Origin of the sequence: Streptomyces sp. NPDC093600, assembly GCF_044764755.1 — a bacterium.
In the GTDB taxonomy this organism is placed as follows: Bacteria; Actinomycetota; Actinomycetes; order Streptomycetales; family Streptomycetaceae; genus Streptomyces.
Map to the genome: position 1 here is coordinate 1 of NZ_JBIWIU010000016.1, position 55,641 is coordinate 55,641.

The window sequence follows — 55,641 nt, forward strand, 5'->3', positions numbered from 1 at the left end:
GCTGCACTCCTACAATCACCACCGCGGACACACCGCACTCGCAGGCAAACCGCCCGCCAGCCGCGTCCCCAACCTCACAGGGCAATACAGCTAGGCCTGTCAGCCCCTCACCGAGCGAGTCCGAGACCACCGCGGCACCGTCGGCATGCAGGCCACCACCGCCGGCGGCCCAATTGTCCGGGCCGGGGCCGGAGATGCTGCGCGCCGCTTGCCGGCGCGCGGGACCCGCGACGGCCTGGCCGGCGGGGGCATCGACCTGTCCACCGGCCGCCTGTCCCCCGCCGTCGACCAGGTCGACCAGCTCCTGGCATGGGTGTGACGCCTTTTGAAGGAGCACTGCGACGCGGAACTGGTGAACACGCTCTGGTCAGGCGTGCGCGCTGCCGGCAACGGCGCCGGCCGGTCACGCGCCGCCTACCGCAGGCAAGCCCGCCTCACCGACGTCGTCGACCACTTCATCTCCGCGGCCACCGCATCGGATTGAGATCTCCCGCTCACTCCCGCAGATGGGCCAGCAGGCCAGCGCCGGCCTCACCCCCAGGCCGCCCCGGCGGTGGTCGCGGCCCTCGCCCCTCGGCCTGGCGCCGCATCACGCGGCAGGCGGCGCGGACTCGGCTCCGGCTTCAAGGGCATCACCGCCCGGTAATCGGTCGGCTTCCGCGATGCGACAGAGTAAGACACCTCATGCAGTTGAGCCGTCAAGTCGTGGGGTGCTCGCCGCCCCACCGCGCCCGCAAAACTTCGGCCCAGTCGCCGGCTTCCGGACCCGGATCCTCCAGCTGTGGCACTGGGCCGGGAGCCGTCTCGATCAAGTGCACGAGCGTCCATGCGAGGCCGAAGCAGTCGTCGGGGCCGAAGCAGGTGGCCAGGGCAGCGGCCTCTTCGGGGGTGACTGGGCGGGAGATCGCCGTAAGCCGGCGTTCACGCCGGTCGATCTCTTCCTCGCTCGCGTCCCAGTCGGGAAGCGGTCCGTCAGCGACGAACGTCTGCACTTCGGGTCTCATGACCGAATGATCATCCCCCCTGACGCCCTGAACAAGCCGCCCCATCCTGTTCACGCAGTAGCTGTCCCGCTAGCTGGAGCTCTGCGGGGAAGGCAATCTCTTCATCGAATGGAATGCGTGCCAGGAGGCAGGGGCGGAGCCGGCCGAGCATCCGGTGGAACGGGTACCGCAGAGCCCGCATGCGCCAGTCCCCTCCTGCCCGGTGGCGCCGGTAGTGGGCGTCCGGTCGGATGAACCGCTGAGAAGGCGAAGGCCCACAGATGCCCGACGCGGTTGAGCCGGTTGTTCTTCACGAACCGGCGTCCGACGTGGCGGCGTTTGCCGGAAGCCCGCGTGATCGGGGCCGCTCGGCATACGCCGCCGCCGATCGCGCCCCAGACTCCGGGCAGCAACCTCGGGACCGATCCCGGGAGCGGGGAAGAGCAGGTGGAGCTGCGGCATGCGGATGCCGTCCAGATCCACAGCAGCCGGGGGCCGATGCCGAACAGGTCGCCGAGGCGTTTGACGTCACCGCCGCGGCCTGGGCTTCGTACACGCTGAGATGACACCTGAAGGAGTGAGGGGGACATGAAACGCCCCGAGCCCGCCGCAGAAGCAAGTGATCCGGCCCGAGCCGGCGGCGCCGCCCGCCGCCCTCTTCGCCCGGAACAACGCCGTGTCTCTGCGCACCGCAGGACTTCGGCTGCGGGACCGACGCGACGCTCCTGACTCCATGCCCAACCCATCGCCGGCGAACCGGATCCTGAACGACACGATCACCGGCTTCTACCGTCGCCGCACCGAGCTGACCCACCCCGAGCAGTTCGCTCCGAGGTGCCGGACGCCGCGTACGCCATGCAGTTGGGCCGAGGCTGAGTCCCGCAGAAAAGTACCCGGCCGTTCGTGGAACCGGGCGAGCCCGGCCCGGCGTCCTCGCTGAGGACTTCCCGAGGGCGGCGCACGCGCCTGCCGGTCGAGGAGAAACCAGGAGCGGTACAAAATGAACAGGTTCGAAACTTCCTGTTACGATCGCCGCTCCGGGCGGAGGGCTCGGCAGGGGGGGCCTCTCAAGGTCGCGCCGGACGCCCTCGAAACGCCCGCTCTCGACCTTTGGGAGGGGAACCCCATGCAACGCCACGCACGCATACACGCCCGCAACGCGGTAGCCGCCACGACCGCCCTGGGCATCGCGATCGGCCTCTGCGCCGCCATCACGAGCCCGGCCGCCGCCGTACCGGCCGGGGCCACCGCCGACGACGAGGTCGTCGTCCCGAACCCCGGCCGCTTCGAGCCCCGGGGCGAGGAGCTCCTCCAGGCGGGCGCCACGGGCTACGCCCACAAGCAGGAGGGCACGACCGGCTACCTCTGGACGGACGCGGCCACCGGCGCGACCAAGCCGATCACCGAGGAGCAGGCCAAGGGGCACTCCGGCCTGCACGCTTCCTCCGAGGCCGACCCCGTCGTGGCGGACCTGGACCGCGTCTCCGTCACCGACCTCGCCACCGGGCAGCCGAGCCTCCAGGTGACGCTGCCGCAGGGACGGTCGTGGACCGGCGCCTACAACGCCGACACCGTCGTCTCATCGACCCGGCGCGCCGACGGCCTCTACCTCGACGCGATCCAGCTGTACGGGGTCGTGGACGGCAAGCCGGTCGAGCGGGCGACGGTGAAGATGCCCGAGATGTTCGCCGAGGTGATCGTCCTCGCCCAGGACAGCGAGGGTGCCCACCTGCGCTTCAACCGCGAACCGGGGCAGTCGAACAGCGACTACCTGCTCGAATTCCGGACCGGCTCGTTCAAGCACGTGTCGGGGGGCGAGGGCATCGGATTCACCATGGGCTCGGAGCACGTCCTCGTCTCCAGCTACTGGGACAAGACGCTGTCCATGGCGCCGCGCACCGACCCCATGGCGGATGTCGACCTGCCCGCGCCGAAGTTCGAGGAAGGCACCGCGTACACGGTCGTCGGCGACTGGGTCGTCTTCACCAAGCGCACCCTTGACGGTTTCGGCGGCAAGCTCCAGGCCGTGCGCAAGGGCACCACGGCGGTCAAGGACCTCCTCCCCCACGCCACGGCGCACTTCGCCGCCGCCCCCGACGGCAGCCTCCTCGTCACCGGCGGCACCAGTGCGAAGGACTGGGCCGTCCAGCGCGTCGCCGTCGGCCCCGACGGCGCCCTCCAGGTCAGCAAGGTGCGCGCGGTCCCGCAGGTCCCCGCCACCTTCACGGGCCTCGCGCTCGGCGGCGGACGGCTCAGCTTCCGCGGCGCCTCGCTTCCCGGCAACACCTCGGGCCTCTACGACGTCGACACCAGCGTGTCGGGCACGCCCACGGCGAGTGAGGCGACCCTGCGCCACGACACGGGCACGGCGCCCGCCGGCCTCGCGTCGCTCGGCGACGGCGAGTCGGTGTACTCGACGGGGAGCCGGCTGCGGACGACGACCGGCACGGGCACGTACCGCTCGGTCGATGTTCCCGCGAGCACCCTTGGCCACCGCATTTTGGACACCTCGGGCGACTCCGCCCTGGTGGCCGCCGGCGACACCACGTACGCCGTCGACCTGGAGGGCAACGCCCCCCAGGACCAGCCGGGCGTGAGGCTCACCCTGCAGAACTCCGCCGCCGCCCTTTGGAAGGACCGGGTCTGGAAGCCCGCCGACACCACCGGCAAGGTGAACTCGGTCAGCATCCGGGGGACGGAACCGTCCCCCGCCGTCGACCTCGGCTCCGGCTGCGAGCCCAGCGAACTCCAGGCCGTCGGCAACTGGCTGTACTGGGCCTGCGGCGCCGACAAGGCCGGCGTCTACGACCACTCGCTGAAGAAGAGCGTCCCCGTTCCCACGGGTGAGGCCCTGCTCGGCGACGGTTTCGTCGTCCGGCACGAGGGCGACAAGCTGCGGCTGACGGACGCGGCCACCGGCCAGACCTCCGATTTCGCCGACGTGCCCGCCTCGGCCTCCGGTTCGGGTCGCCGTTCGACCTGGACGGTGGACCGCTTCGGTGGCGGTGTGGCGTACATCGACGCCAAGCACGACATCCGCGTCAAGCAGGTCGGCATCGCCCGCCAGCCGTTCCAGGCGCTGGGTGAGTCCGTCCCGCCGGTGACCTTCGAGGGCTCCGCCATGGAGCCGACGGCCACCTGGTCCCCGTCGTGGCGGTTCTCCAAGCCTGTGGGTTCCTGGAAGCTGTCCCTGCTGAAGTCCGACGGCGAGGCCGTGCGCGTCTTCGAGGGAACCCAGGGCACCGGCGCCGCCGTTCGCGTGACCTGGGACGGCAAGGACGCACGGGGCCGCACTCTCGAATCCGGCAGTTACCGCTGGGAGCTGATCGCCCGGCCGCAGGACGGGGTGGGCTCCACACAGACGCCCTACGGAATCTTCTGGATCAAGGGCAGCACGCTGACCACGGTCCCCGGCACCTACACGCCGGTGACCCCGACCCGTCTCATGGACACCCGTGAGGGCCTCGGCGTCCCCAAGGCGAAGGTCAACCCGGGCAGCACGGTGAAGCTGAAGGTCGGCGGCGTGGCCGGCGTACCCGCCGAGAAGCTCACCGCCGTCGTCCTCAACGTGACCGCCACCAACGCCACCGCGACGAGCTTCGTCTCCGTCTACCCCTACGGGACGCAGCGCACCTCCGCCTCGAACCTCAACTTCAAGGCCGGGCAGACCGTCCCGAACCTGGTCACCGTCCCCGTGGTCAACGGCTGGGTCGAGTTCTACAACCGCAGCGGCACGGTCGACCTGCTCGCCGACGTCGCCGGGTACTACACCGAGGGCACCTCCGGCGCCGAGTACCAGCCCGTCACGCCGAGCCGTCTCATGGACACCCGCACGGGCACCGGCGTGCCGAAGGCCAAGGTCGGTGCCGGCAAGACGGTGACGCTGACCATCAGGGAGCCGGGCGTCACCGCCGTCGCCATGAACGTGACCGCGACCAACGCGAGCTCGTCGAGCTTCGTATCCGTCTACCCGTACGGGACGACCCGTACGGCCGCGTCCAACCTCAACTTCACCGCCGGCCAGACCGTACCGAACATGGTCATCGTCCCCGTCAAGGACGGCAAGATCACCTTCTACAACCGCGCCGGCTCCGTCGACCTCATCGCCGACGTCGCCGGGTACTTCAAGGACAGCACCGGCTCGGTCTTCACCGGCATGCAGCCCAAGCGCCTCTTGGACACTCGTGACGGCACCGGCGTGCCGAAGGCCAAGGTCGGCGAGGGCAGGACGGTGTCCCTCACCGTCGGCACCAAGTACAAGGCCCTCGTCCTGAACGTGACGGCCACCAATGCCACCGAGTCGAGCTTCGTGTCGGTCTACCCGTACGGGACGACCCGTACGGCCGCGTCCAACCTCAACTTCACCGCCGGCCAGACCGTGCCGAACCTGGTCGTCGTCCCCGTCAACGACGGCAAGATCACCTTCTACAACAAGAACGGCTCCGTCGACCTGATCGCCGACGTCGCCGGGTACTACACCGACTGACCCCGCAAGGGAACACCGCAGCATCCCGCAGGGCCTCATGATGGGCGACATGACCGACGTCGAGTCGCAGCTTCGTCGAGGCCCTGCGGTCTTCCCGGGTCTGGGACACCGCGCTGCCCGTCGGCCGCCGGAAGTCCGGTGTGCTCCACGTCGGTGAACTCCACGCCCAGGCCGTGCGCGCGGGCGTGGTTGGCGCTGAAGTACGTCTCGGCGAGACCCTCGACCACGATCTGCTGCTGCTCGGTGGTGCCCTGCTCCCACGCGGTGAACAGCCGGTCCGCGAACACGGGGCGCAGGGCCTGCGTGATATCGCGGCCGCGAGTAGACGGCCGCCCGGATGAGGAAAGCGCCAGGCTGACGGCCCGCACCCAGCAGCTCGCCGTCCTCGCCGAGCACGAGGGCAAGGGCCGCTGCGCGCTGCGCGCTGCGCCTGGCCGACACTTCGCTCAAGGAGCACGTCATCCCACGGAACGGCTGACCGCCGAGCGCGCCGCCTACAGGAACGTCGCAGACGGCGCACGGCGCGACGGCGGGCCGGCCCTGCGCGAGGCGTGGCGAGGTGCCCCATCGGTGGACCACCAGTGGCTCTACGCATCATGGGTCGTGCACACCAGCGCCACGCCGCCGAGGGCGGCGAGATCCGGCGCTCCCAACCAGGGCCTCTTTCGTGTCGGCGACGACGCCCAGCAGCGTCAAGACTCGGTCCTGTCATCGGACCACAGGCCCGACGGCCCTCAGCTCGCTTGCCTCGCCGGGGTGACCAGGACCAAGGGGATCTGCCGGGTCGTCGCGGTGCGGTAGTCCGCGTAGGAGGGCATCGTGGCCGCCACCGCCGGCCACAGGCGGGCCGACTCGGCCGCCGTGGCCGACCCGGGCCGTCGCGGTATAGGTGGCCGCGCCGATCTGGAGGGTGACCTCCGGGGTGGCCGGCAGGTTCAGGTACCAGGCCGGATGGCGGTCCGCGCCCGCGTTGAACGCCGTGACGACGTACGCGTCACTGTCCCGGACGTACGCCAGCGCCGTGCGGCGCAGCAGGCCGGACTCGCGGGCCCGGGTGGTGAGGAGCAGGTCGGCCACCCGGGGTGAGGACGGCCGCCGGTCTCCTCGAAGCGGCGGGTGCGGTCGGCGACCCAGGGAGTCGTTGTCGTGGACCGTTGTCGGTCATACGGCGGACACTCCCGTGTGGGTCCGGTGCGGAGTCGGGGCCTCGGTCTCGTCCAGCAGCGCGCGGGCGAAGCCCCCGTGTGTGATCCGGCTGCCGGGGCGTAGGCGTACCCGCCCCAGGGCTCGCCGTCGTGGTGGAAGTCCCCCACCGGGCTCAGCATCACCCAGTCCAGCACCTCCGGTGCGGCCGTCCGCAGGGCCTGGGTGCCGGGCTCATCGGCGGGGTCCGGGGCAGAAGTCGCGGTGAAGCACAGTGTCGCGCCCTGCGGTATCCACCGGTCGGTCGGCGAATGTGGTGTCCTTCGCGGCGGCCGCGCGCTCGGTGTTCTCTTGCCCGGCGGGTAGGCGGGGTTCATCTGTCAACGGCATTGGAAGGGGCGGTTGTGGCGGGAGCGTTGGTTGCGGGTGGGTGGGGCCTGTTCGCGGGCGCGGCTTTGCTGATGGGGGCTGCTGTCGGTTCGTTGGTGCGGGTTCCGCCTCGGCTGATCGCCCTCGTCATGGCATTCGGCAGTGGGGTGCTGCTGGCCGCGGTGTCGTTTGAGCTGATCGCTGAGGCGTACGAGCGTTCCGGTATGGCGCCGGTGGTGGCCGGGGCGGTCGGCGGTGCGGCCGTGTACTCGGGTGCCAATGCTCTGTTGGCGCGGCGCGGGGCTCAGCACCGGAAGCGCTCCGGGGAGCAGCAGCCGTCCGAGGCGGAGGCACCGGGGTCGGGGAACGCCATTGCGCTGGGTGCGCTGCTGGACGGGATCCCGGAGTCTGTGGTCATCGGCACGAGTTTGCTGGGAGGCGGACAGTTGGGGGTGGCGACGGTGGGGGCGGTGTTCGTCAGCAATCTGCCTGAGGGCCTGGCCAGTGCCGCCGGGATGCGCAGGGCCGGGCGCAGCCGCAGGTACGTGTTCGCTTTGTGGGGGAGCATTGCTGTGGTCAGCGGTCTGGCCGCGCTGGCCGGGTACGCGTTGCTCGGCGGGGCGTCTGCGGTGGTGATGGCGGTGATCACGGCAGTGGCCGGCGGCGCGATCCTGGCGATGATCGCGGACACGATGATCCCCGAGGCTTACGGCAAGGTGCACCTGCTGACCGGGCTGGTCACCGTAGTCGGATTCTTGTCGGCGTTCGCTCTGTCTCATCTGTAAGGGCGGGCGTGGGGCGAGGGATGGGATCTCGCGGACCTCGAACTCCGAGGCGCCGGAGCGGGGCGGCTCCGTCCTCGGCATCACGACTGCCGGTAAGGACGAGAAACCGAAGCCCGCGCCGTACACAGGCCGACAAGGGGCCAAGCACTACGCCGCCGCCCGGCAGTCCGTACGAACGCGAAGGACACCTCCGAGTGCCTCGCCCGCACGTCGAGACGATCCCCATCGTGCATCGGTGCGGGTCAGCTCTGCCAAGCAGTAGGTGATACAGCAGTGTTGCACTGGCAGGACCAGCCAGCGGCCGGGGTGACGCCCTCACCGAATCGGGGTACGTCGACCACCGTGACGCCAGCCGCAGCCGGACGAATCGCATCGGGTCTCTCCAGGTGCCTCGATCGATCGCGGTGTCAGCGTCAACTGCGCCAATCGGATCGGGCGCAACCAGGTGACGTCCAGGGGTTCGCGGCTGCCCCGCTGGAAAAGAAGCGCACGCCGTTCCACGGATGGTCGGCCCCGGCTGGGCGGCGGGAGTGGTGCGAGAGGCGTCGCGGTTTCTCACGGGGCGATTCAGGGCCAGCAGGTCATGCGGATGTAACGCATCGTGCCCGTCGGCCCCCGCCCAGCCCTGGCCGCCGGCGGCGTGATCCGCGATCCGCTTCGCCCCCCACGACCACGCCCACCCTGTCGCTGCCCCCTCGATCAATGCGGGGTGGGGTCGCCCCCAGGTCCACCCGCTCCAGCCTTAGGTCGGCGAGCAGCCGCCGCACCACAGCCGCACTGCCCACACCCCGGTCATCGGTCATCGGTCATCGGTCATGTCGATGGTGAACGCGATCACCCGACGCCCGCCCGCAACCTCACAGGCGGGCACCAGCGCCGCGAGAGAACCCAGTCCACCCGAAACCGGAACAGGACGATGCGGCAAATCGCTGCCCGGCAGCGTGAGGGTGGGCCGGGACAAGCGCGCGTTCCGCGAAGGTCGACGGGCGAGTCGCTCCGTGCAAACTCCGACAGAACCGGCACCGGGGGACGGGGAGGAGGTCCATCTCCTGCAACGGGTGTTCAGACACCCACCCAGATATCAGAAGCCGCCCTGCAGGGGCGGCTTCCGGAACCAGGCCGAAACGCTGGGCCTGCTGCGGGCACCACTCACTACTGCGGGCACCACCGCTACCCACAGCCCGACTCAACCAGCACGCCGCCACCAGGAGCCGACCAGGAGTTAGAGGAAGCGGATACGGCAGCGTGCGCTGCCTGCTCGAAGACGCCCGGGGCACCCTCTGCTCCCGCGGCGGCGCGTCGCGCCGTACGGCCGGGGTGGATGACGCTGGAGGCGCAAGGTTCCCTGCGTGACGCCGCCCGCCCCGGCCGCCCGATACATCTGCCCAGGAAAAGCAGCCCTATTGACACGCTTTTCATTTCCGTTGCTCTTTAGTCCGCAACAGGTGTGGGGTGGAACCGCAGACGTCTGCGGTTCCACCCCACACCCGTGCGGAGCTGCTCTACCAGCGGTACCAGCGGCCCTTGTGGCCGCCATGGCCGGCGGGCCGGATCACGAAGCCGAGGAGCCAGACCACCAGCACGATGACGGCAATCCACCACAGGGCCTCGAGAGCGAAGCCGGCGCCGAACAGGATCAGCGCGAGAAGCAGAACGAGAAGCAGGGGAACCATAATTATCAACCTCCGAGCGCTCATCTGCCCTGTCGGACTACCACCATGCCTCGAAAATCTGTGCGTTTATAGATTCCTTATGCGGGAATTTGAGTGTGCCGCGCTTGGCTTGCGGCACAGGCGGCGTCCACGACCGCCGCACAGGTGAGGCCCCACTCGCATCCGCCCAGCTCACAGGCGTCCGTGCCACCCTCGCCCAGCTCATCAACCAGACCCGCTACCAACCCTGCCGAGCGCGTCATGCCTGCTTCCTCACGGCGCCGAAGCCGCTATTCCTCCGACACCAAGATCGCCGAGTGGGCCCTGATCGAACCCCTCTCACCAGTCCCTGCCTACCGGACCAAGACCGGCGGGCATCCGGAGAAATGGCCTCGGCGGGACTTCGTCGACGCGATCCGCCACATCGTCGACAACGGTGCCAAATGGCGGGCCCTGCCAGCGGTCTTCCCACCCTGGGAGACCTGTTCGGGTCCCTCAGGAGGTGAAACCAGGCCGGGGTGGTGGCCTACATCCGCGACCAGCTGCATCGGCGGATCAGTACGGACAAGGGTCGGTGCCCTCACCCGGTCTCGCTGATCGTCGACTCCCAGTCCGCGAAAGCCTCTGAGACCGTCTCGAAGGCGACGCGGGGTTACGCGACGCCAGGAGGGAGATCAACGGACGCAAGAGACACATGCGAACCGTCTCCCGTCCCCGTGGCGCGAAAGGCTTCGTCATCCTGCCCCGCCGCTGAAAGTCGAGCGGACCATCGGACTGGCTGATGAACGCCCGCCGCAACGTCCGCGACTACGAACGCCTCCCGCAGCACGGCGAAGCGCACCTGAACTGGTCACTCATCACCCTCATGACAAGGCGCCTCGCCCGCAAGCGCTGGGCACTCCCTCAATCCCACCAGAAAGTCCAGTGAGGGTTGCCCACCAGTGCTTCCTCCGCGTAGAGACGGATCGTCTCGCATCCCTGCCGAATGTTGTCGGGGCAGAACGCGAAGTGTTCCGCAGCGACCGCGAGAGCCTCGTCCAGAGTCTGCGGCGGAGCGGCCACGGACAGGTCAAGCCGCGCGTAGGACAGGGCGACCACCTGGACTCCGAAGCGGTCCTCCCCGGAACGAAGAACAGCACACAAACGGGCCACATCGTTCTCGTAATTGACCGGCCCTGACCAGCCAATTGCTGCGGGAAGGTCCGCACCCCGGCCCACTGGGACCAGCGCCAGCCGAGGGCTTTCGAGCGAGTGCTTGGTCAGGGCATCGGCAACGTCCGCAGCAGTCGTGTCCGGAGCTCCCACCGCCCTCTCTGGCGACGCAAGCCCAGGCCAGCTGCCTGTGAACGGGGCGATGGTCTCACCCTCATCCTCTTCGTCCTCGTTCTCCTCGGTATCCGATACCGCCGATGCCCAGAACGTCTTGAGAACTTCCTCAGCCCGATGGTCCCCGGGATCCGACATCATGCCTGGATCCAGCTCACCGTCCCACCACTCCTCAATGCGGGGCTCGTCCTGGAGGAGCACAGGCTGCAAGCCCGCAGCATCCCGGGCTGGCAGGTACTGAGCCCACGTACCGGGCGCTGCAATCCCGTCGGCCACCCAGAGCAGCGGCTCACGCCAAGGACCGTCGTTGGTCTCGGTCACCAGTGAGCCCGGCGGGAGGCTGAGACCCAGCGTTCTTCCCGTTGGGTCGGTCGACAGCGCCATCAGAGGCTTGGTGCGTGTGGTCACGAGGCGAAGGTAACGGGCCCCACCGACAAACCTCAGCTGCGGCCGGACGCCAGGTTGACAAACAGGCACTCAACTTGTCGTTTATGGTCCGGGGTCGAACGCTGCTCGAACTTGATGCGTTCGCGGAAGCGTCACACTTCCGGTCGGAGTTGTACGCGTGTCTGACCGCTCGGGGCGACGCGTTGTTCGAGCTGTGCGACGCGCTGTTGTGTACGGACGGCCCGGTCAGGACGCTGGTCGATCTGGCTCTGGCGCCTGAGCGCCGGCGCGGACACGGCGCCCTGTACGGAGGGCTCAACCAGGGGCAGATCGATGTCGCCCGGCTTCGCCGGGCCCTGGCCGGGATGCCGCTGCCGAGGGCTGTGGACGGTCGGCTCGTTCTGGCCGTCGACGTCTCACCATGGTTGCGGCCTGACGCCGACACCTGCGCTGACCGGGTCTTTTGCCACACATTCGGCCGTGGCAAGGGCAAGCATCAGATGGTGCCGGGCTGGCCGTACTCGATCGTGGCCGCGCTGGAGACCGGCCGCACCTCCTGGACCGCGCTGCTGGACGCGGTCCGCCTAAAGCCCGGGGCGGACGTCGCCGTGGTAACCGCGGTGCAGATCCGCGAGGTCATCGAGAGGCTGGTGGACGCCGGGCAGTGGCAGCCTGGCGACCCGGAGGTGCTGGTGGTGATGGACGCCGGATACGACGCTCCCCGCATCGCTCACCTGCTGAACGGTCTGCCGGTGCAGGTCCTTGGCCGCCTCCGCTCCGACCGCGTGATGCGGCGCCCGACGCCGCCGCGGGTCTACGACCCGAAAGGCGGCCGACCGCCCCATCACGGTGGCGAGTTCGTCTTCGGCGACCCTGCCAACTGGGGCACTGAGCGTGCCGTGACCGTCACGGACACCCGCCTCTACGGGAAGGCGACCGCGCAGGCATGGGACCGACTGCACCCGAGGCTGACCCGCCGGGCGGCCTGGCTCGACCACGACGGACCGCTGCCCATCATCGAGGGCACCGTCGTCCGCCTGGTCGTCGAGAAGCTGCCCTCCGGCGGAGTCAACAAGCCCGTCTGGCTGTGGTGGTCGGAAACCAGCGCCACCCCCGACGACATGGACCGCTGCTGGCAGTCCTTCCTGCGCCGTTTCGTTCTGGAGCACACGTTTCGCCTGTTCAAGCAGACCCTCGGCTGGACGAAACCCCGGCTTCGCAGCTCAGAAGCGGCCGACCGGTGGACATGGCTGGTGATCACCGCCTACGCCCAGCTCCGGCTCGCCCGCCCGCTGGCCACCGACCTCCGCAGACCCTGGGAGAAGCCGACCGATTCGAACAAACTCACCCCCGCCCGCGTCCGCAGAGGGTTCAGGAACCTGCGCGCGAAGACCGGTTCCCCACGGTGCACCGAAACCGACCCGCCCCGGCCCAGGCCGGCCGCTCGGCTCGAAGAACCACCCCACGGCAACCCGCTACGACGTAGGGCGAGTCCTCGCCACCGGCCAGGCATACAGCCGCCCCGCACACCACAAGACAGGAACCAAGCCCCGCCGCACTGGATGAACCCGCAGCCCACAGCACCTACGACGACCAAGTGGGTCTCGCACCGGGCAAGATGAGCGACATGGCCATTGAAGGAAACACGGGCTTCACACTGCCGCGGGGTGCGACAGGCTTCTCCCTACCGAAGGACGGCCCCCTTCCGGAAACCGACCTGCGGCCGTTCCGGGCCGCTTTGTATGCCGCTGCCCGAGTCGTCGAAGGCCAAGTGGGCGAGATCGAGAACCAGGAGTATCCCCTGACCTTCCACACCGCGTCGGTCGTCGATCGCACTGGTGAGAGCGTCATCCTGTGTCACGCCCATCACCCCTGGATCGCCTTCGCACAGGAACGCCGGAACTGGTACTCACAGGAGTTTCTCTGCCCTCCGCCGTGGGCCTCTACCTTCGCTGAAGCAGGCTTCGTGGTTCTGAGTACCGAGCAGCTCTCCACCCCTCTCTCCGACGTGGACACATCGGTGCTCACAAAGGGCGAGTGGCGTCAAATCCGCTCCTACGGCATCACCACGCTGGGCGGAACGCTCTTCAACGCATGGGCCTGATGATCAAGCGGAGTTGTTAAACGACAAGCTCAGCTCGGCATTTATGGTCCGGTGTCGAATGCGGTTCGAACTTGTTCGGCGTTTCCGCAGTTCAGCGGCTGTGGAGGCCTCCGTCTGATCCTGTGCTCCGTCACAGAGTGGATCAGCGCGAAGGCCGTGGTCGTGAGTTTGGTGCATGAGGGCGTCCTGCGGGATGTGTTCGCGAAAGTGTCGCACTTCCGGTCGGAGCTGTACGCGTGCCTGACCGCGCGGGGTGACGCCTTGGGGGGCGAAGTCATCGCAGCCGGGGATGGAAGGCACGGGAGCCCACGAGCCGAACTCGCCTGGTTCATGACCGCGAACGGCACCACGTGGTGGAGGTCACCGCCCCAGACGGCACGGTCAGACGGACCCACGGCAAGGACGATCCGATCGCCGCCTACGCAGCGGCGGGGCGGCTCGTCGAAGGATCCCCGGAGTCTCGTCGTCGTGGGACGTCACCGCAGCAGACCGACTCGGATGTCGCCGCATTGACGACCCGGCGATTCCATTGCGCCCCACAAGACGGCTGGGCGCGACTGCGGCACGGGAGCACGCTGTGAGCCAGGCGTGATCTCACATGCGGCTTCCTATGCCTCGGGTATGGGCAAGCTAGCGATCAGGTGACGAGACGGCGCGGGCACATTGTTCAACGCCCGATCGCCGGGTTGGAGCAGACATGCGGACCCCTGATTTCGCGGCACTGGAACACGCCGCACAGCGGCGCGGCGCCGACCAAACACCCTGCCCTCACCGCACCGACCTGCTGACCTTCGACAAAGCCCGCGGGGAGACGACGGAGCAAGTGTCCGCTGGACGAAGATCCACAAGGCGCGGCCCAGGGGCAGAGGCTGGAGGTGGGTAGAGAGCGGCGGACACGGTCGCCGGAGGAACGCTGCCCAGTGCCGGCACGAGGGACTCGGACGTACGAGCCAAGGGTGACGGCCACCCGTTTGGCCGGTCAGGACCGATTCGCGCTGTCAGACTCCCCGGAGGGAATGCGCCGGTGGGGCGTGGCCGAGGCTGGGCGGTGAGACGGAGTGGGCGTGACCGAGCGCGGTACGGCCGGTCGTGCCACTCCGGACGGGACGGAGTCGGGCGTGACGGACCACGGCGTCCCGCGCGTACGCGCGGCGACGGAGAACCTGCCGGGCGGGCGGGCGCACGGTGACCAGCCTGGCGGGCAGCCCGGCGACGGGCCGGGGCGGGAACGGCGGGGCGATGGGCCCGGTGAGCAGCGGCGGGGCGATGGGGCGGCGCGTGCGGTGCCGCGGCACGTGGCCTGTGTCATGGACGGCAACGGCCGCTGGGCGCAGCGGCGTTCGCTCCCCCGCACGGCGGGCCACCGGGCTGCGGAGACCACCGTCATCGACATCATCGAGGCGGCCCGTGCCGCCGGCGTCGAGTGGCTCAGCCTGTACGCCTTCTCCACCGAGAACTGGAACCGGCCGGGCAGCGAGGTCGACTACCTGATGCGCCTCGTTCGCCAGGTCGTGCGCAAGCACGCGCCGCTGCTGCTCGCCCGCGGCATCCGTTGCCGCTTCCTCGGGGTCGCCGACCCGCGCATCCCTCGTGAACTGGCCCGGGACTTCGAAGACCTGGCGACGCTGAGCGCCGACAACCGGAGGATGACGCTGACCGTCGCCTTCGACCACGGCGGGCGCCGGGACATCGTCGAGGCCGCAAGGTCGCTGATCCGCAGCGGGACGCCCGCCGACGAGGTGACCGAGCGGCTCTTCGCGGACCACCTGCCGTTCCCCGACACCCCCGACGTGGATCTGGTCATCCGCACCTCCGGCGAGCAGCGCATCTCCAACTTCATGCTCTGGCAGGTCGCCTACGCCGAGTGGGTCTTCCCCGAGGTGCTCTGGCCGGACTTCCGGGCCCCCGACTTCCTCGCCTGCCTGCACACCTACCGGCGCCGCGACCGCCGCTTCGGCGGCGTGCCGCCCCGGACGAACGGAGACCCATCGTGACCACCGGAACCACCCGAACGGCCGACGAGGCGCCCCTGTTCGGCCCGGAATCGCAGTTCAGCGCCTTCTTCGATGACCCGCGCTGGGCGCTGGCCATGATCCGCGCCACCGTGCTGGAGGCCGCCCACCCGCAGATCGGCGCCGCCCTCGTCGACAACTCCACCTTCGTCGCCCACCCCTGGCGCCGGCTGCGCAACACCTTCCTCAGCATGCGGCGCATGTTCGGCACCGACCCGGCGGTCCGCGAACGGGAGGCCGCCCGGCTCAACCGGCTGCACGCCCGCATGAGCGGCTCCGACTCCCGCGGCCGCGCCTACGACGCGATGGACCGCGCGACCCGCGCCTGGGTGGTCGCCACCCTCTTCGAGAGCGCCGTCACCATGTGCCGACTGAGCGGCCAGCCGCTCGACCAGGACACCATGGAGCGGATGTACGCCGAGTACCGCGCGTTCCTCGCCGCGCTCGACGGCGACGCCGCAGAACTCCCCGACGACGTCAACCACTTTTGGCGGTACTTCGACCGGGTCGTCGAAAACGAGCTGGAGAACACCGAGGCGGCCCGCGTCATCCTCTACCGGCTCTTCGACCACCTACCCGCCCCGGCGCTGCTGGATGGCGCGCCGACGCTGTGGGCAGCCGGCCGGGCCGTCGCCGGTCCGCTCCTCGGCGCGATCACCGTCGCCTCGCTCCCCGAGCCGTACCGGCGCCGGGCCGGCCTGCCGGAGATGCCCGGCGCCCCGACCCTCATGCAGGGCGCCTACCTCGCCGCCGGGCTCGCCCGCTTCCTGCCCGAGGGCTGGATCAACGCCGAAAGCATCATCGAAGCCCTCTCGCTCTCGCCCGACAGCGACGACCCCCGCGCCCGGACCGTGACCGCCCTGCGCGCCCGCATGAAGCGGGCCTCCGCCCTGCTCCGCCTCCTCACACCGCTGAGCGGCGACCCCGACACGGCCCCGGCGCCCTCGGCGGGCACGGGAGAAGGGCGACGGTCGGCGGAGGAGTTCTTCCGCAAGGTCCTGGACCAGACCGGCGACGGCCACCTCGACTGGCCGGACCTCGCCGCCATGGCCCGCGAACTGGCCACCCGCCTCGACCTGGACGAACCCGAGGAGACCCGCCTCTACGACGCCTTCGCCGCCTGGTGGCGCGAGCTCCAGGCCGCCCTCGACACCGACGGCGACGGCCGCGTCAGCGCCGACGAGTACGCCGCCGCCGTCCCCTCCCTCGCCGGACCCGCGCTCATCCGCGTCGCCGAGATCCTCTTCGACGCCACCGACAAGGACGGCAGCGGGACCATCGACGCCGACGAGTACCGGACCCTGTTCCGCACCGCCTTCCACCGCGACCTCACCACCAGCGACGGCGCCTACAACCAAAGCGCCTTCGTGGGCGACTTCCTCTCCTTCATGTCAGGCCGCCGCACCAGCACCCCGTACGACCCCCTCCTCGCCGACGCCTGACGTGCGTTGCGGCACTGATCCACGCGATGTCGCGGCATCTCCCAGAACCACGTTCATGCCGGTGACCGTCACAGGTTCAGCCCTTCACAAACAACCGAATACTTCAGCTTCGGCCGCCTCCAGTGCGCCGCACCAGGTACGGTCAGCGGCCGACTTCTGGCGCGCACGGTGTCGATCCGGCGGCTGGGGGCGGTGCACACGCTGGTCGTCCTCGCGCACTGGGTGCGTTGCGGTGGTGTCCTCCCGGTCGGCGGAGCGGTTCATGGTCTCGTGGGCGTGGTCGGCCGCCTTGGTGAACGCGTCCTGGAGTCGGCGCAGTCGTTCGTTGGTGAGATCAAGGTCTTCCACGTCGGTGCGCCTTCATGGCCCGCAGTGCCGTCAGGTCGATCTCCCATCGTGGCCCGGCCTCCGGCTCCTGGTCGTCGTGCTCGGGATCGGCGGCCGCGGACGCGAGCAGCTGCTCGGGGCATCGCGACGACGTCGTACGCCCGGCCCCCACAGCGGTGGAGGTGATGGTGGTGCGCAGCTTCTCCCGCACCACCGCTCCGGCGAGGACAGCTCGCTCGTACCGGGACTGGACGCGGGATATTTCCCACTCCCCTGCGTCCTGGCCTGGGGGCCGGGGCGCAGCCGGCTCGCCGGGATCGGCCGGGGGATGCCGGTCCGGGCCGGGCGCGGGGGTGGATGGGCGGCGCCGGGCGGGGAGGTCGGACAGGTCCCACCGGGCGGTGTAGACGCGGTAGCCGGACTCCAGGCCGCGCACCGACTTCGGCTCGCTGATGTCCAAGCAGAACGTGGAGATGGCGGCGGCCACGATCCGGTCGTCCAGGCCGGGGTCGCGGCTGTTCTTCGCCGACGCCCCCTTGGCGAGCCGGTCGGCCTCGATCCGGTCGGCGTACGGATGCCGGCCCCGCTCGCCGAACAGGTCCGCAGAGCTGGCTCTCGGTGACCTCCTCGCCCAGCGCCAGCCCGAGCACGGCCAGGCCGCGGCCCATCCATCGCCCGGCCGGGACACCGGCTTGCTCCTGGGCGGCGCGCAGCGGCGTACGAGCCGGGCGGCGACCGTCGCCGAGCACGGTCTCGCGAAGTAGTAGCGGTACATCCGACCGGCCCGGATCACCCTGATATCCACTGTCATGCAGACCACGCCACACGGCTCTGACCTGCGAGAAAGAACGATCAGCGGGACGTCCCGCCAGGCGGGAGCAGCGGCCGGACTTTCTTCTCAGGGGCCCGCCAGGCGGGAAGCGGCCCCGGGCCGGACGCGAATGTCATCGCTCTCCGGCAGCCCTCACACCCCGACCCGAACAACACCATCCAGCACCACTGAGCATCACCACGCGCCAAGGAACGAGCGCCACCAACGAACACCGCCTACAGCAGCCCCCGGCACCCGCCGGGGGCTTCGTCGTGCTGCCCGGAGGAGACCACCGTGCCCACCTTCGAGACCCTCCCCCGCTTCACCGCCGACCTCCAGCACCTCACCCCCGCCCAGCGCCGGCGCTTCCGCCGCGTCGTCCTGGACGCCTTCGTCCCCGACCTGCACACCGGCCGCCGGTTCCGCCCCGGCTTACGGATCAAGGGCGTGCGCTGCGCGCCGGGCGGCTACGAACTCACCTGGGCGCCGGACGGCCGCGCCACGTGGTCCTACGGCCGGGCGGTGGTTGCCAGGCTGCCCCACATCGTGTGGCACCGGATCGGCACCCATGACGTCCTCACCGGCCAGTGACGCTGGTGCACCGCATCGGGCGTGGTTGCCCGGGGGACGCGGCGGCAGGAGAGCCAGTCGACCGCGCGGGCGCTTCGGCGGAGTGGAGGGACGGTCAGCCGCTGGCGGGCTCGGCGCCCGCGCCGAAGGGCGGGACGTCCGTGACCGCGACGTCCAGCCGGAGCCGGGCGAAGCGCACCGGGCGTCTCCACGATCCGCGCTCCTGCGCTGTGTCCACCGTGATCTCCGGCCTGAGGAGACCGCTCGCCGCTGAAGCGCCTCGAATGACATCTGGCCCTCCACCCACACGACCAGCTCGCCATCGAGGACCAGGCCGTCGGGCAGGTCCACGACCGCGTCCACAAGCTCCGGGAAGCGGCCCTGCAGGAGGCTGCCCCGGCGGGACTGCAGCAGCAGCGGTCCGGGCGTCGGCCACGCGGTGAAGACCAGTGCCCGGTAGCCGTCGTTCTCCAGACTGGCCGTGTCTCATGAGACACCGTGATCGGACTGCGGGCCGGACGCCCACCCCGTTTCCAGGTGGGGCCGCGCGACTCTGACCGGAACTGGTCCACGGACATGCCGTAGCGCCGCCCGGCGGCCGCACGACCGCTCACTGCCGCCGTCGAACCCGACCGCGCCCCCGAAGGCGGGCTCGGCTCACGGTCCGCGCCAGAGGTTGGCGAAGGCCCTGTTCTCAATGGTCCGCCTCTGGCGTACGGCCTCCAACTCCATCACCGCGTCGTGGACGGCGGCCACCACGGTCGTCACCGCCTCGTCATCAAGGCCGGCCTCATCGTCGGAGCGTTCGTCGTCGATGCCCACGACCGAGGCGAGGGCGGCCAGGACGGGTTCCTTCTCTTTCCAGCGGTCGGCTGCACGGCGGCGTGCGGGCGTATCGGCCGGTTCCACGCGTTCCGTGCCGAAGGACAACCGGCCGCGTTGCTGCGGCTTCAGCTCACCGTTCTTCTCCAGTGCGGCCTGGTACGCCGCCGAGAGGTCTCGGCCCCGGCGCCACAGCCAGTCCTCGATCCGCTCGTAGGGCGCCTGTCGAGTGAGTCCTGCCGCAGCCTCGTCCAGGAACCGATCGCCCAACGTCGGCGGTCCACCCGGCACGATGCGGTCGCCGTCCACGGCGACCGCCCCCGCACCCATGAGATCAATCAGCTCGGCTCCCGCGAGTGCGAGGGACAGGTCTCCCTGCCCCACGGAACGCTTCAGGTCAATGGCGATGATGAACAGGTCTTTCGCCGTGGTCATGAACGGCTCCCCTCGCAGACATCGGCAAAGGTGCGACCCCACCGGCCGAGCCCGCGTCCGAGGCCGACCCGGCGGTGGGACGACTGTCACGATCAGTATCGCCCCCGCCCGCGCGGACGAAGCCCTCTCGCAAGGCGGCGGGAGTTTCTGGCGATGACGCCAGAACGGCGGGTCCCCGCTGGACTGGATTCCCCGAGCCGCTTCGTCCACCTGTCCGCCGAGCGGTGTTCGCCGGGCACGACGCCGGGGCCGGGAGGGTCTCACGGGCCTGGGCGAGCATCGGCTCCACCGGGGGACGTAGCACCAGGTCCTCGTTCCCGACAGGGAGCCGTGCCGCTCGGGAGTGGGCACGGCTCCCCGACTGTGGGGTCGCAGCCCGACCGGTCCTGTCAGCGGACGCAGCTGCTCCTCCCTGTCTACGGCTCAGGCCCGGTCCACGCGACTGGCGCCCGGCAAGTCGGTGACCGGGTTCCCTCGTAGGGATGCTTCTCCCCCGGTCGGCGAACAGGGTCAACCGGCGGATCCGTCGGTGGGGACATGCGTATCGATGAGCAGCACATCGCCGAACCCGGGCTCGTGGTCCTGGAGGTCACCGGCGCTGACGAGGACACCGTCCGCGTAGTGATGGAGGCCCTTCAAGACCAGTGGGCAACCTCCGGGGTCACTCCCGTATGGCGCATCCTCGACATGCTCGACAGCTCGAAGACGTCCTCGGACGGACGGGCCATGTGGGAGGGGCCGTTCACCCGCGAGGTCGGCGGCGAGAAGATCACCGTGTACAAGTCGACCTGGACGTGGGCCCTGTGAGCGCCTCCGATCCGCGCGAGACGGCATGGCGCATCCACGCTGCCCTCGGTGAGTGGACCGCACGGGTCGACGCGAAGGCGTCGTTCGCGCTGACCTTGGAGTCGGCCGCGCTGGCCGGCATCGCGGCCCTGTCCGACAAGAACCGCCTCTTCTCGAACTTGACCGGATTCGGTGTGCGAGGGCCCTTGTGAGCAGGCATCCTGCTGATCCTGGCCGCTGCCGTCCTCGCAATTCTCGTCGTCGCGCCCCGCCTGCGGGCGAAGAAGAAGCTGGAAGCGGAGTTCTCCGAGAACTTCGTCTTCTTCGGTCACTTGCAGTTCTGGGAGCCCACCGCCCTCGCACAGAAGCTCCAGGAGCGGGACATGCTCCCGGTTCTCACCAACCAGCTCGTCAACATGAGCAAGATCGCGTGGAGGAAGCACCGCTTCGTCCAGCTGTCCTTCCTCCTCGCCGGGATCGGCGGCGTCCTCGTGTTCATCGCCGGCGTCATCGCATAGCCCCCGAGCACCGCCCCCGTGTTGGGCCGCGCAGGTTTCTGCGCGGCCCAACCCCGTTTCTACGCGCCGCTCCGCAAGGCCGACACCATCTATCGCCAACAGCGCTGTAGCGTCGGCCCTGGCCGATCAGGGCGTATCGCCGGACCAGTCCCAGCGGTTCCGCTCGCCGGGCCGCGGGTCGTACATGGCGCGGCCGCCGGCGCCGAACTGGCTCAGCTCGGTCATCAGCGCGACGCCGGTCTGGAACTCGTCCGCTGTCCAGTCGGTGATGTCGAGCAGCAGCCCGTCGAGCGGGCCGCCGACCAGTTCGGCGTAGCTCGCGGTGCGGGAGCGGGCCCGGGTGGTCGTGGTCGGCGCCGTAGACCCGGCCGCGCAGCAGTTGCTCGTCATCACGGTCCATCCGTTCAGCCTTGCAGCCGCCGCTGACAGCCGGGTCCGGTCGTGTCACCTGCGGAAGCGTGAGAGTGAGGTTCCGCCGGCCTTCTGCTCGGGCACAGCCTCTTCCCGGTGCCGGGAGCCGGCCGTCCAGCCCTGCTCGATCCAGGAGTGCTCGATTCCTGCCTCGCGCCCTCGGGGTTGGGGTCGACATCACCGGCCTACGCGGGGTCGAGGCCGTGTGCATCGTCGGCTCGCGCAGCTCCCAGGTCGACGTCGTCCAGAACATCGGACGTGCTGCTGGTCGCAGTTTCCTCACAGGGTCGGATGGGCCTCCGGGGGAAGGGCGTCCCAGCCGGTGCGCTCTACCGCCTTCCACCGCTCGCCCGTGAACGCCGCCCTGCACTCGGTGCAGACGGGACGGTGAGGCGAGCGCTGAAAGCTCAGGTGCTCTGCCCCACGGTGCACCGGCTCCTGATGCTCCTGCTTGCCAGCAGCTTGGCGTTCGGCGCCGAGAGCCCGTTGCTCGCAGTCGTCGCACAGACCCAGACGGGACGGCGGGCCTCACGCTCGGCTGCCTTCTTCGCCGCCTGCTCCTGGGCTGCCCGCCGCACCTGTGCCTGTTACTTCCTTGTGGCCCGTCTCGGTGAGCACCCACAGCTGGTGTCCGCACTGAGCATCGCAGTTGGCGGATGGGCGCTTGAGTTGACGGGACTGTGCGTCGGAGGTGGCGACAGGGGCCGCCGCGCGCCTGAGCGGGGAAAACCACTTTGAGGCGCCGGGCGGGCCTGGCAGGCTTGCGCGGTGATCGTTGAATTGGCTCCTCGCTTCCTGACCTGGGACGACGTGGACCCCGCCCGTCAAACCTTCGACGGCGCGTCCGTAGCGCGGACGGTGCGCTCGCTCGGCCCGGCCCGGCGTGTGCCCATCCGCCCGGACGTCCCTTTCGGGGACCCCGCGATGAGCACCTGGAGTCGTGGCGAGGCTGAGTCCTGGGCCGACGCCATGTCGTACGCCCTTGTCCAGCACTACGGCGGGTGGACCGTCGGGTGGCGCTGGTCGCACGACGAGGGGGATTTCGACGGTGGACCGGTAGGAAACTGGTGCTGCCCGCGGGACTCGATCACGACGCCGGGAGAGACTCTGGCCCGTGTCGAGGCGGCCCTGCATGAGTGGCGCGAGTGGCTGGAGTACCTCGCAGGCTGGTTCGAGGCGTACCCCCTGGACCTGACTGACATCGACGATCAGCGGATCTTGTGGGAGCGCACGGCGAGGAACCTGATCCTGCAGGTCGTCGACCGTACCGGGTGCGGCAGTGGCTGGCACGGTCACTGCCGCCAAGTGCTCACCTGGTTCCTCGATCGCTGGGGAGTCGCGCCCGACGTGGCCCGGGGCCTGGTCGACGAGGCGATCGGTGGACGGTTCCACAGCTGGACCGGTCCTGACACGGTGGTGGTCGACGACGTCGCGGAGCAGCTCGCGCTGTCTGTGCAGCCGGCCAACGGCCGTACGCGCGCAGACGAGCCGACTCAAGACCACTTGCAGCGCTGGCTCGCGGCACGCGAATCGGTGCCGTGGCACGAGATCCCGGATGGCGGTACGGGCGGACCGGTGGTGCCCCTTCGCGACGGCGCGTCGGAGGACATCCGGGCCTTCGACGGCGCCATCGACCCTGCCCGAGCCCAAGGCCTGCTCAGCGCCCTAGAACTGCTCCGAGCCGACGCGGCACGCGGAGCGCGGCTCGACTTCGCACTGCTCAGCAGCTGGCAGCAGCACATCCTGGGCACCCCGCAGCCGCCACGGTTCCGCAACTCGACCGCCTTCGCCAAGGGAAGCCGGGAGCGCTACGGCATCGGACCGGACACACGTGCCCGCTTCGACACGTGCCTGGCCGAGAGTGCATCCGACACAGGCCGACCTCTCGGCCTGACCGCCCGCGCCGCCCGCGCCTATCTCGACATCTGCTTCTTCCATCCCTTCGACGACGGCAACGCCCGCTCCGCCTTCCTCACCCTCGTCTTCATCCTCGCCCGCGAGGGCGTCGCACTCGACGGAGTCAGCCTCCTGCGCCGCATCACCTTCGAGGCCAACGACCCCCAGGACCCGCTGATCCTCGTCCGTTACATCAACATCCATCTTGCGGAGACCCGGCGCCGCACCGCCGACTCGACCGGCTCGGCATCGAGGTGAGCGCCAGAGTCGGCGAACGCCGCCAACTCTGGCGCTCAGTCACACTGCTCGTTGTTGACCCGGGGCACGGTAGCTGTCACATACGACGGGACGGGTGGGAACGCTGTTGCTGGCCGCAGGTGCCTTTCGGGTGGCCCCCTTGCGGGGTGAGATGACGCTGTCATTCCTGGGGGGATCGCAGGCATGTACGGCCTGACAGTGCGGAGTCTGCTGTCGACGGTTACCGAAGCGGCCGGCCACCAGGACGTCGAAGTCAGTTATTCACGGGTTTGGGAGGCACCCGCGCGGTGTCCTGTTCGATGTTCACGAGGGGTGACAGCACCGGACCCGAGAGACTCCGCTCCGCCTATTGGAGGCTCCATCGATGTGGGTGCCCGGGCTCGGCGGGGCAGGCGAAGATGTTCAGCAGTCCATCTCGGCCGACCTCGATCTTCGTGGGGCAGCGGTCCCGCAGGCGCCCTGGGACATCCCATTCCTCGGTGGGCATCCAGCTACCGTGGGCGCCGTCCCACTCACTGCTGTCGATGGTCAGCAGCAGGACCATCGGTGCGGCACAGGTTTCACAATTCATCGGGTGGGGGTCGGTCGTGTGCCAGGAGGGGAACCCGCCTACGCGACAACCCTGTGGAATCGACAGGTCGTGGTGGTAAGTGACCAACTCGTCGTCCAGACCCTGAATCTCGGCCTTCCGTTCCTGGGCCGCCTCCCAAGCGTCGATCTTCTTCTCCAGCCTGGCCGGCAGCGATCCGGCGTATGGGTAGGTGACAACCTGCTCGGGGTGCAGTACGCACGGCTCGGCGACAGAGCCCTCGAAGCCGACCAGCGACGGCTGCGGCGGAGCGTCCAACGGCACAGCCACCTCGTCAGAACGGCGCCAGCGTACGTGGAGCGCCAGCCCGTAGCGGCTCGGACCATGTGCCTCGAACGGGCACCAGAGCACCTGGAGCAGGTCACAGCCGTCCGGGCCCGGCGCGAGGCCGGGCACATCCCGCCGGTACAACTGGACCAGGCCGATCAGCGGGATCGGTTCGGTGTCGGCAACGTCCTGGTCGCGGTGTCTGCGGCCGAGCTCCGTAAGCAGGACCCGTTCCTCATCGCTGGGTCGGTCACGGGCCCAGGCGTCCGCGAGCAACTGTCGCCTGCGATGGATGTCCGCGACGCGGTACCCGCGGCTGCGTTTGTGCGGCTCGGTGCAGAATGGCCACGGCTCGTCGGCCGGCCACAGCAGAGGACCGCCGACCGAGCTGACCGACGCGTCCGGCCGCCCCGGCCGCGGGTGCAGGCGCGTCGTCACACCCCGAAGCGCCCCCAGCTTTGGGAAGAGCTCCTCAACGTGCACAGGGCGCGGTGGCGTAGTTCTGGTCATGGCCCAGACACTAACGACTTGGTACTCGATTGAGGTCGGGGCGTGCTGGCCTGGCGGATTGGCTGGTGGTGATCAACCGGCCGTGCGCTGGTACGGCACCAGTTCGGTGCTCGTGCGGCGCCGGGCCGGTCTGCGGGCGGCGCGGTCGGAGACCAAGCCGACGATGGCGGCGTGTGTCTCGGGGTAGTACTCGCGCCGTCCGATGTACCGCTGCAGCGGACGCCACTTCTTCTCTTCGCCGATGACATGCTCCACGCAGATCTGCCTGGAGGACTGGATCGAACGTTCGCGCCAGGCATGCCGCTCTCCGAGCGGGGCGTCGTCCTTCGGTTTCTTCGGCGGGGCGCTGACCTGGTCGGGGAACTCGTTGGCCAGTCCTCGATAGCCCTCGTCCACTTCGGCTTTCACCCTCGAGTGCAGGCGGAACTGCTCGGCGATGCCCTCGGTGCGCACGGCGGTCTGGTCGTGCATGCGTCCGGGCCGGTGGGCACGGCCGGCCCCGCGCCACCGAGTAACAAATTGTTAGGCTCTTGATCCGTGAGCATCCCACCGTCGACCGACTGGGCTGGCCTGTACCACGCCTACGGCCGGGCGGCGGACGTCCCGGGGCATCTGGCGAGCACTGTCCGGCTCAGACCCGGCCGTACGCCGTGCGGCCACGTCGGCCCTCACCAGTAGCGTCTACCACCAGGGCACCCGGTGGCCAGCCAGCGCGCGTGTGGTGGCTCCGCTCGTCGACACTCCATCGACTCCCGACCGGGACACCGTCCTCCACATACTGCATGCCGTAGCCATCGGCGATCTGCGCGACGACGAACTGCCTTTCAACCCCACGCGGGCCTTCGCCGACGCCGACCGGGTCCGCCCGGCGGACGAGGATGCGGTGCTCCGGGTTCTCTTCGAGGAGGAGGACCCGGACATCAATGCCGTCGCCGATGTCGCCGACGCCGTGGCACTGCACTGGGCCGCCGAGGCATACCGCGCGGCTGAGCGTCATACGGCCTCCTTCCTGAGGTGGCTGCACGATCCCGACCCCGCCGTGGTGACCCTCGCGGCGGCGTTGCTGGTCTGGTTCTCCCCGGTGTCCGGGCTGCCGGGCGCGCTCGCCGCCGTGTCGTGCGACACCGCCGAAGCGCGGGCGTCGGCGAACCTCGCGCTTGCTCACCTGCCCGGACACCTCGGCTCCGATGAACTCGGAGCCCTGACAACAGGCCTTGCCTCACCCGACGAAGTGGTACGGGGCACGGCCGCGATCGCCCTGGCCCGCCGACAGGCGACGGCACTGCCCGACGCGGCACTGACCGTCCTCGTGCACGCCGACGCGGTCGCGGTCTCCGGTGCCGTTGAGGGCTGGGACCGCTCCCTGCGAGGCCACGTCGCGGTGGCCCTGCACCGCCTGGGCCTGTAACCCGCCCTCGCGTGAACGCGCGGGACGCAGCCCGCAGACCGGCTCGGCGCCGCACCAGTACCGAACTCATGCGCAACCGGCGGACGGCGGCCAGCACGCCCTGACCTCAATCGCGTGCCAAGTCGTAACAGTTGCTGATCAGCTGCGCGCTACCGGAGCCGACCTGAAGAGACTCGGAGAAAAGTGTTCGCTCGCGATAGACGGCTCCTGGGGATGCGGGCCGCGGAACGCGTCAGCAGCTCGACCACCTGATCGTGTTCAGTGTCGGAGGGGGCGTCCCAGATGAGCCGGTCCGGGCGGGTGGGGTGGCCAGTGACCCAGGCAGGGTCCGCCCTGGCGGATCGCTCGCCTCCAGGCCGTCCCTGGCCTGTCAGGGCGACAGTAGCGAACCCCGTGCGGCAGACCACGCGACACCCCGGGCGGCCCTCGCCACCACGTCTTCCAGTGGCATACGTGAAGGTGCTGCTGGCCGGGATGGTGGTCGGCGTTCTGTACGTGGCACTGCGAGTGAAAGCCCCCGCTCCCCCGCCCGCCGCGCTGTGCGGCCTGCTCGGCATGCTGCTGAGTCAGGCCGCCCTGGGGGCCCTGTGACCACCCCCCGCAGGGCCCGTGCGGCAGCATTCACGCGGCGGGCGGGGGTCTCCCTCCTTGCCGGAACCGTGATGGGCGCGGTCTTCTGGGCCCTGGACGTCGCCGCACCCGCGCCGCCCCTGCTGAGCCTGACCGGACTGGCGGGCATCCTCCTCGGCGAGCGGGTCGCCACGGCCCTCCGCACGCGGTGGGCACGGCGCCACCGACCCGCGGGTCATGCGGTGGAATCCCGTCGGTACTGGTGAGTCACAGATCCAGGACGAGGCGCGGGCAGGCGGCGCGCGAGACGCAGATGAACATCGTGTCGTCGCGGGCCTGTTCGGCTGGGGTGAGGAGGGAGTCGCGGTGGTCCACCACCCCGTCGAGGACCACGGTCTCGCAGGTGCCGCAGGTGCCCTCCTGGCACGAGGACAGGACCTGCACACCGGCCTCCTCGACCGCCTGGAGGACGGTCTTGTCCGGCGGGACGGTCACCGTGACGCCGCTCCGGAAGAGTTCCACCTCGAAGGAGGCCGAAGGGGCGTCATCCTTCCGCGACTTCGGCGTGAACCGCTCCATGTGCAGCGTGCCCTCCGGCCAGGAGGCACACCGCAGCTCCACCGCGTCGAGCAAGGGCTCGGGACCGCAGCAGTAGACGAGGGTGCCGGGGGCAGGGCTGCCGAGCAGTCCGTCCAGGTCGAGAAGGCCGGTCTCGTCCTGAGGGCGCAGGGCCACCCGGTGGGGGTGGCCCTTGGCGAGCTGCCCGGCGAAGGCCATGGTGGCGCGGCTGCGTCCGCCGTACACCAGCCGCCAGTCGGCTCCCCGCTGCTCGGCGGCGGCGATCATCGGCAGGACCGGGGTGATGCCGATGCCACCGGCGATGAAGAGGTAGCGGGGGGAGTCGACCAACGGGAAGTGGTTGCGGGGGCCGCGCACCAGGACCGTGTCGCCCTCGGCCAGGGTGTCGTGCACGTAGTGGGAGCCGCCCCGGCTCTCCGGCTCGCGCAGCACGGCGACCTGGAGGAGGGAGGCGTCCCCCGGGTCGCCGCACAGCGAGTACTGCCGTACCAGGTCGGGGCCCAGCACCAGGTCGATGTGGGCGCCCGGGCTCCACGCGGGCAGCCGCTCACCGGAGGGGCGGGCCAGGCTGAGCCGGACGACGCCCTCGGCGAGGGGCTCCTTGCGGACCAGGATCAGATCGAGTTCGACCTCGGTGCGTCGAGGGCTTGTGATGGTCATGGTGGTTCTCTTTCGGGGCCGGGTTCGGGACCGGGGGCCGCTTCAGGCGAAGGCCGCGTGCCGAGGCTGGGGGGTGGACGCGGGAGCGGACTCCGGGGCAGGGCCGGGGCGGTGGTCCTCGGGGTGGCCCAGGAGCCAGTCCCACAGCTCCACCGGGTCCTCGAACTCCCGCCGCGCACCGCAGTGGCAGACGGCCGGCAGCCGGTCGGTACCGAGCAGCCAGTGGATGCGGTGGACGTTCTCGCCGGAGTGGGTGGGTGGGTGGAGCGGGGTCATCGGGCCACCGCCGGGGCCTGCGTCGCGGCCCCCTCCTGAGCCAGGCGGGCGAGAATGCGGCGGGCGGCAAGGCCGCCGGTGTCGATGTTGATGCTCAGCTCCTGGTAGCCGGCCTTCTCGGTGTCCAGGGACTTCTGCAGCACGTTGAGGGCGACGACGTCCTGCATGACCACCGTGTGGTTGTTACCGCGCAGGAATTCGGTGACGTCCTGGTCGTCGAGGGCGAAGTCACGGGCCACGGCCCAGAAGTCGTACACCGTCTTCTCCGTCGAAGGGGTGATGCCGTAGACGACCTCCACGTGGAAGGCGTGCGGGTCGCTGCCGTCCGGATTCGGCCCGGGCGCGCCGATGGGCGCGATGCGCGAGTGGAGCAGGTAGAGACAGGGAGCGTGGTACTCGACGTCCTGCCAGCGGGTGATCCGGCCCTCGATGCCCGTCGACTTCGCATAGAACGGCGGGCACTCCGCGTCGTCCATATGACGGCTGACGTATACGATGCCGGCCGCGTCGTCGACCTCGGTGGTGATGGGCGTCTCGGCGACCTCCGGGGTGCCGATGTAACCGCCGTGCAGGTACGTCTCGTGCGACAGGTCCATGAGGTTGTCGACGAGCAGCCCGTAGTCGGCGTCGATCGGCTCCATGTCGGACACGACGGTGTAGTCGGGCGAGTCCATCCACGGGGCGCGGGGCGGCAGGGTGTCCCCCGGCTCTCGGTCGCCGATCCACACCCACACGAAGGAGTCCTGCTCGACGACCGGGTAGGTCTTCAGCCGGGCGGTGCGCGGGATGCGCTGCTGGCCGGGCACGGAGACGCAGCCGCCGTCGGTGCCGTAGGTGAAGCCGTGGTACCCGCACACCACCCGGTCGCCGTCCAGCCGACTCGGCGCCTGCGACAGCGGGAAGCGCCGGTGCACACAGCGCTCCGACATCGCCACCGCCCGGCCGTCCTCGGTGCGGTACAGCAGGATCGGCTCGCCCAGTACGGTGCGTCCGAGCAGCTCGCGCCCGACCTCGCGGCCGTAAGCGGCGACGTACCACTGATCGCGTACGAATGCAGTCATGATCGTTTCCTTCGAAGTGGGGCGTGGGGCGTGGGCGTTCAGTGCGTGGTGCCGGCGGCCGGGGCCGCGGCGGCAGGCTCTGTGTCCCCTGTCGTGGCGGGGCGCAGCAGCAGGAGGAGCGCCGCGGTGGTGATGAAGATCAGGCTGACGGCCAGGTAGAGGTTCTGCGGGGTCCAGCCGGCGTCGAGCATGCCGCCCGCGAGGGTGGGGGCGAGGATCGCGCCGATGCGGCCGACCGCGAGGGCGCTGCCGAGTCCGGTGGCCCGGATCCCTGGCCCGTAGGTGGCCGGGGTGAGGGCGTACAGGCCGGCGACGGAGCCGTTGGCGAACAGGCCGATCACCGCCCCCAGGACGAAGGCGGCCCCCAGCGAGGACGTCGAGGCGATGAAGGCCGACAGCATCACGGCCGTGGTGATGAGGTAGGCGATGAGTACGGAGCGGAGCGTGAAGCGGGCGGCCAGGGCCCCGAGCGCGGCCGCGCCGAAGATGCCGCCGAGGTTGAGCAGTGTCCCGCCGGTGAGGCCCTGGGTGCCGGACAGGCCGGCCTCGACCAGCAAGGTCGGCGTCCAGCTGGTCACGAAGTAGAAGCCGGCCATGACGAGGAAGAAGGCGGACCAGAGCAACAGCGTCGAGCGGCGCAGCTCGGGTGAGAGCAGTTGGCGGAATCCGGCCCCGACTCCGGACGGTCCGGCGGTGGGCTCAGGCAGGCTCTCCAGCGGCGGTCGGCCCATGCGCCGTGCCAGGGCGTTGATCCTCTCCAGGGCGCCCTTCGGCCTGCGGGAGGCCAGGAAGTCCACGGATTCGGGCAGGGAGAAGTAGGCCAACGGGACGGCGACCGCGGTGGCCAGGCCGCCGGTCAGGAAGACCGAGCGCCAGCCGAACTGCCCGATCATGCCGACCGCGAGCAGCCCGCCCACGGTGGCGCCGACCGCGTAGCCGGTGGAGTTGAGGCTGACGGCGAGCCCGCGCCAGCGGCGGGAGGCGTATTCGCCGGCGATGACATTGCTGCCCGCCAGGACGCCCCCGATGCCCACTCCGGTGACCACACGCAGCACTCCGAGCTGGAAGGGCGACTGGCTGACCGAGGAGAGCAGCATCCCGGCGGCGGCCACCGCCAGGCAGCCGAGGATGACCGGCCGGCGGCCGATCCGGTCGGCCCACGGGGCGACGCACAGCGCACCCAGAGCCATGCCGACGAGGCCCGCGCTGAGCAGCAGCCCGAGCTCGGAAGAGCTGAGCCCCCACTCCGCCGACACGGCTTTTCCTGTGAAAGCCATGACGAGTACGTCGAAGCCGTCGAGCATGTTGAGCAGGACGCACACCGCGATCGCGCCCCATTGGAAGCGGCTCATCGGCCCCTCGTCGAGGGCGGCGCGCAGAGAGGGGCCGGTCACCTGACGATTCCGGGACGGAAGGCAGAGGGTGGCAGAACCATGGCAGCACTCCGTTGTCGACTGCGTGGTGGCCGTCGACTCCGTCCCCTGCGAGGCGGGTGCGGCCCCGGCGGACCGGGGCCCGGGCGTCGACCGGTGCGGACCATCGTGGGGTCGGCGCCCTCGGGTCACCAGGGGTCTTTCCGGATGCCGGGAAACGTCTGCGTCATACCGGCCGCGCTGCCGTGGCTGACGGACATCGGGACCTGACCGCAGCAGCTTGGCTCGTGACACGGCATGGGCGCGTACGGAAGCTCAGGCGCAGGACTGCGGGGTTCAGACCTGAGGCGTGATCATGGCGCGGGAGATCGCCCGGGCGCTGGTACAGACGAGCCGGGCCAGCGCGTGCGCGGAGGTGCTGCCGTGGCGTACCACCAGCGAGACCGCGGCGATCACCGTACCGTCGCTGCCGTGCACCGGGGCAGCGACCGACAGGGCGTCCATCGTGACCTGGCGGTCGCTGACCGCGTAGCCATGGGTCCGCGCCTCGGCCAGCATGCGCCGCAGCTCGCGCGGATCGGTGACCGTGCATGGCGTGAAGCGCTCGAGGGGGCCGGCGAGCGCCTGCTCCTGTATCTCGGTGGGGGCGTGCGCGAGCAGCACCAGCCCGACGCCGGTGGCCGTGAGGGCGAAACGCCCGCCCACGCGCGTCAACACGGGCACCGCACCGGACCCCGCGATGCGCTCGACGAAGACGACCTCTGTACCCTCGCGCACCGCGAGCTGAACGTTCTCCCGGGTGATCTGGGAGAGGTCCTCCAGGAACGGCAACGCCCGCTCGCGCAGGCCCTGTCCGCGGGGCGCGAGGGAGGCGACTTCCCACAGCCGGAGGCCGACGCGGTAGCACCCCCTGTCACCGCGCTCCAGCGCTCCCCAGGCGATGAGCTCACCGAGCATCCGGTGCACGGTCGACACCGGCAGCCCGGACCGCCGGGACAGCTCGCTCAACGTCATCTCCGGGCAGTTCGCGCTGAACGCCCCGAGGATCTGCAGGGCGCGGCCCAGAACGGGCCCGGTGGCCGACTCGGAGCCGCGGCGGCGGGTCGTCGGGGCGCCCGCTTCGCCCGCCGATGGTGAAGGCTCCTCCGGTGAAAGCTCCTCATCGGCATGCCGCGGCTGACGTACGAGCGAGTCTTCCAAGGCGCCCTCACCGATTCCCGACTGTGCGTTCCGGTCGGCCGTCGCGCGGCAGCCCGCGGCGGCCTGCCTGACGACCCGCAAGCGACTCGTCCGCTGCCGTGGCGGTCAGTGTGCAAGAAGGTCGCGGCCACGTCGAGACGTCGGAACTTTCCTGTCGCGGCCTCGCCACGGAACGCGAGCAGCGCGGAGCCTGGCCCGGAGGGCCCGCACCGCCCCCGGCCGGCGGGACGGTCCACCGCACGGATCGAGGAGCACGCGGTCCCCGCATGGTGAACGGCAGATTGCAGCGAACCCGACCGCGCCAAGATCTGCCACCTCAACGCCGAGCGCCTGCTCCGCCTCTGAAGCCTCACTCGGGATTCGGTGAGGGCGGTCGGCCCCACGGAGTTTCCAGCGTCACCCGCAGGGCATCGACCGCCTTCTGGCCGATCCGCTCGGCGAGCTGCGCTTCCAGCCGGTCGAGGATGATGCCGGCCTTTCGGTGCGCGCGCTCTCCTTCAGGGGTGCGGCGGATCAAGCGCTGCCGGGCGGAGGCGGGGTCCGGGACTTGTTCGAGGAGTCCGGCGGCGACGAGGCCGTGCACGGCCTGGTGCGCGGTCTGGCGTGTGACGCCCATGCGCCGGGCCAGCTCGGAGACCGTGGTGCCCTGGTCGTCCAGCACGGCGAAGAGCTGGACCTGCGTCGGGGACACCGGCGTGGCTCCGGCTGCTTCCAGGCCCGCCAGCAGTCCTTCTTCGAACCAGCGCCGGGCGTCGCCGAGCAGCTGGGGGAGGTTACGGCGGGTGGACTGCATCTGTTCCTCACATGGGGCCGGGCTCGTCATCCAACGCTTGATTATCGACAGGCTTCCATGTCAGGGTACCTGACATTATTCGCAGCGTCCGATCACGGAGAAGCACATGACCATCGAGTACGCCACCCGCTACCGGCAGGCATCACGGATACCCGCGGAACCGGGCAAGCCCTACTTCATCGAGAAGGGAGAGGGAGACCGCGCCCATCTGTTCGGCGACCTGATCACCATCTACGCCGGCGGCGAGCAGACCGAGAACACCTTCAACTTCTTCACCGTCGAGGGCCCCAAAGGCGACCTCATCCCGGCCCACCTGCACACCGACACCCACGAGGTCTTCTACATCACCCAAGGCGCCGTCCGGCTGTTCGTCGAGGACACCGAGGGCCACCAGCAGGAAAAGCTGCTCACGCCCGGCGACTTCGGCTTCGTACCCAAGAACTGCCGCCACGCCTACCGCATGGAGCGCCACCACAGCCAGGTCGTCGGCGTCGCCGCCGGCCCGGGAGGCACCTTCGAGCGCTTCTTCGAGAACCTCGGCGCGCCTGCCGAGCAACTCGGCCTGCCCCACCAGCCGGTCGTCCCCGCACCCCACAAGTTCGCCACCGTCCCCGAGCAGTACGACGTACGCTTCCTGCCCGACCACCAGTGGCGGACCCGATGACGGCAACCGGGCCCTCGCTGCGGGAACTGATCACCGCACCCCACCCCGACCACGCTCCCCTACCGCCTGCCGTGGCGCACGAGACGTGCGTACGAGAACTGCGCGGCGTCCCCTACGCCGATGTCGAGGGCAGCCGTCCGCTGGAACTCGACCTGTGGCTGCCAGAGGCCGTCCAGGAGGAGCCTCTTCCGCTGGTGCTGTTCGTGCACGGCGGCGCCTGGCGACGCGGCCGGCGCGACGACATGGGGATGCGCACGCGCCACTGGAGCCCCAAGCCCTTCGCGCGCATCGCGGCCGCCGGTATCGCCGTCGCCTGCGTCGACTACCGGCTCAGCGGCGAGGCCACCTTCCCCGCCCCGCTGGACGATCTACGCGCCGCACTGCGCTGGCTCACCCTGCGCTCCGCGGAACTCGGCATCGACACCGCGCGCACGGTGGCGTGGGGAGAGTCTGCCGGCGGACACCTCGCCTCGCTCCTCGCCCTGACCCACGCCGACCCGCCACTGGCCGGCGCGGTGATCTGGTACGCCCCGAGCGATCTCACCGCCGCCCGGGGCAGCTTCAGCCCCGAGGACGCCGCCACCCCTGAGGCACTCATGCTCGGCGCGGCCCCGTCAGCCGAGCCCGAGCGCGCCCGCGCGGCCAGCCCCCTCGCCCATGTCCACTCCGGCGCGCCACCGTTCCTCCTCGTCCATGGCGAGCACGACACCATGGTGCACTGCTCACACAGCCAATCCCTCGCCGCGGCACTGGAAGGAGCCCGGGCACCGGTCGAGTTGCGCACAGTGCCCGGCGCCGACCACGGCTGGCACGGGCTTCCCGACGCCCAGGTGGAGGAGATCTTCACCGGCACCCTGGCCTTCGCCCGCCACATCGTGGCCTGACCGCAGCCTGTGACCCCGGGTGCCCCGCACCTGGGACTGCGGCTTCAGCAGATCGGTGGCCTCCGCCGTGCGCGACACACACCGGACGCCGCACACCCCGCCTCCGGGCGGACGGCGACACTTTCCGGACACTCCCTAGTCCCCAGGCGCCCGCATGCCCCTGGCCCGGGCGGTACTCGACGCCGCGTCGGAGCCGAGGAGGTCCAGTACTTCGCGGGCGAGGCTCGGCCGGCTGGAGGCGGTCAGTACACCCCCGCTGAACGTCGACCTGATGGCGGTGTCACCTGGCAGCGGGCCGATGACGACGACGCCCGGCAGGTCCATCAACTCGCTGTGCTGCTGAAAGGCCAGGTCTGCTTGGCCGGACGCCAGCAGGCTGCCTGCCGGCATCCCCGATGGTGCTTGAACAAGCCGATCGGACAGCGTGTCAGCCAGCTCCAGCCGGGTGATCAGAGCGATGAGGGCCGTGCCGCTGGGACCGGTGGAGTAGGCGATCCCCTCCGCGGACGTCAGCGCGGCTCGCAGGTCGGATTCCGAGCCGAGTGCCGGAACGGGGGTTCCCTCCGCCACGGCGGCGACGACCTGCGAGATCCACAGCGGTCTCGTCGTGCCCTCGAGGATGTGCCCTTCCTTCTCCAGCTCGGCCAGTGCGCCGTCGGCGAGGACGAGCAGGTCGGCCTCGGCACCTTCGCGCACCCGCCGCGCGATCTCGACCCCGCCGGCGGAATCGAAACGTACGGGGAGCCCGTGAGCGAGCCGGATGTGTTCGGACAGCTCGGCCAGTACGGGCCGTGTCGCCATCGAAGACAGCCCAGAGATGTCTCGGTCCACATCGCCTCCTCGGTGTCCGGCAGATGGTAAGGCGAGCGGCCGCGTGCCTCAACGCCGGTCTGCGAGACTGGCGACGTGAGCACAACCCGGAGCACGGCGGCCGGCAAGGTCCTGGAGGTCCTCTCGGCCTTTGACCGCGAGCACCCGTCGCAGACATTGTCGGAGATCGCCCAGCGCACGGGTCTGGCCCTGAGCACCACGCACCGGGTGGTGGCCGAGCTGGCGGGCTGGGGCATCCTGGAGCGGGCCGAGGACGGGTCGTGGCATGTGGGGCTGCGGCTCTGGGAGATCGCCTCGGGCTGCCCGCGCACCCAGATCCTGTGCGATGTGGCGCTGCCGTTCATGCAGGACCTGTACGAGGTCACGCACGAGAACATCCAGCTCGCGGTGCGGGAGGGCACGGAGCTCGTGTTCGTCGAGCGGATCGCCGGGCACCGCTCGGTGGAGCTGCTGACCATGGTCGGGACGCGCTTCCCGATCGCCTCCACAGGGATGGGCCGGGTGCTCCTCGCGCACGCGCCGCAGGAGATCCAGGAGGAGGTCCTCGACGCGCCGCTGCGGGCATGGACCCCGCACACGGTCGTCGACCCGAAGGCGCTGCGGGCGCAGTTGGACCGAATCCGCCGCGAGCACGTCTTCGTCAGCGACCGGCAGCTGTCCGAGAGCACGGTCGCGGTGGCCGCGCCGGTGCGGATCGGGCGGGCCGGGCCGGTGAGCGCCGCTCTGGGGGTGGTGATCACGGCGCAGGGCGCGAGCCGGGCGCGCCGGCTGCGGGAGCCGCTGCTGCGAGCCGCGCACGGGATCTCGGAGGAGCTCGGCCGGCGTACCCGTACGACCTCCTGAAGTCCCTGGATCGCGACGGGCTTCCGCCTGACGGAAACGGCAGCGACCTGGCACAGGAGCGGGTGTCAACGTTCGGGGTGTTCGGAACGTTCGCGGTCGCTCAGGAGTTGCCATGGCCGATGCCCCCGTCGACACCGTCGCCTCGGTCCCCGTAGCCGTGGTCGGCGCCGGTCCCGCCGGCCTCATGCTGGCGCACCGGCTCGGGCGCGCGGGGGTCGGGACGATCGTGCTCGACACCCGTACCCGGCGCGACATCGAGACGACGCAGCGCGCCGGGATCCTGGAGGCCGACGTGGCCCGGGACCTGGTCGAGACCGGGGTCTCCGACCGGATCCTGCGGGACGGCCACGAGCACGAGGGCACCGAGCTCCGGTTCGGCGGCCGGGCGCACCGGATCCACTTCAAGGCCCTGGTGGGCGAGTCGGTGTGGCTCTACCCGCAGACCGACGTGTTCATCGACCTGGCCGACGCGCGGGAGCGCGACGGCGGCACGGTCCACTTCGGCGTCAGGGACACCGAAGTCCTCGACATCACCACCGACGCCCCGCGGGTCCGGTACACCGCAGCCGACGGGTCCCGGCACGAGATCCGCGCGCGGTACGTGGTCGGCGCGGACGGGTCCCGCAGCATGTGCCGTGACCTGGTGCCGGAGGACCGGCGGACGCGGTACGGCAAGGAGTACCCCTTCGCGTGGTTCGGCATCCTCGCCGAGGCGCCGATGAGCGCGCCCGAACTGGTCTACGCCCACTCCGAGCACGGCTTCGCGCTGATCAGCCGGCGCACCGAGTCCGTTCAGCGCATGTACTTCCAGTGCGCCCCCGACGAGTCCGTCGACGCCTGGTCGGACGACCGCATCTGGGAGACCCTCCAGGCGCGGGTGGCCGGTGAGGACGGCTTCCGGCTGAAGGAGGGGCCCGTCGTCGAGAAGACGGTGCTGCGGTTCCGGTCGTTCGTGCAGGAGCCGATGCGCTGGGGCTCGATGGTGCTCGCCGGGGACGCCGCGCACACCGTGCCGCCGACCGGCGCCCGCGGGCTCAACCTGGCGCTGCACGACGTGAAGGTCCTCGCCGACGTCCTGCTGCGGGCCCTCGGCCGCGAGGGCGAGGCCGCGCTGGACGCGTATCAGCCGCGGGCCCTCCAGCGGGTGTGGCGGGCGCAGAACTTCTCGTACTGGATGACCCGGCTGCTCCACACCGTGCCCGGTGCCTCGGCCTTCGACCTGCGGCGCCAGCTCGGCGAACTCGACAACGTGGTGGGCACGCGCGCAGGACGGACGTACCTCTCGGAGCAGTACACCGGCTGGCCCGTCAGCGCCCAGGACTGACCGCCTCCCCGGCCCGTCAGCGCCCAGGGCTGACTGCCGCCCCGGCCCGGCCGGCTCCGGCCCCGACACCCCCAGGAGACCTCCCTTGATCATCGACTGTCACGGTCACTTCACCACCGCACCGCCGCAGTTGGCGCAGTGGCGCGACCGGCAGATCGCGGCCGTCGGCTCCCCCGCGGACGCGCCCGACCCCGACGACCTCGTCATCACGGACGACGACCTGCGCCGGGCCGTCGAGGGCAACCAGCTGCGCCTGATGGACGAGCGCGGCAGCGACCTGACGATCTTCTCCCCGCGGGCCAGCTTCATGGCTCACCACATCGGCGACTTCCAGGTCTCCTCGACGTGGGCGAGGATCTGCAACGACTTGGTCCACCGCGTCAGCGCCCTCTACCCCGACCGGTTCGCGATGGGCGCGATGCTGCCGCAGTCCCCCGGCGTCGACCCGGCGACCTGCCTGCCCGAGCTGCGCCGCGCGGTCGAGGAGCTGGGCGCGGTCACGGTCAACCTCAACCCGGACCCGGCGGGCGGCCGTTGGACGGCGCCGCCGCTGACGGACCGGAGCTGGTACCCGCTCTACGAGGCGATGGTCGTGTACGACATCCCCGCGATGATCCACGTCTCCACGTCCTGCAACCCGGCCTTCCACACCACCGGCGCGCACTACCTGAACGCCGACACCACGGCGTTCATGCAGCTCCTCCAGGGCGACCTGTTCGCCGACTTCCCGACGCTGCGGTTCGTGATCCCGCACGGCGGCGGCGCCGTGCCGTACCACTGGGGCCGGTTCCGCGGCCTGGCGATGGCACTGGGCAAGCCGGACCCGGAGACGCTGCTCGACAACGTCTTCTTCGACACCTGCGTCTACCACCAGCCCGGCATCGATTTGCTGACCCGCGTGATCCCCAGCCGGTCCGTCCTCTTCGCCAGCGAGATGATCGGCGCCGTCCGCGACATCGACCCGCGCACCGGCCACCACTTCGACGACACGAAGCGCTACGTCGACGCCACCCCGCACCTGTCGGACGAGGAACGCGCGGCCGTCTACTCCGACAACGCCCTGCGCGTCTACCCCCGCCTCGCCGCCCGCCTCGCCGCGGCCGGCCGCTGAACCCAGGAGAAGTACGCATGGAACACACCGAGATCGGCGTCGTCCGCACCAAGATCGACCGGGCCGAACCCAGGGCCGTCGCCGAGCTGTCGAAGTACGGCGTCGCGACGATCCACGAGGCCATGGGCCGGGTCGGGCTGATGCGCCCCTACCTGCGCCCGGTCTACCCGAAGGCCCGGATGTGCGGCACCGCCGTGACCGTGCTGCTCCAGCCCGGCGACAACTGGATGCTGCACGTCGCCGCCGAGCAGATCCAGGACGGGGACGTCGTCGTCGCGGCCTGCACGACCGAGAGCGAGGACGGCTTCTTCGGCGAGCTCCTCGCCACCTCCTTCCGCGCCCGGGGCTGTCAGGGCCTGGTCATCGACGGCGGTGTCCGCGACGTCGCCGACCTGGAGGACATGGACTTCCCCGTCTTCTCCCGCGCGGTCAACGCCAAGGGCACTGTCAAGGCCACCCTCGGCTCGGTCAACGTGCCGGTCGTCTGCGGCAACGCCCTCGTGCGCCCCGGTGACGTCGTCGCCGCCGATGCCGACGGCGTCGTCGTGGTACCGCGCGAGCGGGTCGCAGAGGTGGCCGCCGCATCGGCGGCCCGCGAGGCGAACGAGGAGGGCAAGCGCACGCAGTTCCGCGCCGGGAGGCTCGGCCTGGACATGTACGGCATGCGCGGCCCGCTGGCCGAACTCGGCCTGCGCTACGAGGACTGACGAGGACGGACCTGAACCCATGACGACCGACTTCGAGACGACCCCGGGCTGGCTGGACTGGTACGCCGACCCGAGCCGACCGCGGTTCCGGCTCCCCGAGGGCGCCGTCGACGCCCACTGCCACGTCTTCGGCCCGGGCGACGAGTTCCCGTACGCGCCCGAGCGGAAGTACACGCCGTGCGACGCCTCCAAGGACCGGCTCTTCGCGCTCCGCGACCATCTGGGTTTCACCCGCAACGTCATCGTGCAGGCCACCTGCCACGGCGCCGACAACCGCGCCCTGGCCGACGCCCTGCGCGCGTCGAAGGGCACGGCCCGGGGCGTGGCGACCGTACGCCCCGACGTCTCCGACGAGGAGCTGCGCGAGCTGCACGAGGCGGGGGTGCGCGGCGTACGGTTCAACTTCGTGAAGCGGCTGGTGGACGCGGCGCCGCGCCAGGACCTGCTGGACGTGGTCGAGCGGATCACCCCGCTGGGCTGGCACGTCGTCGTCTACTTCGAAGCGCCCGACCTGCCCGGCCTGCGCGACTTCTTCCTGTCGATCCCGGTCCCGCTGGTCGTGGACCACATGGGCCGGCCCGACGTGACCAAGGATCCGGACGGGCCCGAGTTCGAAGCGTTCCTGGACTTCCTGCGTGCCCGGCCGGACATCTGGTGCAAGGTGACCTGCCCGGAGCGGCTGACGGTGGGCGGCCCGCCGGCCCTCGACGGCGAGCAGGAGGCGTACCGGGACGTGGTGCCGTTCGCCCGGCGGGTGGTCGAGGAGTTCCCCGACCGGGTGCTGTGGGGCACCGACTGGCCGCACCCCAACCTCACCGACCACATGCCCGACGACGGCCTGCTGGTCGACTTCGTCCCGCACATCGCGCCCACGCGGGAACTCCGGCACAAGCTCCTCGTGGACAACCCGACGCGCCTGTACTGGCCTGACGCCGACTGACCTCCGTACGATTGGAAGCCCACCATGTCACTGGACAAGAGCTACAGACTGGTGCCGGGGACGACCATCTTCGACGCCGAGCAGTCCGCCAAGGGCTATCACCTCAACCAGTTCTGCATGTCGCTGACGACGGCCGAGAACCGCGCGGCCTACCTCGCCGACGAGCGCGCCTACCTGGACGCGTGGCCGCTGCGTGAGGAGCAGAAGCGGGCGCTCCTCGACCGCGACCTCAACGCGGCGATACGCGAGGGCGGCAACATCTACTTCCTCGCCAAGTGGGGTGCCACGCTGGGCTTCTCGTTCCAGCGGATGGCCGGCTCGATGACGGGCATGACCGAGGAGGAGTACCGCGCCATGATGGTCGGCGGCGGGCGCTCGGTCGAGGGCAACCGCATCGACCACGCCGTCCTGGACGCGGCGTACACGAATCCGGAGCCGTCGGCCGAGCACGCCACGATCACCGGCGCCGTCTTCACCTCGCACGTGCCGGCGATCGGCGCGGCGCTGGACCACGGCAAGACCGAAGAGCCTTACTGGCAACCTGTCTTCGAGGGATACGAGTACTCCAAGGCGTGGGAGCGGGAGAACGTCCCCGACGTGATCTTCCTGGTCTACAACGACCACGCCAGCGCCTTCGACCAGTCGATGATCCCGACCTTCGTCCTCGGCACCGGCGCCTCCTACCCCATCGCCGACGAGGGGTACGGGCCCCGCCCCGTGCCCGGCATCGAGGGCGACCCCGATCTGGCCGCGCACATCGCGCACTCCCTCATCCGGGACGACTTCGACCTCACCCTCGTCAATGAGATGGCCATCGACCACGGCCTGACCGTCCCGCTGTCGCTGATGTTCGGCGACGTCGAGAAGTGGCCGTGCAGGGTCATCCCGTTCCACGTCAACGTGGTGCAGTACCCGGTCCCCTCCGGCGCCCGCTGCTTCAAGCTCGGCCAGGCGCTGCGCAAGGCCATCGAGTCGTACGACCGCCCCCTCAAGGTCCAGGTATGGGGCACCGGCGGCATGAGCCACCAGCTCCAGGGCCCGCGCGCCGGCCTCATCAACCGCGAGTGGGACAACGCCTTCCTGGACCAGCTGATCGCCGACCCCGCGGGGCTGGCCGAGGTGCCGCACCTGGAGTACGTCGAGGAGGCCGGCTCTGAAGGCATCGAGCTGGTCATGTGGCTGATCGCCCGCGGCGCGATGAGCGACGTGGACGGCACCGGCGCCGTCGAGGTCAAGCACCGCTTCTACCATGTGCCCGCGTCCAACACGGCCGTCGGCCACCTGATCCTGGAGAACCACCCCCGGGCCGAATCGCCCGCCGAAGGAGAGAACTGACATGACCGACGACCGAACCCTGCGGATCGCCCTGGCCGGCGGCGGCGCCTTCGGCGCCAAGCACGCGGCCGCACTCCGCCGCATCGAGGGCGTCGAGGTGGCCGCCGTCGTGAGCAGCAGCCTCGAACGGGCCCAGAAGTTCGCCGCCGAGCAGGGCGTGGGCCGCGCCGTCGCCTCCCTGGACGAGGTGCTGGCGATGGACGACATCGACGCCGTCGTCCTCGCCACCCCCACCCAGATGCACGCCGCGCAGACCCTGGCCTGCCTCGACGCGGGCAAGCACGTGCAGACCGAGATCCCGCTCGCCGACTCCCTCGCCGACGCCGAGGCGTGCCTGGCGGCGCAGGAGCGCACCGGGCTCGTCGCGATGGTGGGCCACACCCGCCGCTTCAACCCGAGCCACCAGTGGGTGCACCGGCGGATCGAGGCCGGCGAGTTCAACATCCAGCAGATGGACGTGCAGACGTACTTCTTCCGCCGGGAGAACCTCAACGCGCTCGGGGAGCCGCGCTCCTGGACCGACCACCTGCTGTGGCACCACGCCGCGCACACCGTCGACCTGTTCGCGTACCAGACCGGCTCGCCGATCGTACAGGCCAACGCGATCCAGGGCCCGATCCACACCGAGTTGGGCATCGCGATGGACATGTCGATCCAGCTGCGCGCGGCGAACGGCGCGATCTGCACGCTGTCGCTGTCGTTCAACAACGACGGGCCGCTCGGCACGTTCTTCCGCTACATCGGCGACACCGGCACCTACATCGCCCGGTACGACGACCTGTTCACGGGCAAGGACGAACCGATCGACGTGAGCGGTGTCGACGTGTCGATGGACGGCATCGAGCTCCAGGACCGCGAGTTCGTCGCCGCGATCCGCGAGGGCCGCGAGCCGAACTCGTCCATCGCCCAGGTCCTTCCCTGCTACCGGACGCTGGCGGCGCTGGAACAGCAGCTCGCCGCCGCCGCGGGCTCGTGACCGCGCCGACGCGTGCCGGCGCGGGGTGGGCCCCGCGCCGGATCGGGCCCTTCGAGGTCCCGGCCGTCGGCCTGGGCTGCATGAACCTGAGCCACGCCTATGGCGTCGTGCCCTCTACGGAGGACGCCGAGCGGCTGCTCCTGACGGCGCTGGAGGAGGGCGTGACGCTCTTCGACACCGCCGCCCTCTACGGCTTCGGCGCCAACGAGGAGCTGGTCGGTCGGACGCTCGCTCGGCACCGGGACCGGATCGTGCTGGCCAGCAAGTGCGGCATGACCGGCGTCGACGGCCGCCGCGTCATCGACGGCCGGTCCGAGACCCTGCGGCGTACCGTCGACGAGGCGCTGGCCCGGCTGCGTACCGACGTGATCGACCTCTACTACCTGCACCGGCTCGACCGGGCGGTGCCGGTGGAGGAGAGCGTCGGGGCGATGGCCGGGCTCGTCGAGGCGGGCAAGGTGCGGGCGCTGGGCCTGTCCGAGGTGTCCGCCGCGACCCTGGGGCGGGCCCACGCCGTGCACCCGATCGCCGCGCTGCAGAACGAGTACAGCCTGTGGACGCGCAACCCCGAGCAGGGGACCCTGGAGGCGGCCAGAGAACTCGGCGTCGCACTCGTGGCGTTCAGCCCCCTGGCCCGGGGGTTCCTCACCGACGCGCCCCCGGACTTCGACACCCTCCCCGCGGGTGACATCCGCCGGGGCATGCCCCGCTTCGACGAGCGCCACTATCCGGGCAACCTGGCGCTGCGGAGCGAGCTGGAGAAGATCGCCGGCGACGCCGGCCTCACCCTGCCGCAGCTGGCCCTGGCCTGGGTCCTCTCCCGTGGTCCCCACGTCGTGGCCATTCCGGGAACCCGGTCCGGGCCTCACCTGCGGGAGAACCTGTCCGTCCTCGACCTCGACGTACCCGGCGAGGCCCTCGAAGCGGCCGGACGGGTGCTGAACGGCACGACCGTCCACGGGGCCCGCTACAACGAGGCCATGCTCGCCGAGATCGACACCGAGCGCTGCGGGCGAGCAGGCTGAAGGCGGGTCGGGCCGAGCGGTACCGACACGGAGGTCGGTACCGCTCGCAGATGGCCAAGTGCGGCCCCGCCTGCCGCCGAGCAGGCGGGGCCGCGCTGCTGCCTCCGATGCGCCGGAGGGCCGGCGCGCAGGAGCGCCGGCCCCGGCCTGCACGGGCCTGTCAGGCGGTTCCGCGGAGGTCCCGCACATCGGCGCCGGTGGAGATGAGGGTGCCGTCATGCTGCTCGTAGTGGGACAGGGCGAGGCCGAGGCCGAAGAATGTGGGCGCCCACTCGCCGACGAACAGGCCCCACCTGTCAGCGCGGGCCAGGCCGGTGCCGGGCTCCATTTTCAGCGACCCGGCCCACACAGCGACGGTGAGGCCGATGGAGGCGAGAGCGGCGGTGTAGGCGTGCTCGCTGCGTATGCCCATGTCGTGCAGCTTCTTGATGATCATGGTGTCTCCGTTCAGCTGGCTAGCCCCCCAAACGGTCCCCATCCACCGTGGCACGGTATGTGCCGAACCGCCGCTCGGGGCATACGCTGGTAAACCCCAGGGGCGCCTGGAGGTGCTGCGATGCCGGGTCGTCCGATCTGCAGCGGTGCCAGTGGAGGCCCGTTCACCGGCGCGCTGGGTGGTCTCCCCCGCCTCGGCGGGTACAGCGGGCAGGGGAACGGTGCAGGAAGCGCAGCGTCGGGCCTGGGCGGGGACGGTTGATGAAGGCGCCATACGGGAACTCGTGGCGCCCACGGTGAAGGTTTGCGGCTCATGTCTCCGGTGACGCCGGTTGCCAGCCCGATCAGTGGGGTCAGGAAGGCGCGGACGAAGCCGTTCACCACCGCGGTGAACGCCGTCCCGATGACGATGCCGACGGCCAAGTCGACCACGTTGCCTCGCAGAATGAAGCCGCGGAAGCCGTTCACCTTCTCACGCCTTGAGGATTTCGACGTCTACGGGCGGCGAGGATGCTGTCAGCCGCTGACGAGCGTCGCGTCAGACAGAGGCCGACGCGTGGGGACAGCGCGGGGCGTCGGTGACAGTGGGAATGCGCATCCGGCGCAGGAGATCACGCGTGGTTCGCATGTGCAGCGTGCTGCGCCACGCAAGACCTGGGTGGCGGGCACGCAGGTGGGAAAGCGCCCGGGTGCCCAGCCCCGTGCTGTGGAACCGCTCGTCGATGGCGATGCCGGTGATGACACCATGGGCGCAGTCGGAGCAGATCCGGTACTGGACCTGGCCGACGACCTGGCGGATGTGAACCAGGAGGAGGCATTCCTCGCCTGGCCCGGAGTGGTCCGGAATGTGCGTGGACAGGAAGTCGATCGCCCGGTATGCGAGGATCCGTCGGCGCAGCCGGCCGGTGGTCCGGCCGCGCCGTGAGTGCTTGGCTCCGCCTCGGCCAGACGGCGCGTTCTGGGCTGTGGGGGCCGGTCCGAACAGAGTGCTCGCGGGACGCGCATGTTGTCCGTGCATGGGCTTCGTGTGCCCGGAGCAGCAAGCGATACCCGCCCCGGATGTCATTACGCTGCTCGTGGCCGGTCCGCGACGCCGTGCGGTGTGCCGGCCGGCGCGACCCGGTGCCGGGCTGGGGGCGCCCTACCTGTGCCGGCACTCGCCGTCGCGGTGCGGGTGGAGGGACGTGCGCCTGTTCCAGTACTGCTCGAGGTGGGTGCCGGTTTCCCGCAGGGCTGGGTCCAGGAACGAGGTATGCAGCTCGGCGACGCGGTCGGGGGCGGAGTTCTCGCCCGCCGGTGAGGCGCTGGGTGTCGCCAGGGTGCCTTGGCGGCGCCGGCACCGTGTGCGTCGCGGGCCGCGCCAATTGCCCGCCGGCGGGTGAGCAGCACGGCGGTGGTGAGAGCGGCGGCTGCGAGGGTGGGCAGCCCGGGGTGCGCGGCCACGACTTCCTCCAAGTTCCTGGTCTGGCGGCGCCGGTCCTCAGGGCGAGGCCGGCGCCGCCCTTGGATGGTTTCAGCCGGGCCACGTTCCGGTCAGGCGACGGATGGTGGCGGCTCCGGACCGGTCGACAGCGGCCTTGACGACCGCGAAGACAGCGCCTTGCAGGGCTGCGGCGACCAGGACTTCCTGCCAGGTGCGGTGCTCGTCGGTGGCGTCGGGGGCATCGTCGTCGTGGCCGATCATCTTCCAGGCCTGCTTGAACGCCGCGCCGGCGATCATGCCGCTCACGGCGCCGAGCGCCATGCCGATCGGCTTGTAGGCGATCTTGGATGCTTTCATCGGCACCTCCGGTTGCTACGCAGGAGCAGGAAGACCACGAACGCGACGGCCGCGGCGATCAGGGGCGTGCGGTTGGCCTTTGCCATGGTCGCGGCCGACTCAGCCTTCTCGCGGACCGGGTCCGGGGTCTTCTCGGCGGCGAGCTGTCCGGCGCGGGTCGCGGTGTCGCGTAGCTGGGCCGCTGCGTGGGCGGCCCTGTCCAGGACCGGATCGGGGGTCTTGTCCTTGACCAACTGACCGGCGTGCGCTGCCTTCTCCCGGAGCTGGTCGCCGACCAGGGTGGCCTTCTCGGCGGCCTGCTCCTTGAACTCGGCTGCCTTCTCGGCGGCCTGCTCCTTGAACTCGGCTGCCTTCTCCTTGGCCTGCGCCTTGACGTCGGCCTTGGCCGCCAACGCCTCCACGGTCATGCCGAGCTCCTCGCGGGTGTGCTCGACCTGCTCGCGCAGCTCCTCGGGTGTGGGTGCGGCGTCCTTGTCGCCCTGGGAAGGGGTACTCATCGGTGTGCTGCCTCCTTGATCTCGGCCACGTCGGCCTTGACGCCGGCGATGGCTTGCTCGGGTGCGGGGGTGCCGGCCCTGGTGATCTGCTTCTTCCCGGCCGCGGCCATCCCGGCTGCGACGGCCGCCAGCAGGGCGGCGATGATCAGAGCCGAGGCCCAGACCGGGAGGAGCAGGGCGAGGGCCGCGATCACACCGGCGACCAGCGCCTGTGCGGCCAGGAAACCGACCAGCCCGGCCCCACCGAACAGGCCGCCGCCCATACCGAAGCGTTTGCCCTTCTGGGTCATCTCCGCCAGGGCCAACCGCATCTCTTCGCGGACCAGCTCCGAAATCTGCTGCGACGCCCGTGAAACGAGGTCGCCCAGCGATTCCTCGGAGCTGCCCTGGCCAGGGTGCCGCCCAGTGGCGCTCATCTACTCTCACCTTCTCCGCATGCTCGGTGCTTTACGGCGCGATGGCTGCACGATGGCCGCCATTCGTGTCGTCTGTGCGGTTCAGGGCCGGTCAGCGGCCCGAGTTGCTACCGGTGGTGTCCTGAATGGGGGCGTCGGCATTGCGCTTGACGGAGTCGATGCCGTCCAGGCAGGCGCGATGGCTCTCGTAGTGCTCGCTGGCCGCGATGCTCTGGCCGTCCGTTTCAGGGCATACAACGGCGCGCTTACCCCGCAGGGAACCGGTCACCCGCCTGCGCATCATGGCCATCCCCAAGGGCGGATCAGGATGCGGGGCGCCGTCCGGACGAGGGCGGCCGCGGTCAGGCCGATGGCGGCGCCGGCTGCGACGTCGGAGGGGTAGTGCGCGCCGCTGTGGACCCGCTCGATCGCCACCAGCGCCGTCGGGACGGCGCAGACGGCAGCAGCCCACGGCCATGATGGCGCGACGGCCGCCGTGAACGCGACGGCAGCGGCGGTGTGCCCGGAGGGGAAGGAGGAGCTGTCGGGCCGGTCTTCGACGTCGTCGTGCGGAATCCACTCCTTCGGCGGCCGGCGTCGCTCCACGACCTGCTTCGCGACCCCGTTGGAGAGCAGTTCCGCTGCTGCCATGCTCATGATTCCGGCGGCTGCGGCTTTGCGGCCCTTCCACCCGCCGCCTGCCGCCATGGCCACGGCGGCAGCCCACCACAGCTTCGTGTGCTCGGCTGCTTCCTCCACCGGAGGCAGGAGCCGGCGGGCCCAGTCGGAGTCCCAGGCAGCCATCCGCCGGGTCAGCCTATGATCGCCGTCGCGCATCGCCATCAGGATTCTCATGCGGTGACCCTTGCCCGCCCGCGGCGCCTCCACACAGTGATCACTCCATGCGGCGCCGGTCTTCATCGCTCCACTTACGGGTGTCGCGGGGCTCGACGTAGGGCTCCTCGTTCTCCGGGTGGCCGCCGGCGACCGCACGCTGGCGGGCCATCTCGGCGTCGAACTCCAGGCCGAGGAGGATGGCCAGATTCGCGATCCACAACCACACCAGGAAGATGATCACTCCGGCGAGGGTGCCGTACGTCTTGTTGTACGAGCCGAAGTTCGCGACGTAGAACGCGAAGCCGGCCGAGGCCAGCATCCAGATCACCAGCGCCAGGAGACTCCCCGGCGTCACCCACTTGAACCCGCGGCCCTTGGCGTTCGGGGCGGCCCAGTACAGGATCGCGATCATGATCGTCACGAGCAGGACGAGAACCGGCCACTTCGCGATCGACCACGCCGTAAGCGCCGTATCGCCGACGCCAAGGGCAGCGCCCGCCTGCCGAGCCAGCCCGCCGGTGAAGACGACGATCAGCGCGCTGACCACGGCCAGGATCATCAACGTGACCGTCAGCGCCAGCCTCAGCGGCAGCACCTTCCACACCGGACGCCCCTCCGGCATGTCGTAGACGGCATTCGAGGTCCGGATGAACGCCGCGACGTATCCGGAGGCCGACCAGATCGCGACGGCTAGGCCAACGATCGCCAGGAGCGAGCCGATTCCTGCGTTGCCCTGGAGTTGCTGGACCGCGTTGCTGATCACGTCGCGGGCCGAGCCGGGTGTCATTTTCTGCAGGTTGTCCAGCACCTGTTTCGTCGCCGATTCGCCCGCGATGCCGAGCAGCGACACCAGCACCAACAGGGCCGGGAAGAGGGCCAGCACGCCGTAATACGTGAGAGCCGCGGCCCGGTCGGTGAGCTCGTCGTCCTTGAACTCCTTCAGCGTGCCGCGCAGCACCGCCATCCACGACCGTTTCGGCATTTCCGAGAGTTGATCCGGCGCCCGCTCCTCGACCTGCTCATCGGGACCCACGCTCCCGGACCCACCTGCAGGGGGCTCTCGATCGTCACCGTGCTCGGGTTTCGGTGTACGTGTCATACCCCGGCGGCTTTCCCCTCAGGCGCGCTCCATGCACCGCCAAAGTCGGCGGGACGGACCGACTGCGTGCGACCTGCAGGCATAAAAGAGGACAAAAAGAGTATATCTTCACATAAGGTCGTGAGCACGATCACTCAGGACCGGATCCCCTCTGTACTCGACCACCCGGTCTACGACTCCGACGGAACATGCTTGGCGAGGCAAGCATGTCTTCCTCGACGATGGGTCAGCATCAAGACCGGCAGAGGTGCTGAGCGTCGGCACCGACGACGCCGACGTCCTCCAGGCTCTCCTGCGCAACACAGCGACCGTGCACTACGAAGGTGAGCCGCCGAACCGTGATGTTCGGGGGCACCGCTTACCGCTTCTCCCGGAGACCTCGACAGAACTGATCGGCCGCCTTTCGGCGCCGTGGGCCGCGCTACCAGGGGCCCGGGCTGCACCGGTCCGACGTGGGGTCGAAACCAGTGCACTCGTCGCCCCACCAACGAAGACGACGATCGGCAGGAGACGGCCGGCCTCTCCGAACCAGCCTTGAGAGGTCGTGATCAATCTCGCGAGAGCCGCGTTTCGATTGATCCCCGACGCACACCGGCCCCGGCCTCACGGCCCAGGCGGTGCGGCGTACGGTAGCGACGTAGCACATGGCGTGCTCGGGGCACCTTGTTGGAAGATCCGCGAACTCGATCCAGTCCGCGGATCCCGTCCGTCCGACGCGTGTCAGCCCGGACGCTCCTCATTCAGGCCGCCCGGCGAAGAAGCCCGCAAGGGAGGACGCGAGCGCTTCTGGAGCCTCTTCGGCCACGTGGTGCCCGGCGTCGATGCCGTGGCCGCGTGCGTCCGGTGCCCACTGCCGCCAGATCTTCACCGGGTCGCCGTACAGGTCCTCGAGGTCGTCCCGGAGTGACCAGAGGATCAGCGCCGGGCACTGGATCCGTGTCCCGGCGGCGCGGTCGTCCTCCTCGTGCCGCCGGTCGATGGTGAGGCCGGCTCGGTAGTCCTCCAGCATCGCCCGCACCACGTCGGGGTTCCTCGTGGCCGAGCGCCACTCGTCGTAATTCTCCTGTCCCATGCTCTGGGGATCGCCTCTGTACCAGCTGTCCGGATCGGCGTTGATGACCCGCTCGGGGATGTCCGGCTGGGCGAAGAAGAACCAGTGCCACCACTGCGTGGCGAACTCGGCCGTGATGCGGGACAGGTGCTCGGTGAGGGGAAGACAGTCGATCAGCGCCACCCGCGAGACCGCGTCGGGATGATCGAGTGCGAGACGCAGCGCGACACTGCCTCCGCGGTCGTGCCCGGCGAGCGCGAACCGCGCATGACCGAGGGAACGCATCACCTCCACCACATCACCGGCGACGGCCCGCTTGGAGTATCCCGCGTGGTCTGCGGTAGGCGCCGGACCGGTGGACCGGCCGTACCCTCGGAGATCGGGACAGACCACGGTGAAACCGTGTCGGACGAGGAGCGGGGCGACGCGGTGCCAGGTCGCAGACGTCCGCGGGTGGCCGTGCAGCAGCACCACCGGCGGCCCTTCCCCGCCGTAGCGAACGAAGATCGACGCTTCATCGCGGTGGACCCGCCTGGTCTCAAAGCCCTCGAACAAGGCCCGAACCTCCCGCCCTCGTTGGTACACCGTCCACGCACCTACCCGGTCCAGGGCAACCCTCACTCGCCCACGGGGACCGCCGGGTCAGCAGGCTGCGCGGAGTATCGCGGGGCGCGGTGCTTCGTGGAAGCCCTGACCAGTCGGCGGCCAGTTCGGTCATGTACGGGGCACAGCGGGCCGTGCATGGCTGTGCGACGTTCTGCGGATGTGGTTTCGACGTGGGTGCGAGAACGGACGGCACCCGTGGACCGCTCCGCGCCCGGGCAGACAGTGGCCTCCCCGGGTCTCGGTACGCGTAGTAGCCGTTGTACGACTGGGCGGTATTCGGCCTGGTGCAGCTCCAGTGGTCGGCGGACACAAGGCGGACCGGCCGGGTCCTCTCGGTCCCTGCGTATCGGTGGACCTCTCGCCTCGCCTGCAGCGCACGCACGTGGTGCGATGAAGCGGGGGGGTTGGGAAGGAGAGAGCGATGATCCCACCGGCATGGGAGCGCAAGAGTGGCACGGGCCCTGTGTCGGTCCGCCCGCTGGCTCGGGCGGACCTGGATCGGGCCGACGAGATCTTCAGGGTCGCGTTCGGGACGTTCCTCGGGGCTCCCGAGCCGAAGACGTTCTTTGGGACCGCCGACTACGTCCGCACCCGCTGGGCGGCCGATCCACAGGCGGCCTTCGTAGCGACGGTCGAGGGTGAAGTCGTTGCATCGAACTTCGCCGTCAACTGGGGCAGCGTCGGTTACTTCGGTCCACTGACCGTGCGTCCGGACCTGTGGGACCAGGGCGTCGGCAGGCGCCTCATGGAGCCGGTCATGGACTGCTTCGACACCTGGGAGAACCGCCACCGGGGCCTGTTCACCTTCTCCCACAGTCCCAAGCACCTTGAGCTCTACCGCCGTTACGGTTTCTGGCCCCGATTCCTCACGGCCATCATGAAGAAGCAGGTGCCAGGCAGTGCCGCAGTCCCCGGGCGAGTGCTGTACGGCCAGCTGCCCTCCACCGAGCAGCCCCATGCCCTGAGCCTTTGTCGCGCACTGACCGGGGCCGTGTACGAGGGCCTGAGCCTGGAACGCGAGATCGTGGCCACTCATGCGCAGGGGCTCGGTGACACCATTCTGCTCGAAGGCGCCGGCTCCGAACTCGACGGCTTGGCCGTCTGTCATTGCGGCGCGGGGTCAGAGGCCGGTGAGGACGTCTGCTTCGTCAAGTTCGGAGCCGTACGACCTGGCCCGGAGGCCGCCAACCGGTTCGAACGACTGCTTGACGCCTGCGAGCAGCTGGCCGCCGAACGCGGACTGGGGCAACTGGACGCCGGGATGAACCTGGGCCGTCCGGATGCCTACCGTCGAATGGTCGACCGAGGTTTCCGGACCTGGTTGCAGGGCGTGGCCATGCACAGGCCCAACGAACCGGGCTACAGCCACCCCGACGCCTACGTGATCGACGACTGGCGCTGAGACCCCGCCACACTCGGCCCGCGAGGAAGGCACGGTGCTGCCCGCCCCCGTCGACATACCGCGTCGGCGCCGACGGCCAGACAGCTCCCAGGCCACTGTCGAAGTGCTCTCCCTTCTTGCTCGACGGTGCGGCGTCGTGGGAGAGACGTCGCCCCGTCTGGAGTGCCTGCCATTACCGTCCATCGCGGACATGTCGGTGCTGTCGCTGGAGGTGAGCAACGAGGCGATACGCATCGATGTCTGCGGTACGGCGACCGGGCGGCATGCCCGGACCATGGAGTGCGGTGAGCCTCCTGGCCGTGATGGTCGAGGAGTGGCAGTCGGAACCCGCCCCCGTACGGTCCCGCCCCACCACCGGTGCCGAGAACTTGGCCGCTCGGCCTCGGACCATACTGGTCGAGCCCCGATCACCCACTGGACGGTTCCATGGCCAAGAGCAGCTCTTCATCGACCACTGTCCCCGACACCGTGTGGCTCGGGCGTGGGCGTCACCTCGGTCCCGAAGCCGAGCAGGACGTCCGGCGCAACTTGATCGCCCTCAAGGCGGCCGGGGTGATCGACGACTTCCTGGACCTCGACCCGATCGAGGCGGCCCGCTCGACCGATCTGTTTCCTCGGGATGAGTCCGCCGACGCCGGCCCGTCTGCCCGCCGAGTCTTCGAGGCCCGCTGGCGTGTCGCCGACGGTGCCACAGTGCGCGCTCAGCTGACCACATTCGGGGCGGAGTCCCGCCGCGTCGGGAGCGAGGGCGTCACATGGGCGCTCGCCGCCGAGGCGGAGCAGGCGTGGGAAGCGAGCTGGCCCTCACCCGCCACCGTGTTCTGGCCCGACAGCGACCGGGTCCCCTGGGATCACGAGGAGGTGCCGGGCGTGCGTCTGCGGAGGGCGAACCACCTGCCGAAGGACGACGGCGATCTGCGGCGCCTGCTGCGGAGCTGCAGCCGGCAGAGCTGGTTCATCCATGTCGTGGTGCACGAGGCGATGACGCCGGATGCGCGGGGGCGACGGCCGATCACGGCGTTCCTGCCACCGAGCCTGCGGCACCGGGTGGTCGAGCACCGGGCCACGCCGGAGCAGGCGCTGATCGCCGACTTCGCGATGAAGCGTGAGCTGCGCGTGGGGCTACCGCGCGGCGGGGCCGTCGTCCTGCCCCCGACGCCGCAGATCCCGGGCTACGACTCCGAGCGCTTCACCGTACGCGATGTCTTCCTGGACGGCACGGAACCGACCGAACTCCTCCAGAAGATCGCGGAGTTCGCCTCACTGCCGCGACCGCTGCCGGCCGGCGCCGAACAGGTCCTGACACGACTGCGCCAAGGCTGGCACCTGCTCACCCCGGACGAGGAGCTTGTTCACGCACGGGCCATGGTCACCAAGTACGCCAAGGCGCTCGAGGCCATGACGGCATCCTGTGACCTGTACCGCGAGGCGGCCGAGTCGGCGCTCGCCGCGCTCGCCGAGGCGACCACCGGCGACGACGCGTCCCGGGCGCCCTCGCCGGTTGCGGCCGAGCAGGACGCCTCGCCGCTGAAAACTTTGACGAAGACGCTCGCCCTCTTCCGCAACCCGAACCGATAGAGGGCCCGATGGGAGAGCCAGTGCCGTCCGCACCGGTGCACGCGAGTTCTACCCTGACGCGACCCGGCCCCCCTGCCGGCCCGGCTACGAACCTCAGCCAGCCACGGCAGACGACGTCCAGGAGGAAGCGTCGTCCCCAGTCGGAAGGTGAACAGCCGCGTCATAGTTGCCAATTCGCCCCGCCGACGCCCCTCGGGCTCAGGCCATGAACGTTGCCCCGGTCAGGGTCAGCACCGGCTTCCAGAAGGAGCCGGACCGTCCTGCCCTTCGCCACGGGAACAGAACACCGTCCTCCACCACGGCGTATTGCCATGTTCGAGCGTTCCACGGCGATGAGTGTCTTCTCGCGGTGGACGGCTTTGCCCACGTCATGGCGAGGTGCCCGGGGCCCCGTTCTCGGTACCGGATGTCCGCCCTGGGCCCGGGCGGGGGAATTTCGGTGGTCTGGCGGGACAGAGCAAGGGCTGTCGGAGGTTCCCGGACGTCCGGCGGATCCGGGCTGAGGTGCGTCGGACGGCTGCGCCCGGTTCTCCCACGGGTGCCGCAGGTCCCCGGCCAGGCGTGAGCGGGCCGGAGCCTGGGTACGGGCGGCGATGATCGGCCAGGTCCACCGGTCGGAGATCGCTCTCGTGAGGGCGGACGTACCGTTGCGTCTCATGAAGACGACTGCAAACGATGCGACGGTACTTGGCGTAGTGGAGACCGTCATCTATCGACTGGCACGGCCCGAGGACGGCGAGGTCCTTGCGGGGCTCGACGGGTCGTTCACGACAGATTCCGTTTTCGAAGTGACCATGACGGACGAAGGGTTCCGTCTTTGCCAGACCCTGGCGGATCCTCCCATCCACAAAGCCTTCCCCGATGACGACGACAGCGAGGACGACACCGGCAGTCCCGAGCTGCGTCGGACGGTGGTCGCCTTCGACGGGAACGAGTTGTGTGGTTTTGTGAAGATCTCCTTCGCCCCGTGGAACAAGCGGCTGACCATCTGTGACATCGAGGTCGCACCGGCGTGGAGAGGCAGGGGGATCGGGCGGGCCCTGATGAATCATGCCCTCGATTTCGCAAGGGAGCGCGGGGCGGGGCATATGTGGCTCGAGGTCAGCAACATCAACGCGCCCGCCATTCGCGCCTACCTCCGGATGGGCTTCGTCTTCTGCGGGCTGGACATCTCGCTCTACGACGGCACCGAGTCGGCTGGTGAACACGCGCTGTTCATGGTCCGGTGGCTGCACTGACCGAGCTCCTCGTCATGAGCACCGGAGGCTGAAGAAGAAGCTCATCGTCTACGCCTGCCGTTCACAACGGCGTCCCTCGACGCCGAACCGGAAGACAGGCAGCGGTACCACGCTTCGCAACGCTGTGACTCGAACGCCCTGCCTTGCCCCGGATCCTCGAAGCGTTCACCGCCCAGGTGATGATGGTCCGGGGCTTCGAGAAGCGTGCGGACGGTTCACCGATCCGCACAGGGGCGGGGAGCGGCCGACGCCGAGCCGGAACGGGCAGCCACCGACACTGCTTCGTCAACGGCGAGAACGTGGTCGAGGAGATGGTCGGCGGTCCGGGCATCGCATCGAGCGGACAAGGTGCCGCGTCATCCGGCGGAAGCGCGGGTGCCCGTGGCCTCCCTGCTTTCCCTGCTCATGCGGGATGAGACGACCGCAGACGACCGCGGGAGGGATGGGACCCGCTGGGATGAGGTCATCGCCCCACAACGGTCTCCGGAGACGTACTGCTGAGGCATGAGGCCCGCTGCCGGCCGCCGCCTGGCGCGTCCGTCCAGCCAAGCCCGCCCAGGCTCGTCGCCCCCTCCACTCCCCCATCGCCGCGACGTTCGAGGAGGGTTCGGACGGATGCCGCTACCGCCGGGTTCATCGAGAGCGCCACCATACGGCCGTCGCCTGCCCCCCCTGAACGACAACCGCCGCCCTCGCGCCCGCGTCGTCGATGGCGCCGTCGGCGTGGGTGCGCCGTGACGGGGTACGGGAGCCGTGACATGCACGCCGGGGTGGGGACGACGAACAGGAGAGCGCATGTCGGTCGACCTCGTCGGTTTCCTCGGCGTGGTGCTGGTGGCATACCTGGTGCCCGGCCCGGACTTCCTCGTGGTGGTCAGAGCGGCCGCCGAGGACCCGTCCAGGGGGCGAGGCGCCGCATTGGGCGCGCAAGCCGGCTTGTGCGTCCACATGCTTGCCGCGGCCATCGGTCTCGCGGTCATGGCCGCCCGCTCTCCCCTGGTGTACAACGGGATCAAACTCATGGGCGCCGCCTACCTCGTCCATTTGGGGGTGCGGGCGGTTGTCGCCGCCAGGCGGGCAGCCCGGGAGCGGCGGCCCGAGGGCGCGAGGGCGAACGACGGATCGGAAGACCCCGATCGTCCGGCCGGGGCTCCGGCAGTGGAGGGTTGCCCCTCCGCAGGCCCTGGGCGGTCCGGCTTCGCTGAAGGCTTCATCACGAACGTCCTCAACCCGAAGGCGGCGCTCTTCTTTCTGAGCATCTTGCCGCAGTTCGT

55 protein-coding genes and 4 pseudogenes (1 of these 59 only partly in view) are annotated in these 55,641 nt (G+C 70.1%); 29 read left to right on the forward strand and 30 right to left on the reverse strand.

The genetic code is table 11. The features are described 5' to 3' along the window. Window positions 1–698: 698 nt before the first annotated feature. On the reverse strand, window positions 699–1,004 hold the full coding sequence (locus tag ACIRB4_RS28695) for a hypothetical protein (RefSeq protein ID WP_403295163.1): 306 nt from the start codon (window positions 1,002–1,004) through the stop codon (window positions 699–701). A gap of 1,105 nt (window positions 1,005–2,109) precedes the next feature. Between ACIRB4_RS28695 and ACIRB4_RS28700 the strand changes: the two genes are divergently transcribed. Next, complete coding sequence (locus ACIRB4_RS28700; RefSeq protein ID WP_403295164.1) at window positions 2,110–5,469, forward strand: hypothetical protein; 3,360 nt, start codon at window positions 2,110–2,112, stop codon at window positions 5,467–5,469. A 35-nt stretch (window positions 5,470–5,504) separates the two neighbouring features. Here the strand turns inward: ACIRB4_RS28700 and ACIRB4_RS28705 are convergent, their stop codons facing one another. The 3 genes and pseudogenes from ACIRB4_RS28705 to ACIRB4_RS28715 all read right to left on the reverse strand — a co-directional run. Beyond that, window positions 5,505–5,756, reverse strand: a complete 252-nt coding sequence (locus ACIRB4_RS28705; RefSeq protein WP_403295165.1) for a hypothetical protein — start codon at window positions 5,754–5,756, stop codon at window positions 5,505–5,507. Between the two features lie 447 nt (window positions 5,757–6,203). After that, window positions 6,204–6,287: a hypothetical protein gene (locus ACIRB4_RS28710; RefSeq protein WP_403295358.1), complete on the reverse strand. Its 84-nt coding sequence runs from the start codon at window positions 6,285–6,287 to the stop codon at window positions 6,204–6,206. A gap of 61 nt (window positions 6,288–6,348) precedes the next feature. Then, a pseudogene (locus ACIRB4_RS28715) lies at window positions 6,349–6,546 on the reverse strand (nitroreductase/quinone reductase family protein); the annotation flags it as partial. A 470-nt stretch (window positions 6,547–7,016) separates the two neighbouring features. Between ACIRB4_RS28715 and ACIRB4_RS28720 the strand changes: the two are divergent. Beyond that, the gene (locus ACIRB4_RS28720) at window positions 7,017–7,766 is read left to right on the forward strand and encodes a ZIP family metal transporter (RefSeq protein WP_403295167.1); all 750 of its coding nucleotides are present in this window, start codon (window positions 7,017–7,019) and stop codon (window positions 7,764–7,766) included. A gap of 1,502 nt (window positions 7,767–9,268) precedes the next feature. Here ACIRB4_RS28720 and ACIRB4_RS28725 read toward each other — a convergent pair. Continuing rightward, window positions 9,269–9,439, reverse strand: coding sequence for a hydrophobic protein (locus tag ACIRB4_RS28725; RefSeq protein ID WP_403295168.1), 171 nt, complete (start codon window positions 9,437–9,439; stop codon window positions 9,269–9,271). Between the two features lie 240 nt (window positions 9,440–9,679). Here ACIRB4_RS28725 and ACIRB4_RS28730 point away from each other — a divergent pair, with 240 nt between their 5' ends. Beyond that, window positions 9,680–10,015 (forward strand): transposase, encoded by a 336-nt coding sequence (locus tag ACIRB4_RS28730; protein ID WP_403295169.1) that lies wholly within the window; start codon window positions 9,680–9,682, stop codon window positions 10,013–10,015. A 306-nt stretch (window positions 10,016–10,321) separates the two neighbouring features. On the opposite strand, the gene ACIRB4_RS28735 is transcribed toward ACIRB4_RS28730, so the two are convergent. Next, window positions 10,322–11,152, reverse strand: coding sequence for a DUF4253 domain-containing protein (locus tag ACIRB4_RS28735; RefSeq protein WP_403295170.1), 831 nt, complete (start codon window positions 11,150–11,152; stop codon window positions 10,322–10,324). 83 nt (window positions 11,153–11,235) lie between these two features. On the opposite strand from ACIRB4_RS28735, the pseudogene ACIRB4_RS28740 reads away from it, so the two are divergent. From ACIRB4_RS28740 to ACIRB4_RS28755, 4 genes and pseudogenes are all read left to right on the forward strand, one after another. Continuing rightward, a pseudogene (locus tag ACIRB4_RS28740) lies at window positions 11,236–12,697 on the forward strand (NF041680 family putative transposase). Between the two features lie 61 nt (window positions 12,698–12,758). Continuing rightward, the gene (locus ACIRB4_RS28745) at window positions 12,759–13,235 is read left to right on the forward strand and encodes a hypothetical protein (protein WP_403295172.1); all 477 of its coding nucleotides are present in this window, start codon (window positions 12,759–12,761) and stop codon (window positions 13,233–13,235) included. A gap of 1,283 nt (window positions 13,236–14,518) precedes the next feature. Continuing rightward, window positions 14,519–15,229 carry a polyprenyl diphosphate synthase gene (gene uppS / locus ACIRB4_RS28750; protein ID WP_403295360.1) on the forward strand — a complete coding sequence of 237 codons (711 nt, stop codon included), beginning with the start codon at window positions 14,519–14,521 and terminating at the stop codon, window positions 15,227–15,229. Continuing rightward, complete coding sequence (locus ACIRB4_RS28755; protein WP_403295174.1) at window positions 15,226–16,689, forward strand: oxygenase MpaB family protein; 1,464 nt, start codon at window positions 15,226–15,228, stop codon at window positions 16,687–16,689. The genes uppS and ACIRB4_RS28755 overlap by 4 nt, the downstream gene beginning before the upstream one ends. 84 nt (window positions 16,690–16,773) lie before the next feature. Here the strand turns inward: ACIRB4_RS28755 and ACIRB4_RS28760 are convergent, their stop codons facing one another. After that, window positions 16,774–17,037 carry a hypothetical protein gene (locus ACIRB4_RS28760; protein ID WP_403295176.1) on the reverse strand — a complete coding sequence of 88 codons (264 nt, stop codon included), beginning with the start codon at window positions 17,035–17,037 and terminating at the stop codon, window positions 16,774–16,776. Further along, complete coding sequence (locus ACIRB4_RS28765) at window positions 17,024–17,827, reverse strand: hypothetical protein (RefSeq protein ID WP_403295178.1); 804 nt, start codon at window positions 17,825–17,827, stop codon at window positions 17,024–17,026. Before ACIRB4_RS28765 ends, ACIRB4_RS28760 begins: the two co-directional genes overlap by 14 nt. Before the next feature lie 294 nt (window positions 17,828–18,121). Here ACIRB4_RS28765 and ACIRB4_RS28770 point away from each other — a divergent pair, with 294 nt between their 5' ends. Further along, window positions 18,122–18,418, forward strand: a complete 297-nt coding sequence (locus ACIRB4_RS28770) for a hypothetical protein (RefSeq protein WP_403295179.1) — start codon at window positions 18,122–18,124, stop codon at window positions 18,416–18,418. Window positions 18,419–18,512: 94 nt separating this feature from the next. On the opposite strand, the gene ACIRB4_RS28775 is transcribed toward ACIRB4_RS28770, so the two are convergent. Then, complete coding sequence (locus ACIRB4_RS28775) at window positions 18,513–18,635, reverse strand: hypothetical protein (protein ID WP_403295180.1); 123 nt, start codon at window positions 18,633–18,635, stop codon at window positions 18,513–18,515. A 419-nt stretch (window positions 18,636–19,054) separates the two neighbouring features. Next, window positions 19,055–19,654: a GPP34 family phosphoprotein gene (locus tag ACIRB4_RS28780; RefSeq protein WP_403295182.1), complete on the reverse strand. Its 600-nt coding sequence runs from the start codon at window positions 19,652–19,654 to the stop codon at window positions 19,055–19,057. Between the two features lie 537 nt (window positions 19,655–20,191). On the opposite strand from ACIRB4_RS28780, the gene ACIRB4_RS28785 reads away from it, so the two are divergent. From ACIRB4_RS28785 to ACIRB4_RS28795, 3 genes are read left to right on the forward strand one after another with little or no spacing between them, the layout of a single operon-like run. Beyond that, window positions 20,192–20,461, forward strand: coding sequence for a DUF6207 family protein (locus ACIRB4_RS28785; RefSeq protein ID WP_403295184.1), 270 nt, complete (start codon window positions 20,192–20,194; stop codon window positions 20,459–20,461). After that, window positions 20,458–20,652, forward strand: coding sequence for a hypothetical protein (locus ACIRB4_RS28790; RefSeq protein WP_403295186.1), 195 nt, complete (start codon window positions 20,458–20,460; stop codon window positions 20,650–20,652). Before ACIRB4_RS28785 ends, ACIRB4_RS28790 begins: the two co-directional genes overlap by 4 nt. Window positions 20,653–20,667: 15 nt before the next feature. Then, on the forward strand, window positions 20,668–20,958 hold the full coding sequence (locus ACIRB4_RS28795; protein WP_403295361.1) for a Pycsar system effector family protein: 291 nt from the start codon (window positions 20,668–20,670) through the stop codon (window positions 20,956–20,958). Between the two features lie 126 nt (window positions 20,959–21,084). On the opposite strand, the pseudogene ACIRB4_RS28800 reads toward ACIRB4_RS28795, so the two are convergent. Further along, window positions 21,085–21,358, reverse strand: a pseudogene (locus ACIRB4_RS28800) (hypothetical protein). 935 nt (window positions 21,359–22,293) lie between these two features. On the opposite strand from ACIRB4_RS28800, the gene ACIRB4_RS28805 reads away from it, so the two are divergent. Then, window positions 22,294–23,523, forward strand: a complete 1,230-nt coding sequence (locus tag ACIRB4_RS28805; protein WP_403295188.1) for a Fic family protein — start codon at window positions 22,294–22,296, stop codon at window positions 23,521–23,523. Between the two features lie 346 nt (window positions 23,524–23,869). Here the strand turns inward: ACIRB4_RS28805 and ACIRB4_RS28810 are convergent, their stop codons facing one another. After that, window positions 23,870–24,889 carry a hypothetical protein gene (locus ACIRB4_RS28810; RefSeq protein ID WP_403295190.1) on the reverse strand — a complete coding sequence of 340 codons (1,020 nt, stop codon included), beginning with the start codon at window positions 24,887–24,889 and terminating at the stop codon, window positions 23,870–23,872. 72 nt (window positions 24,890–24,961) lie between these two features. Continuing rightward, window positions 24,962–25,363: pseudogene (locus tag ACIRB4_RS28815) on the reverse strand (transposase family protein); the annotation flags it as partial. A gap of 244 nt (window positions 25,364–25,607) precedes the next feature. On the opposite strand from ACIRB4_RS28815, the gene ACIRB4_RS28820 reads away from it, so the two are divergent. From ACIRB4_RS28820 to ACIRB4_RS28830, 3 genes are all read left to right on the forward strand, one after another. Next, the gene (locus tag ACIRB4_RS28820; RefSeq protein WP_403295192.1) at window positions 25,608–26,297 is read left to right on the forward strand and encodes a hypothetical protein; all 690 of its coding nucleotides are present in this window, start codon (window positions 25,608–25,610) and stop codon (window positions 26,295–26,297) included. A gap of 444 nt (window positions 26,298–26,741) precedes the next feature. After that, complete coding sequence (locus ACIRB4_RS28825; RefSeq protein ID WP_403295194.1) at window positions 26,742–26,888, forward strand: DUF1427 family protein; 147 nt, start codon at window positions 26,742–26,744, stop codon at window positions 26,886–26,888. Beyond that, window positions 26,885–27,133: a DUF1427 family protein gene (locus tag ACIRB4_RS28830; RefSeq protein ID WP_403295196.1), complete on the forward strand. Its 249-nt coding sequence runs from the start codon at window positions 26,885–26,887 to the stop codon at window positions 27,131–27,133. The genes ACIRB4_RS28825 and ACIRB4_RS28830 overlap by 4 nt, the downstream gene beginning before the upstream one ends. Window position 27,134: 1 nt before the next feature. On the opposite strand, the gene ACIRB4_RS28835 is transcribed toward ACIRB4_RS28830, so the two are convergent. From ACIRB4_RS28835 to ACIRB4_RS28860, 6 genes are all read right to left on the reverse strand, one after another. Beyond that, entirely contained in the window at window positions 27,135–28,106 is a 972-nt protein-coding gene (locus ACIRB4_RS28835) for a PDR/VanB family oxidoreductase (protein WP_403295198.1), read from the reverse strand. 42 nt (window positions 28,107–28,148) lie between these two features. After that, entirely contained in the window at window positions 28,149–28,382 is a 234-nt protein-coding gene (locus tag ACIRB4_RS28840) for a hypothetical protein (RefSeq protein WP_403295200.1), read from the reverse strand. Next, window positions 28,379–29,443: a Rieske 2Fe-2S domain-containing protein gene (locus ACIRB4_RS28845; RefSeq protein WP_403295202.1), complete on the reverse strand. Its 1,065-nt coding sequence runs from the start codon at window positions 29,441–29,443 to the stop codon at window positions 28,379–28,381. Before ACIRB4_RS28845 ends, ACIRB4_RS28840 begins: the two co-directional genes overlap by 4 nt. Before the next feature lie 38 nt (window positions 29,444–29,481). Beyond that, window positions 29,482–30,837, reverse strand: a complete 1,356-nt coding sequence (locus ACIRB4_RS28850) for an MFS transporter (RefSeq protein ID WP_403295204.1) — start codon at window positions 30,835–30,837, stop codon at window positions 29,482–29,484. 315 nt (window positions 30,838–31,152) lie between these two features. Continuing rightward, the gene (locus ACIRB4_RS28855; RefSeq protein ID WP_403295363.1) at window positions 31,153–31,881 is read right to left on the reverse strand and encodes an IclR family transcriptional regulator; all 729 of its coding nucleotides are present in this window, start codon (window positions 31,879–31,881) and stop codon (window positions 31,153–31,155) included. A gap of 484 nt (window positions 31,882–32,365) precedes the next feature. Further along, entirely contained in the window at window positions 32,366–32,809 is a 444-nt protein-coding gene (locus ACIRB4_RS28860; protein ID WP_403295206.1) for a MarR family winged helix-turn-helix transcriptional regulator, read from the reverse strand. A gap of 106 nt (window positions 32,810–32,915) precedes the next feature. On the opposite strand from ACIRB4_RS28860, the gene ACIRB4_RS28865 reads away from it, so the two are divergent. Beyond that, complete coding sequence (locus ACIRB4_RS28865; protein ID WP_403295208.1) at window positions 32,916–33,473, forward strand: quercetin 2,3-dioxygenase; 558 nt, start codon at window positions 32,916–32,918, stop codon at window positions 33,471–33,473. Further along, complete coding sequence (locus tag ACIRB4_RS28870) at window positions 33,470–34,357, forward strand: alpha/beta hydrolase fold domain-containing protein (RefSeq protein ID WP_403295210.1); 888 nt, start codon at window positions 33,470–33,472, stop codon at window positions 34,355–34,357. The genes ACIRB4_RS28865 and ACIRB4_RS28870 overlap by 4 nt, the downstream gene beginning before the upstream one ends. 135 nt (window positions 34,358–34,492) lie before the next feature. On the opposite strand, the gene ACIRB4_RS28875 is transcribed toward ACIRB4_RS28870, so the two are convergent. After that, window positions 34,493–35,158: a substrate-binding domain-containing protein gene (locus tag ACIRB4_RS28875; RefSeq protein ID WP_403295212.1), complete on the reverse strand. Its 666-nt coding sequence runs from the start codon at window positions 35,156–35,158 to the stop codon at window positions 34,493–34,495. A gap of 105 nt (window positions 35,159–35,263) precedes the next feature. Between ACIRB4_RS28875 and ACIRB4_RS28880 the strand changes: the two genes are divergently transcribed. The 8 genes from ACIRB4_RS28880 to ACIRB4_RS28915 all read left to right on the forward strand — a co-directional run bounded on the left by ACIRB4_RS28880 (window position 35,264) and on the right by ACIRB4_RS28915 (window position 43,449). After that, on the forward strand, window positions 35,264–36,031 hold the full coding sequence (locus tag ACIRB4_RS28880) for an IclR family transcriptional regulator (RefSeq protein WP_403295214.1): 768 nt from the start codon (window positions 35,264–35,266) through the stop codon (window positions 36,029–36,031). Between the two features lie 112 nt (window positions 36,032–36,143). Next, window positions 36,144–37,355, forward strand: a complete 1,212-nt coding sequence (locus ACIRB4_RS28885) for a 4-hydroxybenzoate 3-monooxygenase (RefSeq protein ID WP_403295216.1) — start codon at window positions 36,144–36,146, stop codon at window positions 37,353–37,355. Window positions 37,356–37,440: 85 nt separating this feature from the next. Then, a complete protein-coding gene (locus ACIRB4_RS28890; RefSeq protein WP_403295218.1) occupies window positions 37,441–38,466 on the forward strand; it encodes an amidohydrolase family protein in 1,026 nt (341 codons plus the stop codon). A 17-nt stretch (window positions 38,467–38,483) separates the two neighbouring features. Continuing rightward, a complete protein-coding gene (gene ligK / locus ACIRB4_RS28895; RefSeq protein ID WP_403295220.1) occupies window positions 38,484–39,173 on the forward strand; it encodes a 4-carboxy-4-hydroxy-2-oxoadipate aldolase/oxaloacetate decarboxylase in 690 nt (229 codons plus the stop codon). 19 nt (window positions 39,174–39,192) lie between these two features. Continuing rightward, window positions 39,193–40,113, forward strand: a complete 921-nt coding sequence (locus ACIRB4_RS28900) for an amidohydrolase family protein (RefSeq protein WP_403295222.1) — start codon at window positions 39,193–39,195, stop codon at window positions 40,111–40,113. A gap of 24 nt (window positions 40,114–40,137) precedes the next feature. Further along, complete coding sequence (ligA, locus tag ACIRB4_RS28905; protein ID WP_403295224.1) at window positions 40,138–41,448, forward strand: protocatechuate 4,5-dioxygenase subunit alpha; 1,311 nt, start codon at window positions 40,138–40,140, stop codon at window positions 41,446–41,448. 1 nt (window position 41,449) lies between these two features. Beyond that, complete coding sequence (locus tag ACIRB4_RS28910; protein WP_403295226.1) at window positions 41,450–42,424, forward strand: Gfo/Idh/MocA family oxidoreductase; 975 nt, start codon at window positions 41,450–41,452, stop codon at window positions 42,422–42,424. Next, window positions 42,421–43,449 (forward strand): aldo/keto reductase, encoded by a 1,029-nt coding sequence (locus ACIRB4_RS28915; protein ID WP_403295228.1) that lies wholly within the window; start codon window positions 42,421–42,423, stop codon window positions 43,447–43,449. The genes ACIRB4_RS28910 and ACIRB4_RS28915 overlap by 4 nt, the downstream gene beginning before the upstream one ends. A 160-nt stretch (window positions 43,450–43,609) precedes the next feature. Here the strand turns inward: ACIRB4_RS28915 and ACIRB4_RS28920 are convergent, their stop codons facing one another. From ACIRB4_RS28920 to ACIRB4_RS28965, 10 genes are all read right to left on the reverse strand, one after another. Beyond that, window positions 43,610–43,885, reverse strand: coding sequence for a hypothetical protein (locus ACIRB4_RS28920; protein ID WP_403295230.1), 276 nt, complete (start codon window positions 43,883–43,885; stop codon window positions 43,610–43,612). A gap of 11 nt (window positions 43,886–43,896) precedes the next feature. Further along, window positions 43,897–44,352, reverse strand: a complete 456-nt coding sequence (locus ACIRB4_RS28925) for an MscL family protein (protein WP_403295232.1) — start codon at window positions 44,350–44,352, stop codon at window positions 43,897–43,899. Between the two features lie 70 nt (window positions 44,353–44,422). Further along, a complete protein-coding gene (locus tag ACIRB4_RS28930; protein ID WP_403295234.1) occupies window positions 44,423–44,950 on the reverse strand; it encodes a GNAT family N-acetyltransferase in 528 nt (175 codons plus the stop codon). 447 nt (window positions 44,951–45,397) lie between these two features. After that, window positions 45,398–45,664: a DUF4235 domain-containing protein gene (locus ACIRB4_RS28935; RefSeq protein WP_403295236.1), complete on the reverse strand. Its 267-nt coding sequence runs from the start codon at window positions 45,662–45,664 to the stop codon at window positions 45,398–45,400. Further along, window positions 45,661–46,161, reverse strand: coding sequence for a DUF3618 domain-containing protein (locus ACIRB4_RS28940; protein WP_403295238.1), 501 nt, complete (start codon window positions 46,159–46,161; stop codon window positions 45,661–45,663). Before ACIRB4_RS28940 ends, ACIRB4_RS28935 begins: the two co-directional genes overlap by 4 nt. Then, window positions 46,158–46,577, reverse strand: a complete 420-nt coding sequence (locus ACIRB4_RS28945; RefSeq protein WP_403295240.1) for a phage holin family protein — start codon at window positions 46,575–46,577, stop codon at window positions 46,158–46,160. Before ACIRB4_RS28945 ends, ACIRB4_RS28940 begins: the two co-directional genes overlap by 4 nt. Window positions 46,578–46,668: 91 nt before the next feature. Next, window positions 46,669–46,845: a YegP family protein gene (locus ACIRB4_RS28950; protein WP_403295242.1), complete on the reverse strand. Its 177-nt coding sequence runs from the start codon at window positions 46,843–46,845 to the stop codon at window positions 46,669–46,671. Window positions 46,846–46,856: 11 nt separating this feature from the next. After that, complete coding sequence (locus tag ACIRB4_RS28955) at window positions 46,857–47,411, reverse strand: phosphatase PAP2 family protein (protein ID WP_403295244.1); 555 nt, start codon at window positions 47,409–47,411, stop codon at window positions 46,857–46,859. A gap of 40 nt (window positions 47,412–47,451) precedes the next feature. Beyond that, window positions 47,452–48,492, reverse strand: coding sequence for a YihY/virulence factor BrkB family protein (locus ACIRB4_RS28960; protein WP_403295246.1), 1,041 nt, complete (start codon window positions 48,490–48,492; stop codon window positions 47,452–47,454). Between the two features lie 736 nt (window positions 48,493–49,228). Continuing rightward, window positions 49,229–50,098, reverse strand: a complete 870-nt coding sequence (locus ACIRB4_RS28965; protein WP_403295248.1) for an alpha/beta fold hydrolase — start codon at window positions 50,096–50,098, stop codon at window positions 49,229–49,231. 472 nt (window positions 50,099–50,570) lie between these two features. On the opposite strand from ACIRB4_RS28965, the gene ACIRB4_RS28970 reads away from it, so the two are divergent. The 4 genes from ACIRB4_RS28970 to ACIRB4_RS28985 form a co-directional block, all read left to right on the forward strand. Continuing rightward, complete coding sequence (locus tag ACIRB4_RS28970) at window positions 50,571–51,551, forward strand: GNAT family N-acetyltransferase (RefSeq protein WP_403295250.1); 981 nt, start codon at window positions 50,571–50,573, stop codon at window positions 51,549–51,551. A gap of 426 nt (window positions 51,552–51,977) precedes the next feature. After that, window positions 51,978–53,129, forward strand: coding sequence for a hypothetical protein (locus tag ACIRB4_RS28975; RefSeq protein WP_403295252.1), 1,152 nt, complete (start codon window positions 51,978–51,980; stop codon window positions 53,127–53,129). A 656-nt stretch (window positions 53,130–53,785) separates the two neighbouring features. Next, complete coding sequence (locus ACIRB4_RS28980; RefSeq protein WP_403295254.1) at window positions 53,786–54,367, forward strand: GNAT family N-acetyltransferase; 582 nt, start codon at window positions 53,786–53,788, stop codon at window positions 54,365–54,367. Window positions 54,368–55,162: 795 nt separating this feature from the next. Continuing rightward, window positions 55,163–55,641: the 5' portion of a LysE family translocator gene (locus tag ACIRB4_RS28985; protein WP_403295256.1), read on the forward strand. The gene runs 205 nt beyond the window's last position; 479 of the gene's 684 nt are visible here — the first part of the coding sequence; it begins with the start codon at window positions 55,163–55,165; its stop codon lies beyond the right edge, outside the window.

Excerpts from the sequence above, each read along its gene's own strand:
- ACIRB4_RS28710 (WP_403295358.1), bottom strand. The coding sequence starts at position 6,287 with ATGCCCTCCTACGCGGACTACCGCACCGCGACGACCCGGCAGATCCCC.
- ACIRB4_RS28970 (WP_403295250.1), top strand. The coding sequence starts at position 50,571 with ATGATCCCACCGGCATGGGAGCGCAAGAGTGGCACGGGCCCTGTGTCG.
- ACIRB4_RS28695 (WP_403295163.1), bottom strand. The coding sequence starts at position 1,004 with ATGAGACCCGAAGTGCAGACGTTCGTCGCTGACGGACCGCTTCCCGAC.
- ligA (WP_403295224.1), top strand. The coding sequence starts at position 40,138 with ATGTCACTGGACAAGAGCTACAGACTGGTGCCGGGGACGACCATCTTC.
- ACIRB4_RS28780 (WP_403295182.1), bottom strand. The coding sequence starts at position 19,654 with ATGACCACGGCGAAAGACCTGTTCATCATCGCCATTGACCTGAAGCGT.
- ACIRB4_RS28955 (WP_403295244.1), bottom strand. The coding sequence starts at position 47,411 with ATGAGAATCCTGATGGCGATGCGCGACGGCGATCATAGGCTGACCCGG.
- ACIRB4_RS28845 (WP_403295202.1), bottom strand. The coding sequence starts at position 29,443 with ATGACTGCATTCGTACGCGATCAGTGGTACGTCGCCGCTTACGGCCGC.
- ACIRB4_RS28725 (WP_403295168.1), bottom strand. The coding sequence starts at position 9,439 with ATGGTTCCCCTGCTTCTCGTTCTGCTTCTCGCGCTGATCCTGTTCGGC.
- ACIRB4_RS28810 (WP_403295190.1), bottom strand. The coding sequence starts at position 24,889 with ATGACCAGAACTACGCCACCGCGCCCTGTGCACGTTGAGGAGCTCTTC.
- ACIRB4_RS28700 (WP_403295164.1), top strand. The coding sequence starts at position 2,110 with ATGCAACGCCACGCACGCATACACGCCCGCAACGCGGTAGCCGCCACG.
- ACIRB4_RS28920 (WP_403295230.1), bottom strand. The coding sequence starts at position 43,885 with ATGATCATCAAGAAGCTGCACGACATGGGCATACGCAGCGAGCACGCC.
- ACIRB4_RS28765 (WP_403295178.1), bottom strand. The coding sequence starts at position 17,827 with ATGACAGTGGATATCAGGGTGATCCGGGCCGGTCGGATGTACCGCTAC.
- ACIRB4_RS28785 (WP_403295184.1), top strand. The coding sequence starts at position 20,192 with ATGCGTATCGATGAGCAGCACATCGCCGAACCCGGGCTCGTGGTCCTG.
- ACIRB4_RS28860 (WP_403295206.1), bottom strand. The coding sequence starts at position 32,809 with ATGCAGTCCACCCGCCGTAACCTCCCCCAGCTGCTCGGCGACGCCCGG.
- ACIRB4_RS28900 (WP_403295222.1), top strand. The coding sequence starts at position 39,193 with ATGACGACCGACTTCGAGACGACCCCGGGCTGGCTGGACTGGTACGCC.
- ACIRB4_RS28805 (WP_403295188.1), top strand. The coding sequence starts at position 22,294 with ATGAGCACCTGGAGTCGTGGCGAGGCTGAGTCCTGGGCCGACGCCATG.
- ACIRB4_RS28930 (WP_403295234.1), bottom strand. The coding sequence starts at position 44,950 with ATGACATCCGGGGCGGGTATCGCTTGCTGCTCCGGGCACACGAAGCCC.
- ACIRB4_RS28865 (WP_403295208.1), top strand. The coding sequence starts at position 32,916 with ATGACCATCGAGTACGCCACCCGCTACCGGCAGGCATCACGGATACCC.
- ACIRB4_RS28840 (WP_403295200.1), bottom strand. The coding sequence starts at position 28,382 with ATGACCCCGCTCCACCCACCCACCCACTCCGGCGAGAACGTCCACCGC.
- ACIRB4_RS28885 (WP_403295216.1), top strand. The coding sequence starts at position 36,144 with ATGGCCGATGCCCCCGTCGACACCGTCGCCTCGGTCCCCGTAGCCGTG.
- ACIRB4_RS28870 (WP_403295210.1), top strand. The coding sequence starts at position 33,470 with ATGACGGCAACCGGGCCCTCGCTGCGGGAACTGATCACCGCACCCCAC.
- ACIRB4_RS28875 (WP_403295212.1), bottom strand. The coding sequence starts at position 35,158 with ATGGCGACACGGCCCGTACTGGCCGAGCTGTCCGAACACATCCGGCTC.
- ACIRB4_RS28730 (WP_403295169.1), top strand. The coding sequence starts at position 9,680 with ATGCCTGCTTCCTCACGGCGCCGAAGCCGCTATTCCTCCGACACCAAG.
- ligK (WP_403295220.1), top strand. The coding sequence starts at position 38,484 with ATGGAACACACCGAGATCGGCGTCGTCCGCACCAAGATCGACCGGGCC.
- ACIRB4_RS28980 (WP_403295254.1), top strand. The coding sequence starts at position 53,786 with ATGAAGACGACTGCAAACGATGCGACGGTACTTGGCGTAGTGGAGACC.
- ACIRB4_RS28940 (WP_403295238.1), bottom strand. The coding sequence starts at position 46,161 with ATGAGTACCCCTTCCCAGGGCGACAAGGACGCCGCACCCACACCCGAG.
- ACIRB4_RS28835 (WP_403295198.1), bottom strand. The coding sequence starts at position 28,106 with ATGACCATCACAAGCCCTCGACGCACCGAGGTCGAACTCGATCTGATC.
- ACIRB4_RS28935 (WP_403295236.1), bottom strand. The coding sequence starts at position 45,664 with ATGAAAGCATCCAAGATCGCCTACAAGCCGATCGGCATGGCGCTCGGC.
- ACIRB4_RS28975 (WP_403295252.1), top strand. The coding sequence starts at position 51,978 with ATGGCCAAGAGCAGCTCTTCATCGACCACTGTCCCCGACACCGTGTGG.
- ACIRB4_RS28910 (WP_403295226.1), top strand. The coding sequence starts at position 41,450 with ATGACCGACGACCGAACCCTGCGGATCGCCCTGGCCGGCGGCGGCGCC.
- ACIRB4_RS28945 (WP_403295240.1), bottom strand. The coding sequence starts at position 46,577 with ATGAGCGCCACTGGGCGGCACCCTGGCCAGGGCAGCTCCGAGGAATCG.
- ACIRB4_RS28960 (WP_403295246.1), bottom strand. The coding sequence starts at position 48,492 with ATGACACGTACACCGAAACCCGAGCACGGTGACGATCGAGAGCCCCCT.
- ACIRB4_RS28745 (WP_403295172.1), top strand. The coding sequence starts at position 12,759 with ATGGCCATTGAAGGAAACACGGGCTTCACACTGCCGCGGGGTGCGACA.